The sequence below is a fragment of the Massilia aerilata genome (assembly GCF_042656905.1).
Taxonomy (GTDB): domain Bacteria; phylum Pseudomonadota; class Gammaproteobacteria; order Burkholderiales; family Burkholderiaceae_D; genus Telluria; species Telluria aerilata.
The window spans coordinates 394,091-446,993 of record NZ_JBHSMZ010000016.1; the positions used below are offsets into that span (position 1 = coordinate 394,091).

Here is a 52,903-nt window from a genome sequence, read left to right on the forward strand (position 1 = left end):
GCTTGCCCGGACTGGCGGCCGAGTGGGGGAAGGATTTCCCGAAGAATTTGAACGGCGCGCCCTTCCTGCTGCCGACGCGTAATAATGCCCTGCGCGGCAAGATCGACGAATGGTTCCTGCAGGCCAATGTAAAACCGGACGTGGTCGGCGAATTCGAGGACAACGCCCTGCTCAACACTTTCGGACGGCGCGGCCTCGGCCTGTTCTTCGCGCCGGCGGCGCTGGCCGCCGACATCGAAGCCCAGTTCGGCGCGGTGCAGGCTGGCGCGGTGCCGGGCGTGCGCGAGCAGTTCTACGTGATCTCGAACGAACGCAAGATCAAGCATCCGGCGGTCGAGGCCATCCTCGCGGCGGGAGCGGCCTAGCTGTACAATGGTGCCGGCATTGCCTGTTGATTAACCTACATCTGTATGCAAAATATATTACTTGTCGTTCTGGCGCTGTTGCTGGTGGTGCTGAACGGCTTCTTCGTGGCGGCCGAATTCGGTATCGTCACGCTGCGCAAGACCCGCGTGCGCGCAATTGCGAAAAGCGGCGGCCTGCGCGGCCGCATCCTCTACAAGGTCCATAGCCAGCTCGACGCCTACCTGTCGGCCTGCCAGCTCGGCATCACCCTCGCCTCGCTGGGCCTGGGCTGGGTCGGCGAACCGGCCTTCGCGCGCATCCTCGAACCGGCCTTCGCCCTGCTCGGCGTGACCAACGAACAGCTGATCCACGGCGTGTCCTTCGTGATCGCCTTCGGCGTGATCTCCTTCCTGCACATCGTGGTGGGCGAGCTGGCGCCGAAGTCGCTGGCGATCCGCATTCCGGAAGCGGTGGGCCTGTGGAGCGCGCTGCCGCTGTACGGCTTCTACTGGGCGATGTACCCGGCGATCTGGCTGCTGAACGCCAGCGCCAACATGGTGCTGCGCGTGGCCGGCCTGTCCGGCGCCGGCAGCCACGAAACCCATTACTCGAACGACGAACTGAAGCTGATCCTGCGTACGAACACCAGTACCACGGGCGAAAAGGAAAAGTTCACCCACGACGAGCGCCACATCCTGGCGCAGTCGCTGGAATTCGGCGAGCACTCGGTGGCGGACCTGATGCGGCCGATTAACGAGGTCAGCGCGCTGTACGCCAGCCGCTCGCTCGAACAGAACCTCGATGCGATGCGCCGCAACCGCTTCTCGCGCTATCCCTACTTCGACGAGGAAGGCGAGGAAGTGCTGGGCGTGATCCACATGAAGGACCTGTTCTTCGCCCAGCAAGGCGGCAAGATCGTATCAAGCCTGACGGAATACCTGCGCCCGGTCGAGACCATCTCGGCGCGCACCCCGGCCCTCGAACTGTTCCGCCGCTTCCGCACCGGTGCGCCGCACTTCGCGCTGATCGGCGAAAAGGGCAAGCGTCCGGTGGGCTTCATCACGCTCGACAACCTGCTGGGCGCCATCGTCGGCGAGATCCGCGACGAGTTCAAGGTCAACGAGAACGACTGGATCCGCCAGGCGGACGGCACCTTCATCGGCAAGGCCAGCCTGCCCATCGTCTCGCTCGAGCGCGTGATGGGCATCGACATCGACAACGAGGCGATGGGCCTCGATGAGGTCGAATCGGTGGGCGGCCTGCTGATGGCCAAGCTGGGCGACATCCCCAAGCAGGGCCAGCGCATCGAGTTCCCGCGCTTCGACGTGGTGGTCAAGAAGACCAACGGGCCGCGCATCCTGCTGGTGAAGGTCATCCCGCGCCTCGAACGCGGCGCGGATGAGGACGATCTGGACTGATCCCACTTGCGGCCGAAGTCCGGCCACACCGAGGGGCAAGTTCGGCGGCTTACCGTTCATACCGCCAAACCTACACTCTGTCGCATCGCGGACACCCGCACGCCTGCTCCGGCCTACAGTAGCGTATCCCCACCGGTCGGAGCGCATCATGCTGGAACTGCAGGACGTCACCAAAACCTTCGGCAAACAGGTCACGGCGGTCGCCGGCCTGTCGCTGCGCCTCGAACCAGGCGTGGTCGGCCTGATCGGCCACAACGGCGCCGGCAAGACCACGCTGATGCAGATGATCGCCACGCTGGCCAAGCCGACCAGCGGCAGCATCCTGTTCGACGGCCAGGACATCGTCGCCAAACCGGAGACGATCCGGCGCCGCCTGGGCTACCTGCCACAGGACTTCGGCGTCTACCGCAACGTCTCGGCGCTCGAATTCATGCAGTACTTCGCGGCACTGAAGGGCGTGCGCGATCCCGCCCGCATCCGCCGCCTGCTCGAACTGGTCAACCTGCACGACCAGGCCGGGCGCCAGGCCAGCAGCTTCTCGGGCGGCATGCTGCGCCGCCTCGGCATCGCCCAGGCCCTGCTGAACGACCCGGACGTGCTGGTGGTCGACGAACCCACCGCCGGCCTCGATCCGGAAGAGCGGCTGCGCTTCCGCAACCTGCTGGCGGAGCTGGGCTTCGACAAGCTGGTCATCATCTCGACCCACATCGTGTCCGACGTCGAGAGTATCGCCGGCCAGCTGGCCATCATGCGCAACGGCCGCCTGGTCGCCTGCGACACGCCGGATGCGATCCTCGGCCGCGCGCGCGGCCAGGTGTGGGCCGCGAATGTCGACAGCGACGAATACGAGCGCCTGCGCGCCACCACCCACGTGCTGCACGCGGCGCGCCAGGGCGGCCGGATGGCGCTGCGGATCGCCCATCCCAGCCTGCCCTGCGCCGGCGCCCAGCCGTCCGAGCCGAGCCTGGAGGAAGCGCTGATGGCGCAGCGCTATGCGGTGAAGGAAGCCGCATGAAAGAGAAGATGAGCGCGCACGCCGTCCGCACCCTGGCGCTGCTGGAAGCGCGGCTGCGCCTGCGCCGGCTGTCGACGCTGGTGACGCTGCTCGTTGTGGTGGCGATCAGCTGGCTGGTGATTTCGGACCCGGCGGGCGGCCACACCTTGATCTCGGCCGGCGGCGCGCGCGTGCGCTACACGAGTTCCGCGCTGGCGCTGGGCAGCGCTTCGCAGGCGACCCTGCTGTTCGCGCTGGCCGGCTTCTACCTGCTGCGCGGGCGCATGGCCGAAGACCTGCGCAGCGGCCTGGGCGGCGTGATCGGCGCCAGCCAGGCCGGCAACGCCTTGTGCATCATCGGCCGCTGGTGCGGCGGCGTGCTCTACCTGGCCGCGCTGGCCGGCGCCTTCATGGCCACCGTGCTGGTCTGCCACGCCGTGCGCGGCGAGGGGCCGATCGAGCCGCTGGTCTACCTGCAGACCTATCTGCTGGTGCTGGGACCGATGATCCTGTTCACCGCCGGCTGCGCCATGCTGTTCGACAGTTGGGCGCCGCTGATGGGCAAGCGCGGCGACCTGCTGTACTTCCTGCTCTGGGTCGGCCAGATGGCGATGCTGCCCGCGGTGACCGAAAGCGCGGGGCCGCCGGCCGCGATCCCCGTCGACTTCAGCGGCATGAGCGCCATCGTCACCCTGTTCTCGCACCACCTGGACATCCACAGCATCATGCTCGGGATCGGCGATTTCGATCCGAAGCGCGCGCCGGTCACGCTGCCCGCGTGGATGTGGGATGGCGCGACGATCGCGATCCGTTGCGTCACGGCGCTGCTGGCCTGCCTGCCGCTGCTGGCGGCGGTGCGCCTGTTCCACCGCTATTCGCCCGACCGCGTCAAGCCGGCGCGCTCGCGCGCACGCCGTTCGCCACTGGCCCTGCTCAACGGCTGGCTGCGCCCGCTGGCGCGCCTGGCGCAGCCGATGTTCGCGCTGTCCGCGCGCCTGCCGGGGATTGCCGGCCAGGCCCTGGCCGACGTCGCCCTGACCCTGGCCACGGCGCCGGCGGCGATCGCCCTGTTGCTGGCGGCATCGGTGGCGGCGTTGGCCGTCGACCTGCACGCGCTGCCGCCGCTGGCCCTGGCCTGCGTGGCCTGCTGGGGCGTGCTGGTGAGCGACCTGCCGACCCGCGACGGCGATGCCGGCTGCGCCCTGCTCGGCGCCGCCGTCGCCGGCGGCAGCACGCGCCGCTACTGGCGCCAGCTGGCGGCCATCGCCGTCCTGGGCCTGATGTTCACCGGCGTGGCCATGCTGCGCCTGGCCGCATCGAGCCCGCTGCGCGCCGCCGCCCTGCTGGCCGGCGTGTTGGCGCTGGCCGCTTTGGCCAGCCTGCTGGGCCGCAGCAGCGGTACCGGGCGTACCTTCCTGGTGCTGTTCCTGCTCGGGCTGTACATCGGCGTCCAGGTCGACAACGTGGCGCTGGCCGACGTGGTCGGCTTCCACGGCACGGCGACCATCGCCTCGGTGCTGACCTGGCTTGGTATCGGATTCACCGCCGCCTGGGGCGGGCAAGTTTGGAACCGCAAGCTGTCATGAAAGGAAACGATCAAATGCTGAAACGCGTAAGCGGCCTGATGGCGGCTGCCGCCCTGCTGTGCGCCGCCACCGCGCACGCCCAGGACATCTTCGATCCGAGCAAGCTGAAAGGCCCGGCGAAAGCTGTGCCGAACGAGGTGCTGGTGCTCGGCACGGCCCATCTGTCGGGACTGAAGGAACCCTTCCAGCCGGCCAGCCTGCGCCTGCTGAACGAACGGCTGGCCGCCTGGAAGCCGCGCATCATCGCCATCGAGGCGCTGTCCGGCATGCAGTGCGACCATGCGCGCCGCTTCCCGCACCGCTACAAGGACACCGTGACGGACTATTGCTGGGACCCGGCGCCGGCGCGCGCCGCCACCGGCCTGGACGTGCCGGCAGCAAGCGCCGAAGCCGAACGCCTGCTGGCCGCCTGGCCGGCCTCGCCTTCCCCATCGCAGCGGCGCCGCCTGGCCGCGGTGTTCCTGGCCGGCGGCGAGCGCGCCTCGGCGCTGGTGCAGTGGCTGCGCCTGCCGGAAGCCGAGCGCCATGCCGGCGATGGCATCGACGAGAGCCTGGTCGCGGTGCTCGAGAAGCAGCGCAGCCGGCGTAACGAAGACACCCTGATCGCGGCGCCGGTGGCCGCCGCGCTGGGCCTGGAGCGGGTGGTCGCGATGGACGACCACACCGCGGACATCATGGTCGCCGACGAGAAGGGCTGGGGCGAGGCGATCGGCAAGGCCTGGAACAACGCCACGAATGCCAGCCGCAAGCAGCGCGACCAGGCCCTGCACGCGAAACTCGGCGATGCCGAAGGCGTGCTGGCGCTGTACCGTGCCTACAACGAGCCGGCCCAGGCGAAACTCGTGTTCGACGGCGACTTCGGCGCGGCACTCGAGGAAGGCTCGCCGCAGCAGTTCGGCCGCCAGTACGTCGGCTTCTGGGAGACCCGCAACCTGCGCATGGCCTCGAACATCCGCGACGCCATCGCGGCGCAGCCGGGCGGCCGCACCCTGGTCATCGTCGGCGCTTCGCACAAGGGCTACCTGGAGGCCTACCTGCACCAGATGCACGATGTCCGCATCGTCGACGCCTTGCAGGTGCTGCGCTAAGACTCACCGTTCACCGCAAGCCATGCACGGGTCGGCGCATGCCGCTGGACCGCCGGCCCGCTGCCATCTAACTTGGAGACTTTTCCATCCAAGGAGTCTTCATGCGCGTCTTCGCCTCTTCCCTCCTGCTCGCAGCCTGCCTGGCCGGTCCGGCCCATGCCGCCGACAATGCCCGCGCGGCCGATGTGGCGGCGATCAATCAGGTCGTCGAACAGTTCAAGGCAGCCATCATCGCCCATGACGGCAAGACCCTGTCCGGCCTGTTCCTGCAGGACCACGACAGCTGGCTGACAGTGGCCGACGACAAGATGTGGGCCGAAGTCAAGCCGCGCCATCCGGCCGCACGCAAGTGGATGGCCGACTCCCGGCGCAAGTTCGTCGACTTCGTCCAGACCAGCGCCAAACCCATCGAGGAACGCTTCTACAACGTGCGCATCGACACCAATGGCGCGATCGGTTCGGTCTGGTTCGACTTCGATTTCCTCGACGACGGCAAAGTCACCAACCGCGGCAGCGAAACCTGGCAGATGGTGCGCGACGACGATGGCTGGAAAATCGCCGCCATGCTGTATTCGATGGGTAAGTAAGACGCTAGAATTGCCGGATGAAAGTCGAAACGCCGCTGCTCGTCCCCATGCTCGCCGCCCTGCCGGTGTGCGCCTGCATGGCCATCCTCGGGCTGCCATCCGTCGGCCACGGCTACGCCACCGCCTTCCGCACGCTTTACTTCGTCGCCTGCCTGGCCTGGCTGGCGCCGCTGGCGATGCTGCAGCGGGCGGCGTGGCGGCGCGAATGGCGCTGGCTGCCGACGGCGCTGATGCTGCTGGCGGCGAGCTATGCGATGTCGGTCTTCAATTCCCTGCTCGGCCAGCGCCTGGCGATCGAACTCGGGCTGGAAACCGGCTACCAATGGGGCCAGCTGTTCGCGGGCCTGGACAGCTGCTGGCTGGCCCTGATCGCCTTCTGCGCGGTGCACGCGGTGGCGGCCTACTATCTGTCGCTGCAGCGCGCCCAACTGCAGCTCGCGCAGGCGCAGGCGGCCGCGCGCGACGCCGAACTGCGCGCGCTGCGCCTGCAGGTCAATCCCCACTTCCTGTTCAACTCCCTGAACGCGATCTCCGGGCTGGTGTCAAACCAGGCCAACCGCGAAGCCAAGCGCATGCTCGCCTGCGTGTCCGACTTCCTGCGCGCCACCCTCGCCCATGACGGCCGCCACGAGCATTCGCTGGCCGAGGAACTGGCGCTGACGGAGGCCTATCTGGAAATCGAAAAGGCGCGCCTCGGCGAACGCCTGCGCCTGACGATGAAGGCCGGCCCCGACCTGCTCGACAGCGCCGTGCCCTACCTGATGCTGCAGCCGCTGGTCGAGAACGCGATCCGCCACGGCATTGCGCCGCTGGCCACGCCCGGCCGGCTCGACATCCGCGTCGAACGCGAGGCCGCGCGCCTGCTGGTCGAAGTGCGCAACGACGGCCGCCAGCCCGCGCAGGAAAGCGCCGGCGGCATCGGCCTGGCGAACGTCGGCCAGCGCCTGCGCCACCTGTACGGCGAGGCCCAGCAGGTCGATGCCGGCTGGGACGAGGACGGCCGCTTCGGCGTGCGCATCGCCTTGCCCCTGCGCTGCATGGACGCCGCAGTATGAACGCGAGCCTCGGGAAGATCCGGGTCGCCATCGTCGACGATGAGCCGCTGGCGCGGCTGGCGGTCAAGGTCCGGCTTGCCCAGCGCAGCGAATTCGAACTGGTCGCGGAATACGGCGACGGCGACAGCGCTCTAGAGGGCATCGCGGCGCTGCGCCCGGACCTGGTGTTCATGGACGTCCAGATGCCGGGCAAGAGCGGCATCGAGGTGCTGGCGGCGCTGCCGCCGCGCCAGCGTCCGATGGCGGTCCTGCTGACCGCCTGGGACAATTTCGCGCTGCAGGCCTTCGACCTGGCCGCCATCGACTACCTGCTGAAACCCGTCGACGACGAGCGCCTGGACGAAGCCCTGGACCGCGCGCTGCGCGCCTGGCCCTATCGCCGCAACGACAGCGCCGCGCCGGCGCAATGGACGCGCAGCTTCACGGTGCGCAGCGGCGCGCGCACGGTGCTGGTGCCGGCCGGCGAAGTCGAACGCATCGAGGCCGACGGCGACTATGCCACCCTGCACACCGGCGGCAAGACCTGGCTGGTGCGCGAGCGCCTGCATACCCTGGCGACGCAGCTCGACCCGCACCTGTTCCAGCGCGTGCACCGCTCGACCATCGTGCGGCTCGACATGATCGCCGAGCTGCGCGCCCTCACCAACCGCGACGCCCTGCTGCGCCTGCGCGACGGCAGCCTGCTGCGCGCCAGCCGCACCTACATGCCGGCGCTCGCGGATGCACTCGACCACCTCAACAAGAAAACCGCCTGATGCGCCCTGCTTTCGACAACACCCGGCTCAAGGGCCTGGACACCTTGCGCGCGCTCGCCATCGCGCTGGTGCTGCTGACCCACTACAACGGCTTCGTCGCCCGCGATTCCATCTTCGGCTTCATCGGCGACGTCGGCTGGGCCGGCGTCGACCTGTTCTTCGTCCTGAGCGGCTACCTGATCGGCAACCAGCTGCTGGCGCCCGCCGCGCGCGGCGAGCCGCTGGCGCTGAAGGCCTTCTTCGCGCGCCGCCTGCTGCGCACGCTGCCGAACTATTATGTGGTGCTGGCCGTCTACCTGCTGCTGCCGCACAGCGTCATCTGGGGCAAGAGCATGGCGCCGGCCTGGCGCTACTTCAGCTTCACCCAGAACTTCGGCCTGCGCTACGGAGAAACCTTCACGCATTCCTGGTCGCTGTGCATTGAAGAGCAGTTTTATCTGGTGCTGCCGCTGGTGGTGATGGCGCTGGTGGGCACGCGGCGCTCGCCACGCCTGCTGTGGTGCGCCATCGTTGCGGCCATCGGCGCCGGCATGGCCACGCGCGGGATCGGCTTCATGAACGGCCAGGAGGCGTTTTCGGCGCCGGCCTACTACTCGACCTGGGCCCGCTTCGACGAGCTGCTGCCCGGCGTCGCCATCGCCGTGCTGAAGAATTTTCATCGCGGCCTGTTCGACTGTCTGCTGAAGCATGGGAACGCACTGCTGGCGGCGGGCCTTGTCATGGCGGGCGCGGTGCTGTACGGCGTGCGCTACGAGGCGCCGAATCCCTTCCTGGCCTCGACCTTCGGCTTCTCGCTGACGGCGATGAGCTTCGCCCTGCTGACCTGCGCGGCGCTCAGCCCTTCGTCGCTGCTGAACCGTGTGCGGGTACCCGGCGCGGCCAGCCTGGCGCTGTGGTCGTATGCGGTCTACCTGGTGCACAAGCCGGTGTTCATGGCGCTGCGGCCGGCACTGGAAAGCCGTGGTATCGATCCTGCCGCGCCGCTGACCATCGTGGCGGTGATGGCGGCCGGGATCTGCGGCGGCTGGCTGCTGTACCGGCTGGTGGAGATGCCGTTCATGCGGCTGCGGGCGCGGTGGTTCCCGGCGGCGGCGGCGCTCCCTGCATCTCCCGTTTTACGATCGGTTTGAGCTTTCATAAAAATCGAGAAACAGGGCGTATCAAGGCCCCTCCTCCCGCTCACGCGTATAAACGCCGACCGCTTTGCCGTGTATCTCGGTTTCCGCTTCATAAGCCAGGCCGAGGCGCCCGGCAACCCGCAGCGACGATTCATTGGCTGAAGCGATGAGCGCCCGCACTTTGGGTTCGCGCCGGATCTCGAGCGCATGCTTCATGGCCGCCACCGCCGCTTCGTTCGCGAATCCCTGGCCCCAAAAGGCGCGATAGGTATTCCAGCCAAGCTCCATCACCGTGGATTCCTCGCGAAAGAATGCGCCGACTGTCCCGACGAGCCGGCCTGTCCGCTTTTCCTCGACGGCCCACCATCCGGCGCCATGTATCAGCCATAGTCCCGCTTGGGAACAGAAGATTCGCCATGCGGTGTGACGATCGACCAGGCCCAGGTGGGCCGCGCTGACCGGGTCGGCCAAATGCGCGGCGAATGCGTCAAAGTCCTCGCGTCGATATTCGCGGAGCAAGAGGCGTTCCGTGTGAAGGTATGGAAGAGAAGTGACGAACTCGCTATTCATGCGCTGGATTCCATGTATTGGTGTCGGATAAGCCGTCCATTGCCGGCGACACGATGCGATTCGCGGCGCTGGTCTTCTTTCACCCGATTCGACTTGGTGGCGGTCGGCGTCAGTGTTCTGGCTCGTTCATGCGCAGGTCTAGTCTGGGGGCTTTCAAAGCAGCTTAGCATGTTGCCAATCTTTAAATCTGGCAGATTGTCACGGCCGTTTGCTTTCGACCCGTTGGGGACGTTCGTGTGTTTCATACTTCTTGAAGTCGAGTGCGCAGGAAGTGAACGATTTTGGTCTTCCCCATCTCCAGCGCAAAGGCTGAAGCGTCCATGTTTTTCATAGATTCCCCCGTGTACGCCACCGTAGTGTCAATTCCGCGCTCAACAAGCAGCCGGACAATTTCTAGACTGCCGCTATGGATTGCGCTGAACAAAGGGTTACGCTCTGGCTCACTTACGTCCATCTGAGCCCCGAGACGTAGAAGCAGTTGTACCGCTCCCAACCGGGCATCAGACGCTGCTTCGTTAAGTGCTGTGCCCCCGAGAATGCCGCCACGAGCTTCAATGTCGGCTCCTCGTTCGAGAAGCAGATTGATCATCTGCTCGTCGCCAAGACGGGCAGCGACATGCAAGAGTGGGCCAAAAGGTGTCATTGCACCTACCAGCGTAGGGTCGCTGTCCAGGAAACCACTTAAAGCGTCGAAGTCACTATTCTTGATGGCGTCGTAAGCCGGTTTAGATTTATGCATCCGTTGTCACTCGGTTGGCGTATGTCCGCTGTTGGCCGAACTCGGCCGTTGGGCCAGCATAGCACGTTGCAAAGCTGCAAAAGTCACAGGCGGCCACGACCGGCAGGAATCGACCTATTCCGTTGAAAAACTTCCCTTGATGCCAGCTCTGTCAACGCCTACCGTTATCTAGGTAAAGCGCGAAGACGGAGGCCATGATGATGGGACATCAGGCAACGAGGCGGGAGCTGTTCGTCATGATCAGTCTAGACGAATACGTTCCCGAAGACCATCTGCTGAGAGCGGTAGATCGGTATCTCGACTTAAGCGAATTTCGGCTGTGCCTAGCCGACTCTTATAGTCATACTGGGCGACCATCAATCGATCCAGAACTGCTGGCACGGATGCTGATCATTGGCTACTGTTACGGGATTCGATCGGAGCGTCGGTTATGCGAAGAAGTCGGCATGAACCTGGCGTACCGTTGGTTCTGCAGACTAGGACTAAGGGACAAGGTTCCGGATCACTCGAGCTTTTCGAAGAATCGACATGGGCGTTTTCGCGATCACGACGCTTTTCGCCAGCTGTTCGATTCCGTTCTTCGGCGCTGTATGGCGGAAGGTTTAGTGCAGGGCGAAGGGTTTGCCACCGACGCGAGCATGATCAAAGCTGACGTCCAACGCCAACGATCTCGTTCAGGCGATACCGATATCGACTGGGGCGATCCAGCGCAGGCAAGCCGGCCGGTGCGTGAGTATTTGGCAGCGCTGGAGCAGGCAAATCCAGTATCGCCGCCGAAACGAATTTCTCTGACCGATCCGAGTGCAACCTGGACTGCCGCTGCAGGGCCAGCTATTTTTGCTTACTCAACGAATTATCTGATCGATTTAAAGGTCGGGGTGATTGTCGATGTCGAAGCCTCGGCAGTGACCAAGACAGCCGAAGTCGAAGCCACCAAGACCATGATCAATCGAGTGGAAGAGAAATATGCCATGAAGCCACGGCGCCTGGTGGGCGACACGAACTATGGCGTGGCTGCCATGCTAGGGTGGCTGGTCGACGAAAAGGGAATCGCCCCGCATGTGCCGGTATGGGACAAATCCGAGCATCACGATGGCACTTTCAGTCGCACCGACTTTACCTTCGATGCCGCAAACAACCGGTATGTTTGCCCTGCCGGAAAATATTTGAAACCGGCTCAGCGCAGTCAACAGAAAAATCCGTTTCGCTATCGTGCCAGCTTGTACGACTGCCAGGTTTGTCAGCTAAAACCGAGGTGCTGTCCCAACATGATCATTCGTAAAATCGACCGCAGTCCGCATGAGCCTGCGCGCGACGTGGCCAGAGCGATCGGTAAAACGCCGGCCTATCGCGAATCGCGTCGGGAGCGAAAGAAGGTGGAGATGCTGTTTGCCCACCTCAAACGCATTCTCAAGCTCAGGCAATTGCGCTTGCGTGGGCCCAGCGGTGCCCATGATGAGTTTCTGCTCGCGGCGACGGTGCAAAATCTTCGTCGAATGGCTAAAAACCTGATACCGACACGGCGAAACGAGAATCTAGTGATGAGTTAGCCAAACCAAGATGGGCCAGCCGCTCGTCCTTCCTGTACAGTTACTTCATCAAGGACTGCTGCTTGCCCAAGAGTTTTTCAACACAATAGACCCAGAGCGGACGGTCATATGGCCCGAAGCTGTTCTCGCCGAGGCGCTTATGAACTCGCGAATTGGCTGTAGTTTTCTCTAAGATTTTCCACGGCGACGTCGGGTCCATTCCTCCGTAGCTGATCTGCAACCAGTCCGATGAATGCCCTTGCCGCTTCTAGGCGAAGACCTGCGATTTCGCGTGGCATCCAGTCGTCGTTTAGCGCCTCCTCGTATAGATCAACTACCGTCAATAGATAGCGCCCAGTGTCCGACGTCCGGTATGTACCGAGCGAAGTGGGATTGCCTACACGCTCGTCTAGAGTAGCCACTCGCGCCGAGCCAGGAGTATCAACGGACTCCCACCGCCACGATGAGTACATATCCTCTGCTTCGTCAGCAATATGCTTGCTCACCTCGTCTTGCATGAACAGACTCCTCAAATGACTGCTCCTGGCCGGGTGCCGCCCTCCAGGGTACGGCAGAAACCGACCCTAAGTGGACTTAGCGAACTAGAACTCAAAGCCAACAAAAATCGAACACGCCGGAGTTGATCAGTCTCTCGTGTCTATCTGAACTGCTCGTCTAGCCAGGCCTTGAGCGCGTCCATATTTTGTCGGCGGCTCAAGAAGTCATGCACCAACTGGTCCGTCGGGCCGTATATCGCCGATCGCAGCTTCCGCAACGGTCCGATCGAACCGGAGGCGCCGCTGAGAAGACGGGACTTCAGCCTCCTGCAGCAGAAGTTCACCCTTACTGCCGGCCGCACGATTTACTTCGAAGCGGCAATCCAGCGGTCGACCCTGTCCTCGAGCACGGCTAGCGGCATGGCGCCATCGCCGATCACGACCGCATGGAAGGCCGGCAGCGAAAACTTCGGACCCAGGGCGTTTGCCGCGCGCTGGCGCAGCTCGGCGATCTTGAGCGCGCCGACCTTGTAGCCGAGCGCCTGTCCGGGCCAGGCCATGTAGCGCTCGATTGCATTCCTGGCCACGGCCTCGCTGTAGCCGTTGGTCTCGCGCAGATAGGCGATGGCTTGTTCGCGGCTCCAGCCTTTGGCGTGCATACCGGTGTCGACCACTAGGCGCGAGGCGCGTAGCAGAGACTCGTTCAGGTGGCCGAAGTACTGAGCGGGATCCCCGTACAGGCCCATTTCGCGGCCCAGCGTTTCGGCATACAAGGCCCAGCCCTCGCCGTAGGCGTTGTTGCCGCCGAAGCGGCGGAAATCGGGCTTGGGCTTTTCCAGGTTCAGCGCATGCTGGAAATGGTGGCCCGGCCGTCCTTCATGCAGGAACAGGCTAGTCATCTGCGTGCTGTCGTAGGTGCGCGGGTCGTTGACCACCGTCCAGAAAATGCCCGGACGTTTACCATCGAGGCTGGGCGCGGTGTAGTGGTCCGATGCAGTCGCGCGCGTAAGTTCGGGTTCGAGGCGCTCCTGGAGAGGCGTGCGCGGCACGAGCGTGAACAAGGCCGGCAGTTTGGCCGACAGCCGCGCGTCCAGTTGCTGGTACACCTCGAGAATTTCCTGGTCGGTCTTGAACGGCTTGTATCTAGGCTGCGCGGCCACCCATTTCGGCAGCCCCGCCGGTGGCCCGTCATACCCGAGCTTCGGGCCGACCTCGGCGAACTGCTGCTGGATCCGAGCGACCTCGGCCAGGCCAAGCGCATGGATAGCGTCGGCGCTCATCGCCGTCGTCGTGTTGGTCGCGATCTGGTACTGGTACCACCGGGCGCCGTTCGGCAAGCTGCCCAGCCCCGTACTCGCGCGTCCGGCGGGCAGGTATTCCTGTTCGAGGAAACGCGCAAGCCGTGCCAGCGCGGGATTCAGGTGTTGGTCTATTTCGGCGGTGTAGGCCGCCGTCAGCGCGCGCCGGTCCGCATCCTGGAAGCTGGCCGGCATATTCGTGACAGGTGCATAGAACGGGCTGTCTTTTGCCGTCGGCTTCGCCAGCGCTTGGTATTGCGGCAGCGCGGAGACGATCAGTGCCTTGGGCAGCACGATGCCTTGCTTGATGCCTTCGCGCATGTTCGCGATGGCCTGGTCGATCCACGGTGTCAATTGACTGATGCGCTTGAGGAAAGCCCAGGATCGCGCCGGGGTGTCGATGCTTTGGAAGGACTTGCCGTCCGCGAGATTGGCCAGCAACAGCGGCATGCTGAACATCATCTGGTTGATCGGCATGAGGTGGTCAGGGAACTGCAATGCCTCCAACTCGTCCTTCAGCTGGAAGTCGAGGATGTCATAGCTCAGGCGATCCTCGCTCCCGAGCTGGCCGGCAGCAATCGCATGCAAGCGCTGCGCCTGCTTGCGGAGTTCGGCGGCACGGCGTGTACGGTTGGCTGGAGAGATACTCAAGCCAAGCTGGTCGTCGAAGCGGCTATCGGCGTGAAAAGTAGCGACGATCGGTTCGAAGCGGGCCTGGCCCTGGTAATAGTCGTCGGCAAGCTTGCTGAGTGCTGCCGCCCCGCCAGGCTGCGCGATCGCCTTGCTCGCCGGGGCGGCAGCGGCATGCGTTGGCGCCGCGTTGGCGAAGGCCAGGGTCAATGCGACGACGGCGGTTTTCAGAAAGGTGCGAGATGCCATCATGGGTGTCTTAGTTAAATTAAAAGAGTAACAACCACAATACGATATCTCAGTATCACTCTTCGTAAGGAAAATATTTACGAACGACAAGCGAAAGCATTCTGGTCAGAAGTAGTTGTGCATCCTGTCTCATTTCTTCGGTTCCCATCCGTTAAAGTGAAAGTGCCACAGTTTCTGAAGTAACAGTGTCCCCCGCCGGTGGGGGCAGAAGCTGCCTGCCGCTGGCTGGATGGCCGAGTTCGTCCAGGGTAAGGCAGGAACCGACCCATTCCGGACGGTCGTGGCATCCAAACGATGAAAATGCTCCCAGTTGACTTCCAACGATAGCGACTCCAGGGCAATGCGTGACCGCCCAAGCAGAAACTTCTTGCTATATTTCGACGTTTAGCTAACAATCAATTATGACCTCGATCTTCAAGGCACTCGCCGATCCAACTCGCCGCCAGGTACTGCAAATGCTGCGGACCGGGCCGATGGGTGCTGGCGCCCTGGCCGACGCCTTCGATGTGTCTAAGCCGACGATGTCGGCGCACTTCGCAGTGTTGGTGGCGGCAGACCTGATCGAGGCAGAGAAGAGCGGGCGCACAATAATGTACCGGTTGAAGATGTCGGTGCTCGAGGAGGCGCTCATGGGTTTTGCACAGGCGTTCGGGTTGCAGCTTACGCCGGAGACGCCGACCACAACTGCCAAAAGGCAACCAAAGGAGAAATCATGATCTCGGGCCATCCGATTCGCCGTCCATTGTGGATCGCTGCGATCTACCTATTGACATCCGTGGTGCTCAACGCGCTCCGGCAGCATCAAATTCTCAGCGCCGAGATGGTCGAACGACTGATGGGCATGCTGATGGGCGCGGTGGTGGTCGTCTCCGCGAACGCAATCCCTAAAAAGTTGGTGCCGCTGACGCGTTTGTCCTGCGATCCGGCACGAGAACAGACCCTTCGTCGCCTCGGCGCTTGGACGCTAGTGCTAGGCGGGCTTGGTTGGACGCTCGCGTACGCAATAGCGCCGATCACGATCGCAAGCACGCTGGCCATTTGCTTGCTGGCGCCGGCTTTATTCGTTGTGGCGGGCATCACGGCGCGTTGTGCCTGGAGGCGCTATAGCGCCCGGGGCAGTATTTAGTAGCGCATAGTTCTTAAGGGCACTGCGTCGGAAGCGCAGCCGTCGAGTCAGACAGCCGATTTCAGTGTTTGTCGAACGACTGCTCCTGGCCGAGTCCTGCCGACCGCGACAGGCCGGAGCCGACCCAGAGCGGACCTAGTGGGCGGTAGAAGAGGTTACTGGCGAGCCGGTGCTACTCCAGCCATCACTGAAACCATGGGCGAAGTCGCTCCAAGTGCCGCAAGCGAGCCACAAAAAGGCTGCAATCGTAAGTAGCGCGCGGTTGTTTTTCTTAAAGCCGAAGATCAGCAGGACAGCGCCTGCAACGAAGAAGAGCAGAGTGATAACTGACATTATTCCCTTTAATTTTTACCGTGTTTGAATTGTGGAACGTCCTGCTTGTGCTTGGCAAGAGCCTGGCATGACCGTCCGCTCTTGGCCGAACCCGGCCGTTCAACCCAGCATATCAGGCTGCTCACGCAGAAAGGTTACGGACTATAACAAGCGACCGGAATCGACCCATAGCAGACGTTTGTTACTTCTTCGCTTTCTTTTCTAAGACTTCGCCCAGAGGAGTGTCCGAGCACTTACGCCAGTATCGAGGCTCCGTACCCCGAATAAGATTTTCAACAGCATCCAAAGTGTCGCTGCTTTCAACGCCAACTGCTCTTGTGAGAACTTGATCCTGCTTGTGCCGCTCCGTACGGTTCGCTCGTGCTTTAGCTAACGGGATGTTTTTGCGTGACGACTTGTTGTTTTCGCCATATGTGTTACGACGATCTTTCTCATAGCTGAGGCGTTTTTTCTCTTGAGGAGTTTTGGGTTGAACTGACATGTATCTCTCCCTTTCAAATCCGCAGCTGAGGGCGCGCTCCTGGTCGATTGCTGGCGTCTTGTAGAGGCTGATTCCGACCCAGAGCAGACGTACGGTTATGCATACACGGTCACGCAGCAGTATGTGCGATCACCGCATATACGCTGTGTGGCTAACAACACCGTACCTGAACTTACTTCATACCAAGCTTCTCTGTATTACTGCGGCTGTTGCGATTCGCAGGTATATCCATTGCATTTGCGCTTTGGCTTTTTCTCGTTAAATTTTCGGGTCTATCGGCTGCAGAAATTGCAAACGTGATTTTTTCTTTAGCAGCGTTTATTGCTGGTCTTTGGTTTGCTTTCACCCCATTCGCCAAGTTATTCAATTGGCGTATCATAATGACTCCAACATTCTTGATCGCGCTGAAAGAATTGAATGTACAGATGGAGATTGTTCGGGAACCGCATCCAACGCCAGGGAACTCCGGCACCATTCGATTAATTCGTTACGCGGGTGCGTGCCCGGTATGCCACGCAAAAGTCGAGCTTGCAGAAGGGGGGAAAGAGTTTCCTAATCGGCTAGTCGGGCGATGTAGAGAAAGCCCAGCCGAGCATCTCTACAGCTTTGACCGCTTCACATGTCGAGGACGAAGTTTACGCTGACATACGGGCACCGTACGGCTACTAGCTAAGCTTTTTTGATACGGCCCAGGCTTACTATTTAGCTGTTTCAACAGTGGGATGAGCTTCGCTGACGACTACTCGGTTGCCCGCCAGAGTTCTCAACGTGTTGAGAAACTGCCCATCTTTGATTGGTGGATTGACGCCCACAATCTTTCCAACTCCCGCATTGATTATCGCACCGACCAGAAGTGTCGCGATTGTTCCCCCAACTGCACCCGTTGCCGCTGCCTGTCGCGTGCTAACTGCACTACTTTGCACTTGCTTGTTGCCAATCACATACCCAGCTGAACCTTCGATTGCTCCGGCAGTTGTGAAGGTCACCAAATCAATTTTTTGTGTACTGGCGTCCTTTCGAAACGCCACTTCCGAGCAACTGGAAGCCTGAGTGACTTGGGGAGACACATCTGCGGTCGAAAAGTATGAATACAACGTGATCGGCTTAGCTGCATCATTTGGAACGTAGAAACCGCCGTCCGTCGTTGTGGCTTGTCCAGGGAAAGGACCTCCATTTTTTCCCTTAACTGAAATACCGCCTATGGGACCGCGGAAATAGCTGCCATTAGCGTCGGCCTTTTCTGACCAATAGGGTCCTTTTTCGAGTCTGGTAGTCCACTGCACATCGAACGGTCCATATAACGCCGTCACCTCGAGGGGCTCACTTAAAAAAATGCATGTGATTTCCTGAGGTGTGCCCAAGTCGTTTGAATTTTTCGGATTCGATGCGGCATATGCAGGCGATCCTGCAATAAGCAGGATGGAGGTCAATACACGCAGGCTGAGCGGCGAAGAGAAAATCATTAGATGAAATTATTGAAATAACCAGCTGAAAAAAACATGGGTCTATATTTGGCAGAACATTCTTTCCGTAAAGCGATCTCTTGAATGTCCACATCGCGCGCAGCACCTGGCATGGGCTGTCCGGAATACCTACTGAACGTCATGAGGCTTCAGAAGATGGGAAGAACCGCGGCTATGGTCTCGCTGTTAAACGGAACGTGTGATCCTCCGCTGTTGGCCGAACCCGGCCGTTAGGACCAGCATAGCAGGTTGCTGGAGTAGAAAAGTCACGGAGTGTCACGACCGGCGGCGTCCTCGAAAGACTTTAAACTACGAAACACCTGCGCAACGATTTAATGAATACCTTGCATTGACCGATTGAATGCAGCCGACAGCAGACGTTGTCAACGAAGAGCTTCCTTGGTACCAACCCTCAAAACAAGCGTGCCGTTCCGCGGCCTGCATCAACGCCCCTCCCCCGCCTGCTTCACGATCGGATTCCGCGTATGGGTCCACCCGCTCATCAAGGAATACCCCACCGCCAGCAAGGTCGGCCCGATGAACAGCCCGACAAAGCCGAACGCGATCACGCCGCCCAGCACGCCCAGTAAGGTCAGCAGGAAGGGCAGACTCGACCCGCGGCTGATCAGCATCGGCCGCACCACGTTGTCGACGCCGCTGATCACGAAGAAGCCCCACACCAGCATGAAGATGCCCCAGCCGGTGCTGCCCTGGGCGAACAGCCAGACCGCCGCGCCGCCCCAGATGACGGGCGGGCCGACCGGGATCAGCGAAGACACGAACACCAGCACCGACAGCAGCAGCACGGCCGGCACGCCGGCGATGGCGAAGCCGATCGCCGCCACCAGGGCCTGGGCCAGGGCCGTGCCCAGCAGGCCGTACATCACGCCGCGCACGGTGTTGGCGACGGTGTCGGTGACCGCCTCGGCTTCCTCGTTCATGATGCGCTTCATGGCGGCGGCGATCACGGTCTTCAGCGCTTCGCCGTCGCGGTAGAAGAAGAAGCTGACGAAGGCTGCCAGCGCCATCTGGACCACGCCGGTACCGAGTACGAGGCCGCCGGCCACCAGCACATTGCGCGCCGGCTCGGCCATGCGCTTCGCGAGCTCCATCATGCGGTCGCGGCTGGCCAGCAGCTCATTTAGATAGGTATGCAGTTGTTCGCCGACCAGCGGCAGGCCGCGCACCCACGCCGGCGGATGCAGGTCGCCGGCGCTGAGCTTGCGCAGCTCTTCGAAGGCGGCGGCGGCGTTGTCGGCGAGGTTCCAGGCGACCAGGGCCAGCGGGATCACCACCAGCAGGGTCAGCGTGAGGGTCATGGTCAGCGCGGCCAGCGTGCGGCGGCCGCGCATGCGCGTTCTCAGCCGCAGGTAGAGGGGCCAGGACGAGATGACGACGGCGGCCGCGAACAGGATCGCGGCCAGGAAGGGACGCAGGACATACAGGCAGCCTAGCGTGAGGAGGATGACGGCAGCGGCGCGGGTTGTGTTCTTTCCTGGTCGCTGATCCATCCCTTACCCCGATATTCTTGACGATATCAGGATAATAGCTGCTTGATGTCGTGGACGATTGCGTCGGCCCCACCGCCGTGGCGGATGAACAGGCGCAGCCTGCCGTCGCGGTCGAACACATAGCTGCCGGCCATGTGGTCGATGGTGTAGCTGCCCGGGTCCTTGCCCGGCACCTTCGAGTAGAACACCTTGAAGTCCTTGGCCGTCTTCGCGGTCTGCGCCAAGGTGCCGTACAGGCCGACGAAGCGCTTGTCGAAGGCCGGCACGTAGCTGGCCAGCAGCGGCTGGGTGTCGCGTTCGGGGTCGAGGGTGATGAACAGCACCTGCACCTGGTCGGCCTGCGGGCCGAGCTTCTGCATCACGCCGGCCATTTCCGCCATCGTGGTCGGGCAGACGTCCGGGCACTGGGTGTAGCCGAAGAAGACCAGCACCACCTTGCCCTTGTAGTCGGCCAGGGTGCGCGGCTTGCCGGTGTGGTCGGTGAGCGAGAAGCCCTTGGCGTAATCGAGGCCGGTAACGTCGGTGTTCTGGAAGCTGGCGGCCTGCTTGCCCGGCAGCTTGTCGCATGCGGTGAGAGAAAGCGTCAGGGCACAGGCGGCGACAAGAAGGGGCAGCAGTTTTCGCATATCAGAACTTGAAGTAGTGATCGACCAGCAGCGCCGCGAACAGCAGCGACAGGTAGATGACGGACCAGCTGAAGGCCTTGCGCGCGATCTGGTCGCTGTAGCGCTTGTGCACCAGCCAGCCGTAGCGCAGGAACACGGCGTTCAGGCCGATGGCCGCCAGCAGGTACAGCAGGCCGCTCATGCCGACCGCGTACGGGAACAGGGTGCAGGCAGCCAGCGCGATCGAATACAGCCAGACCTGCTGGCCGGTGTACTTCATGCCGTGGGTGACCGGCATCATCGGCAGGCCGGAGCGCACGTAGTCGTCGCGGCGGTACATGGCCAGCGCCCAGAAGTGCGGCGGGGTCCAGACGAAGATGATCAGCACCAGCAGCCAGGCTTCCATCGGCACGGTGTTGGCGACCGCGGCCCAGCCCAGCGCCGGCGGCATCGCGCCGGACAGGCCGCCGATCACGATGTTCTGCGGCGTGTTCGGCTTGAGCAGGATGGTGTAGATCAGCGCATAGCCGACGAAGGTGACGAAGGTCAGCCACATGGTCAGCGGATTGACCATCGTGTACAGGATGCCCATGCCCAGGCCGCCGAGGATGGCGGAAAAGATCAGGGTCTGGGTGGTCGACAGTTCGCCCATGGCGGTGGCGCGGCGCGCGGTGCGGGCCATGCGGGCATCGACTTCCGCCTCGATCAGGCAGTTCACGGCAAAGGCGGCGCCGGCCAGCAGCCAGATGCCGAGCGTGGCCCAGAACAGCACGTGCCAGCCTGGGAAGCCGTCGGTGGCCAGGAACATGCCGATCACGGCGCAGAAGACGGCCAGCTGCGTGACGCGCGGCTTGGTCAGTGCCCAGTACTGCGAGATGCGGCTGGGTGGTTTATGGGTTGCGGTTTGGGTAATCATGAATGGCCCGCGGACGCGGCTGCTGCGTGAGCATGGGTCGGCGGCTTCGATCCGAGTTGATACTGTACCTTGTAGTTTAGCATGGTCACCAGCAGGACAAGCAGGGCCGCCCCGGCGTTATGCAGCACGGCGATGGCAAGCGGGAAGCTGAAAAACACGGTCGCGATGCCCGTGCCAGCCTGCGCCAATAGTACAAGAGCAAGATTGCGCGCGGTGCCGTGCAGGCCCGGCAGACGCCAGGCGCGCCAGGCGGCAAGCCCCAGAACCAGCACCACGACGGCCGCGAAGTTGCGGTGCACCCAGTGGATGGCGGTCAGGGCCGAGAACGGCAGGTAGTGGCCGGCGGCGGTTTTGCCGAGCTCGCGCCACAAGGTGAAGCCGTGTTCGAAGTCCATGTCTGGGACAATTTGTCCTTGGCAGAGTGGAAAGTCATTGCAGGCAAGCGTCGCATAATTGGTACTCACCCAGCCGCCCAGGGCCAGCTGGACCAGCAGAACGGCCCCCGCGAGCCAGGCCAGTGGGCGCAGTCTGCGCAGTTTCGCGGCATCAAGCGCGGCCGGCGCTGGCGCCGGATGCAGGACAGCATCCTCGCGGCCGCCCAGCCAGGCCGCCAGGGCCAGCAGGGTCATGCCGAACAGCAGGTGCAGGGTCACGATGACCGGCTGCAGCTTCAGGGTCACGGTCCAGGCGCCGAACGCGCCCTGCACGCAGACCCAGATCAACAGCAGCGCCGGCAGCCAGGGCGAGGCTGCGCGCCCTTTCGAGCGGCGCCATTCCAGCCAGGACGCCACCACCAGCCCGATGATCAGGAAGCCGATGCCCATCGCCAGGAAGCGGTGGATCATTTCGATCCAGGCTTTCATTTTCGTCACCGGGCCGGTCGGCATCAGGGCCTCGGCGGCGGCGATGTGCGCATGCGCCAGGAAGGGATTCGCCTCGCCGTAACAGCCCGGCCAGTCGGGGCAGCCGAGGCCCGAATCCGTCAGGCGCGTGAAGCCGCCGAACACGATCAGGTCGAAGGTGAAGAAGACGATCACCCAGGCCAGCTTGCGGTAGCGGTGCGTGCCGGTCGCCATCCAGACCATGGACAGCGGCACGGAAGCGGCCAGGATGCCGGTCAGGGCCAGCAGGATGAAATTCGAGGCTTGCATTCTTGACTCAGTTTCAATGCGCTCAGCCGACCGCTGAAGCCTTCAGCAGCTTGTAGATATCCTTGTGCACCTTGCGCGGTTCCGGGTCCTTCGGGAAGCGCATCATCAGGTGGCCCAGCGGGTCGATCATGTAGATGTGGTCGGATACGCCGGTGCCCGGATCGGTCGGCAGCCAGTTCTGCACGGCTTTCGGATCGGCGCGCAGCATGTGGGTGCCGTCGAATTCGCGGATCACGATGGTGTCCAGCGGCTCCTGGTCCGTGATCAGCCACACGCGCTCGATGCGTTCCATCTCCTTGCCCTGCATGGTGCGCAGCTGGCGCATCGTGAACAGCTGCTTGCGGCAGGCATCCATGCAGGCGCCGGGCGCCGCCATCAGCATGATCCACTTGCCCTTGAACTGCGCCAGCGCGGCCGGCTTGCCGTCCAGGGTGGTGCTTGCCAGCGCCGGGACCGGGTGCGCGCGCTGGTCGATCAGGGTGCCGTAGTTGTTGCGCTTCTCCGGCTTGAGCACGTAAAAGGTGAAGTACGACGCGATCATCGGCGAGGCGCAGACCAGCAGCACCAGCCAGAGCATCCAGCGGCCGCGCTTGCGTTGTTTGGGTTCAGCCGGATTGTTTGGTTTTACTTCTTCCACGTCGAAATCCTGTCATCACAAAAAATAGGAAGGCCATCGCGGCCAGTGCGTACCACTGCACGGCGTAGCCTTCGTGGCGGGCTATGTCCGTGCTGGGCGCGGGCCAGTCGCGCACCAAGCCTTCGCCCGTGCTGTCCGGGCCGGTCTGCTCGACCACGACCGGCAGCAGGTCCAGGCCGCTGGCGCGCGCCACCTCGCCCGGCGCGGTGTTCTGCAGGATCGCCGCCGGTTTCAAGGACGCCGGCGTCCCCAGCTGCATCACCCGGGCCAGCTGGCGCACCGCCCTGCCCTCGATCGTCACTTGTCCGGCCGGCGTCGTGTAAGGCGGCAGGCGGTCGTGCTCGGCCATATTGCGCGGCAGCCAGCCGCGCGCGACGAGAACGGCCTTGTTCGATCCCGCTATTTTAAACGGCATCAGCAGAATGAATCCGGCGCGGCCCGCCTGCGGCCGGTTGTCGAGGAACAGCGGCCAGCCGGGGACGAATTCGCCCGTTACCAGAACGCGATGGAACTCGATGCGCGCGGGGTCGACCGGGCTGCCGTCCAGGGTCAGCGGGCTTGCCGCCATGCCCTGTTCGAGCCTGGCCTGCAGCGCGGTCTTCCCGGCCGCGCGCCGGGTTTGCCAGTTGCCGAGCGCGATCCCGAGCAGCACAAGGATGAGGGTGGCGAGGAAAGGAATGGCCCTGAAACGGAAGCGAAGTCGCATACAATTGAATATCACTTTGCCATTTCAGGACACACCATGAAGATCGTCGTCGCCATCGCTTTCGTGCTCATCATCGGCAGCCTGGCCTCCGCCCTGTTCTTCCTGATGCGCGACAAAGGCCGCAGCAACCGCACCGTGCAGGCGCTGGCGATGCGCGTGGGCTTGTCGATCACGCTGTTCTTGCTGGTGCTGTTTTCGTACAAGATGGGGTGGATACAGCCTACCGGGATTCGCTGACACAGCGCTCGCAAACGTCGCGGGCCTGTAAACGTCGTCCCCGCGCAGGCGGGGACCCAAGTTCTGCTTGAGCTAACGAATTGCATGCAAACTTGGATCCCCGCCTGCGCGGGGACGACGTTCATGATGCGCGGTTCTCGTTCCTTGCGAGGCCTTCTTACAGCCAGTACACCACCACGTACAAGCCCAGCCAGACCACGTCCACGAAGTGCCAGTACCACGCGGCCCCCTCGAAGGCAAAGTGGTGCTCCGGCGTGAAGTGCCCTTTCAGTACGCGGTACAGCACCACCGACAGCATGATCGCGCCCATGGTCACGTGGAAGCCGTGGAAGCCGGTCAGCATGAAGAAGGTCGAGCCGTAGATGCCCGAGGTGAGCTTCAGGTTCAGTTCGGTGTAGGCATGGTGGTACTCATAGGCCTGGAAGCCCATGAAGACGGCGCCCAGCAGGATCGTGGCGAACAGCCAGATCGCGGTCTGGGCGCGGTGGCCGGCGCGCAGGGCGTGGTGGGCGATGGTCAGCGTGACGCCCGAGGTCAGCAGCAGCGCGGTATTGATGGTCGGGATCGGGAACGGGCCCATGGTGTTGAAGGACTCGACGGTGCCGGCCGGGCCGATGTTGCCCCAGTGGCCCGCGAAGTCCGGCCAGATCACCTTGTGGTCGAGGTCGGACAGCCAAGGCATCGAAATGGCGCGCGCATAGAACAGCGCACCGAAAAAGGCGCCGAAGAACATCACTTCCGAGAAGATGAACCAGCTCATCGACCAGCGGTAGGAGCTGTCGATGCGGGCGCTGTACTGGCCCGATTCCGATTCGCCGATGGCGTCGCCGAACCAGAAGTACAGCACCACCAGCATGGCCAGGATGCCGGCGATGCACACGCCCGGTCCCCAGGAAGCGCCATTGACCCAGCCGGCGGCGCCGGCCATGGTGGCGAGCATCGAAAAGCCGCCAGCCATCGGCCACCGCGAGGGGCCGGGGACGAAATAGTACGGCGCAGCATTGTGTGGCGAACTCATTCTCATCTCCTCAAACGAACTTCTGATTTGTCGAATTTCTGTTACCGCTTGATTCTTTTCTTTATTTTGCGACCGCCATCCGCACCACGAAAAGCAGGATGCCGATGAAGACCGCCGCCCCGATCAAGCCGCCGACGATCACGTAGACCGGGTTCAGGTTGGCGGCGTCGTGCTCGTAATCCTTGCGCTTGCGGACCCCGAAGAAGGACCAGAACACGGCCTTCATCGTGGCGCCGAAACCGGCTTTTTTCGGCCCGCTCATTGGCTGGCCACCGCGCCGCCCACCTCGAAGAAGGTGTACGACAGCGTGATGTTCTTCACTTCGCGCGGCAGCGCCGGATCGATGAAGAACACGACCGGCATCTGGCGCGCCTCGTTCGGCTTCAGCACCTGCTCCTTGAAGCAGAAGCACTCGACCTTTTTAAAATGCGGCATCGCCGACTGCGGCGCGTAGCTCGGGATGGCTTGCGCCTTCACGGTGCGCGCCTGGGTGTTGACGACCTCGTAGACCACGGTGGCCATCTCGCCCGGATGCACGTCGATGCTGCGCTGGGTCGGGCGGAAGCGCCACGGCCCCTGCGCGTTACCGTCGAGTTCCACGGTGACGGTGCGCGACAGGTCGACCTGGGTGTTGGCGGGCCGCTCCACCGTGCCGTCCTTCTGCGTCAGCACGTTGATGCCCAACACCTCGCACACCTGGCGGTAGACCGGCACCAGCGCATAGCCGAAGCCGAACATCACGCAGGCCACCACGACCAGCTTGACGAAGGTCGTGCGGTTCAGCGCGAGGCGTCCGCTCTGCTCAGCCATCTCAGTTCAGCCAGAGCCGCTTGACGAACAGCAGCACGAAGAAGAACAGCGCCAGGCCGCCGACCAGCAAGGCGGTGCGCCTGTTCTTCCTGCGCAGCGCCGCGTCGCGCTCGGGGCCATGCTCAGCCATCATCATCTCACTTCACCAGCGGCGGGTTCTCGAAGGTGTGGAACGGGGCCGGGCTCGGCACGGTCCACTCCAGGCCTTCCGCGCCTTCCCAGGGTTTCGCTTCCGCCTTCTGGCCGCCGCGGATGGTCGGGATCACCACGAAGAACAGGAAGTACACCTGGCTCAGGCCGAAACCGAAGGCGCCGATCGACACGATCTGGTTGAAGTCGGTGAACTGCACGGCGTAGTCGGCGTAACGGCGCGGCATGCCGGCCAGGCCCAGGAAGTGCATCGGGAAGAAGGTCACGTTGAACCAGATCAGCGAATTCCAGAAGTGCATCTTGCCGCGGAATTCAGGATACATATGGCCGGTCCATTTCGGCGCCCAGTAGTAGAAGCCGGCGAACAGCGCGAACAGCGAGCCGGCCACCAGCACGTAGTGGAAGTGGGCCACCACGTAATAGGTGTCCTGCACCTGGATGTCGATCGGGGTCACGGCCAGGATCAGGCCGGTGAAGCCGCCCATCGTGAACACGAAGATGAAGCCGACCGCGAACAGCATCGGCGTCTCGAAGGTCATCGAGCCCTTCCACATCGTGGCGACCCAGTTGAACACCTTCACGCCGGTCGGCACCGCGATCAGCATGGTGGCGTACATGAAGAACAGCTGCGAAGTCACCGGCATGCCGGTGGTAAACATGTGGTGGGCCCAGACGATGAAGGACAGGATCGCGATCGACGCGGTCGCGTACACCATCGAGGCATAGCCGAACAGCGGCTTGCGGGCGAAGGCCGGGATGATCTGCGAGACGATGCCGAAGGCCGGCAGGATCATGATGTAGACCTCGGGGTGGCCGAAGAACCAGAAGATGTGCTGGTACATCACCGGGTCGCCACCGCCTGCCGCGTTGAAGAAGGAGGTGCCGAAGTGGCGGTCGGTCAGGGTCATGGTGATGGCGCCCGCCAGCACCGGCATCACGGCGATCAGCAGGTAGGCGGTGATCAGCCAGGTCCAGCAGAACATCGGCATCTTCATCAGGGTCATGCCGGGCGCGCGCATGTTCAGGATGGTGACGATGATGTTGATCGAGCCCATGATCGACGACGCGCCCATGATGTGCAGGGCGAAGATCGCCATGTCCATGCCCGGGCCCATCTGGGTCGACAGCGGTGCGTACAGGGTCCAGCCGGCGGCGGTGGCGCCGCCCGGCACGAAGAAGGACGTGGCCAGCAGGATCGCGGCCGGCGGCAGCAGCCAGAACGAAAAGTTGTTCATGCGCGCGAAGGCCATGTCGGAAGCGCCCACCTGCAGCGGGATCATCCAGTTGGCGAAGCCGACGAAGGCCGGCATGATCGCGCCGAACACCATCACGATGCCGTGCATGGTGGTCAGCTGGTTGAAGAACTCGGGACGGAAGAACTGCAGGCCGGGCTGGAACAGCTCGGTGCGGATCATCAGCGCCAGCACGCCGCCCGAAAGCAGCATGGCGAAGGCGAACCACAGGTACAGGGTGCCGATGTCCTTGTGGTTGGTGGCGAACAGCCAGCGGCGCAGGCCGGTTGGGTGGTCGTGCGCATGGTCGTGCGCGTGGTCATGACCGTGCAGGTCGTGTGCGTGATCGATGCTGGAACTCATTTCTATGTCTCCGATTCCAAACGCTTATTTGCCGCGGGCGGCCAGGACTTCCGAAGGCTGCACGATGTTCTCGTCGGCCTTGTTGGTCCAGTTGTTACGGGTATAGGTGATCACGGACGCGATGTCGGAATCCGACAGCTGCTTCCATGCCGGCATCGCGCTCGGGAACTTGCCGCTGTGCTTGCCGTTCAGCAGGACGTTGATCTGTTCCGCTTTCGGGCCCAGCACGACCGGCGAGCCGACCAGCGCGGCGAAGGCGCTCGGCACGCCCTGGCCGCTGGCCTGGTGGCAGGCCACGCAGTTGGCGGCGTAGACCTTCTCGCCCTTGGTCTTCAGTTCGTCGATGGTCCAGACCTTGCTCGGATCGTCGGCCAGGGCCGCCATTTCCTTCTTCTTGGTGTTGACCCAGGCGCTGTAGTCCTCCGCCGAGACGACTTTCACGACGATCGGCATGAAGGCGTGCTCCTTGCCGCACAGCTCGACGCAGTTGCCGCGGTAGGTGCCGACCTTTTCGGCCTTGAACCAGGCGTCGCGCACGAAGCCCGGAATCGCATCCTGCTTGACGGCGAAGGCCGGAATCGTCCAGGAGTGGATGACGTCGTTGGCGGTCAGCACCAGGCGGACCTTCTTGTTCACCGGCACCACGACTTCATTGTCGACTTCGAGCAGGTAGGTCTCGGTGCGCGCGGTGGTCGGCGCCACGCCCGGCTCGCCGACGGCGCTGCGCGGGGTCGACAGGTTGGACAGGAAGGAGATGCCCTCGCCTTCGCCCTTCAGGTAGTCATAGCCCCACTTCCACTGCATGCCGGTGACCTTGATGGTCAGGTCCGGGTTCGAGGTGTCCTTCATGGCGACGACCGCGTGGGTGGCGGGCAGCGCCATGCCGATCACGATCAGGAAGGGAACCACCGTCCAGGCGATCTCGACGGCGGTGGATTCGTGGAAGGTTGCCGGTTTGTGGCCCAGCGATTTGCGGTGCTTGAACACCGAATAGAACATGACGCCGAACACGGCGAAGAAGATGATCAGGCAGACGATCATCATCCAGTTGTGCAGGCTGTAGATATAGTCGCCGATGCCCGTTACGGCAGGCTGCATGTTGAGCTGGTGTACTGCCGGCCGCCCGATCACCTCGGGCTCGGCCCACGCCAGGACGGGCATGCCGCCCCCTGCCGCGAGACCGAACATCGCCGCTTTTAATCGCTTTGCATAAGTCATGTTGTCCCCAACCACCCAAAAAAAATGAATTTTCCTAAGAGGCCGGCACTTCCATGAACGAACTGCCGCCGCTCCGAAATCCTTCCTGCAAACACCGACCATCAGGGACTACAAGGACCAAGATGAATCTGCTTGCTCGGGCCCCGGACCGCAAAACACGGTTTCCGAAGCCTTTGGTGTTGCTGCAACCAGTTCGACTTCACGCTGTTTTTGCTTAAGTTTTTAGCGTGATGACTACGTAAGTCGAAAAAAGTGTCATTGATTATACTGAAATCGCTAATTTTTATTCAAGGAAAATTACTCCAACGGCATGGCTGTTGCATGATGCACTGCGGCAAAATTTTTTTTGTCACTGGGGACGCGGGGGTTGCGGGCGCGGCTGGAAGCGCACGATGGCCTCCCCTGCAGCCGTCGTCTTCGGCGCCGGCCGGAAGGCGTGGCCGTAGATCACCTCGAAGCTGAGGCCCAGCTTGCCGTCCGGACGGCGCTGGCTTTCCAGGGCGTCCAGCATGCGCTGCCAGGCGGCGCGCCCGACCAGGCCGCGGCGGCGCGTGGCGAGCGGATTGCCGCCGAAGGCGCGCACATCCCGCAGCAGCGCCTCGGCCGTGTCATAGGTGACCGTGATCGTTTCCATGTCCATCACCGGCGTGGTGAAGCCCGCCTCCACCAGCTGGTCGCCGAAGTCGTGCATGTCCACGAAGGGCAGCGTGTGCGGGGTTTCGTCCATTGCCGCAAAGGCATTGCGCAGCTCGCGGAAGGTGTCCGGGCCGAAGTTCGAGAACATCAGCAGGCCCTCCACGCGCAGCACGCGGCGCCATTCCGCGAACACGCGGTCCGGCTGCGGATGCCAGTGCAATGCCAGGTTCGACCATACGAGATCGATCGAGTTCGGGCCGAGCGGCAGCTGGCCGAAGTCCGCGCACACCAGGTCGATGCCGCTCTTGGCCGGCAGCAGGCGGCTGAGGAAGGAGCGCGGCGCCTGTGCCGCATCGCCGGCGGCGCGCAGCATGGCCGGCACCGCGTCCATCCCGATCACCTGGGCGGCCGGATAGGCTTTCTGCAGCTGGGCCAGGTCGGCGCCGGCGCCGCAGCCGGCATCCAGCACCTGCTGCGGCGAATTCTTCACCAGCGACAGGCGCTCGAACATGCGGCCGGCGATTTCGCGGCGCAGGAAATCCGACGGCGCCACGCGGGCCGGGTCGGCAAACAGCTGGCAAACGCGCGCCTGGTCGATCGGCGCGCTCATTTTGGAGGGGGATTGGGGCGAAGACATCATTAACCGCGGTCAAATGGAGCAATGGCGGGAGTGTACAGGATAGAGCCTCGACCGATCGGACGCCCATGCCTGTGCCGCTTTCCTCACGCCTGCTGCGACTGCTGCTGCCCTCGAGCTGCGCCCTGTGCGGCGGCGGCTGCGCGGGCGTCGTCTGTCCCCCCTGCAGCGATCATTTTTGCTTGCCAGTCACAAATCGCTGCCAGAGGTGCGCGAACCCCCTCGTCCCGTCATTCCCGCGCAGGCGGGAATCCAGGCTCAGCCCGCGTAGCGATGGCGACGAGAACACCTGCGAAGTCTGCCTCTCGTATCCGCCCTCCTACGACACCACCATCTTCGCCGTCGACTACACCCCACCCCTCGACCACCTGGTCCTGCAACTCAAATTCAGCGCCCGCCTGCCCTTGGCTCCCTGGTTCGCGGAACGGCTGCGCGACGCCATCCTGGCGAGACCCGGCCTGCCCCTGCCCGACCTGCTGTGCCCGGTCCCACTGGGCCCCGCCCGCCTGGTCGAGCGCGGCTACAACCAGGCCCTGGAAATCGCCAGGCCCTTATCCAGGCTGCTCGGCGTCGCCCTGCAGCCCGCGCTGGCCCTGCGCCAACTGGACACCCGCGCCCAGTCCGGCGTCACGCCGCACGAGCGCGCCGAGAACATCCGCGGCGCCTTCGCCATCGCCGACCCGGACCTGATCGAAGGGCGCCACGTCGGCCTGGTCGACGACGTCATGACCAGCGGCCACACGCTGGAGGAACTGGCGGCCACCTGCAAGCGCTTTGGCGCGGCCCGCGTCAGCAACCTGGTGTTTGCGCGCACGCCGCCGCGCGCGTGAGGTTTCACGGACCGGGATGCGGATTATCGGGCAGGGAAGGAAGCGCGCGCAGGTATTCGTACATCGCATGCAGGTCGCGCGTGCTCATCTTGCCGACTGCCGGCCAGGGCATGACTTGCAGGATCTGGCCGGCCGGATCGTGGGGATTGTGACCGGTGCGCAGCGTCTGCACGAATTCGTCGCGCGTGAGGCCGGCCGGGCGCCCTGCATTGTCCGGCGTGAGGTTGGGTGCGGTGATGGCTGGGCCGAACATGCGCCCGCCCGACATGTATTGCTCGGCGTTGACGCGCTCGGGCTGTCCCTGGAAGGGATCGCCGCCGGGCGAATAGCTGGGGTGGGTGTGGCAGTCGACGCAGCCGGTGGTGTTGACGATGTAACTGCCCAGCCAGACCAGGCCGCGCTGCTTGCCCTTCAGGTTGAGGATGACGCCGGGCGGGACGATTTCACGGCCGCGCTGGACACGGCCGTCGTTGTCGTCGAGCGAAGCGCTGGCACGGTCGTCATCGCCGGAGCCGGCGCCGGCCAGCAGCGGCGCCGTGCCGGCGGCAGCCAGGACGAGGGCCATCCACAGATGGCGGCGGGCAAAACGGGAGCGGTTCATGTTTCCTCCATATGCACAAGTACATCGTCGGTCGAAAACGCGTCCACTCAGTATAGAAACCACGGCCGAATCCGCCAGTGTATTTACATCAGCTATCCTGATAGGGCGCGTTTGCAACGCAGCAGGCGTCGGTCACGCCGATCTGCGCTATGCTGCCGCCCTGGAACGGCAGCGCGCCGCCATCCATTTGTCGAGGAGAAGAATTTGTTTCACGTCGTACTGGTCGAACCCGAAATCCCGCCGAACACCGGCAACGTCATCCGCCTGTGCGCCAACACGGGCGCGCAGCTGCACCTGATCGAGCCGCTGGGCTTTCCGCTGGACGACGCCAAGATGCGCCGCGCCGGCCTCGACTACCACGACTACGCGACCATGAAGGTGCACAAGAACTGGCAAGCCTTCCTGGATGACGCCAAACCGGATACCTCCCGCATGTTCGCCATGACCACCCACGGCTCATCGCCCTTCGGTGACGCCGCCTTCCAGCCCGGCGACGTGTTCGTGTTCGGCGCCGAATCGCGCGGCCTGGATCCGGCCCTGCGCGAATCCTTCCCGCCGGCCCAGCGCATCCGCCTGCCGATGATGCCGGGGAACCGCAGCCTGAACTTGTCGAACACGGTGGCGGTGGTGGTGTATGAGGCCTGGCGCCAGAACGGCTACGCGGGCGGCGGCTGAGCTCCGGGCTGGGCCTGGCTGCAAGATTTACCAGCTACACCCGCAGCGGGTTGGCGGCTAGGATGAAGACTTTCCACTTCATCAAGCCGCTACCGATGCCCAGACTTTTCACACTCCTGCTGCTGGCCGCAAGCGCAACGGCCGGCGCCGCCGACACTTTCGTCTTCTCGAACGAGCCCGGCCCCTACCCGGTGGGCGTGCAGGTCAAGTCCCACTACGACTACTCGCGCGTCTACCGTCCCGCCTTCGACCTGGTAACGGGCCAGCCCGAGACGCACGAGCGCGCGCGGCCGATCCAGGCGGTCATCTGGTATCCGGCCAGGGCCAGGGGCAAGCCGCTTGCCTGGCGCGACTACGCCGCCACCTGGGCGACCGAAGACACGCCCTGGCTGACCGCGGCCGAGGTGCAGCGCGCGACCGACATGGCCCTCGCCGGCCTGCCGCCGGCGCTCGCCCGCCAGGCGCAGACCCAGCCGATGTGGGCCAGCAAGGATGCGCCCGCCGCAAGCGGCAAGTTCCCGGTCGTGATCTATGCGGCCAGCCACTCCTCCTATGCGACCGAAAACGCCGAACTGTGCGAATACCTGGCCAGCCACGGCTACATCGTGATCGCCAGCCGCTCGATGGGCGCGCGCAGCAAGGCCATGACGGACGACCTCGAGGGGCTGGAGGCGCAGGCCGCCGACATCGCCTTCCTGATCGGCCAGGCCCAGGCCATGCCGCAGGCCGACATGTCGCGCATCGCCGTGGCCGGCTTCAGCTGGGGCGGACTGGCCAACGTGCTGGCGGCCGCCAGGGATGACCGCATCCGCGCGCTGGTGAGCCTGGACGGTTCGGTGCGCAGCTATCCGCAATACGTCGACGGCGGCAAGGACGCCGCCAGGTACGCTACCCCGGCACGGCTGGCGGTGCCGATGCTGTACGTGGGCCGCGAACGCGAGTCCATCGAGGCGCTCGTGAAGGGCAAGAAGAAGCTCGACTACAGCCTGTTGAACGAGATGACCTATGCGGACATGACCATCGTGACCATGCGGCCGATGACGCACGGCGACTTTGCCTCGGTCAGCCTGCACTTCGCGAACGACAAGCGTTTCAACGAATATTCACGCGACGAAGTCTCGCTGGCGCACAGCTGGACCGCGCGCTACGTGGCACGCTTCCTCGACGCCTACCTGAAGAACGACGCGCAGGCCATGGCCTTCCTGGACAACCAGCCCTCGGCCAACAAGGCGCCTGCGCACATGCTGTCGGTGGAGCGCCGCAAGGGCCGTGGTACCCCGCCGACGCTGGAAGCCTTCGTGCGCACCTTGCAATCGGGCGGCTACGAGCACGCGCAGGCGGTCTACGACAGCATGCATGCGGCGAACCCGGCGTTCGCGCTCGATCCGGTGTGGCTGAATATCTACGGCTACGACTTGCTGCGCAGCGGCCGCAAGAAGGAAGCGGTATCGGTCTTCCGGCTCGGCACGAAGCTGGCGCCCGACTGGGACAACATCGCCGACAGCCTGGCCGAAGCCTACGAGGCGGTCGACGAACGCCAGCTGGCGATCGGGCAGTACCGCCGCGTGCTCGAACTGAATCCGGGCCATGGGCATGCGATCGAACGCCTGAAGGCCCTGGGCGCGGAACCGGCTGCGAAAGCCGCCGGCGGCTGATCCCTATCCGCCGAACTGGCGAATCTTCGCCACCAATTTTGTGGTCGAGCGGTCGTGCGCGAAGTCGATCGCGACCGCCTTGCCGCCCTGGGCGATGACCTCTTTCCCTTCCGGGATGGCGGTCATGACGTAGTCGCCGCCCTTGGCGTAGATGTCGGGGCGGGCTTCCCGCACCACGTCCAGTGCGGTGTCCTCGTCGAATTCGACGACCAGGCTGACCGACTCCAGCGCGGCCAGCACGGCCATGCGGTCTTCCATCTTGTTCAGCGGGCGGTCGTCGCCCTTGCCGAGACGTTTGACGGAGGCGTCGGTGTTGACGGCGACCACCAGCGAGGCGCCCAGTTCGCGGGCCTGGGCCAGGTAGGTGGCGTGGCCGCGGTGCAGGATGTCGAAGACGCCGTTGGTGAGGACGACGGGTTTCGGCAGCTGGGCGACGCGCTGCTGGAGTTCGGCGCGGGTGGTGAGTTTTTGTTCGAAGGTTGGCATGGGTAAATGAACTTGGGTTCCCGCCTTCGCGGGAACGACGGGTTAATTATCGCCTGCTTCCGGTTCCTCTTCCACCATCATCGACAGCTCGGCCTTCGATGCGGCGCCCTCGCCACCCGGGCCGCGGCGTTCGCCCGACAGCTTGATCTGCAGGCGCAGGCCGTTGGCCGAGTCGGCGTTGCGGATCGCTTCGTCGTAGCCGATGTAGCCGGCGTTATAGAGCTCGTAGAGCGCCTGGTCGAAGGTGCACATGCCGAGTTCGCGCGACTTGTGCATGATCTCCTTGATGCCGTGGAAGTTCCCCTTCAGGATCATCTCGCTGATGGTCGGGGTGTTCAGCAGGATCTCGATGGCGGCCTTGCGGCCCTTGCCGTCCTCGGTGCGGATCAGGCGCTGCGACACGATCGCGCGCAGGTTGGCCGACAAATCCATCAGCAGCTGCGGCCTTCTCTCTTCCGGGAAGAAGTTGATGATCCGGTCCATGGTCTGGTTGGCGTTGTTCGCGTGCAGGGTACCCAGGCACAGGTGGCCGGTCTCGGCGAAGGCGATCGCGTGTTCCATCGTTTCGGTGTCGCGGATCTCGCCGATCAGGATCACGTCCGGCGCCTGGCGCAGCGTGTTCTTCAGCGCGTTGTGCCAGGAGTGGGTATCGACGCCGACTTCGCGGTGCGTGACCAGGCAGCTCTTGTTCTTGTGGACGTATTCGACCGGGTCCTCGACCGTGATGATGTGGCCGGCCGAGTTGGCGTTGCGGTAGTCGATCATGGCCGCCAGCGTGGTCGACTTGCCGGAACCGGTGCCGCCGACGACCAGCACCAGGCCGCGCTTGGTCATCACGACGTCCTTCAGCACATCGGGCAGGTCGAGCTTCTCGAAAGTCGGGATTTCGGAGGCGATGGTCCGCACCACCATGCCCACGCTCTGCTGCTGCACGAAGACGTTGACGCGGAAGCGGCACACGTTCGGCAGCGAGATCGCGAAATTGCACTCCATCTCGGCCTCGAACTCGGCGCGCTGGCGCTCGTTCATCAGCGACAGGGCCAGCGCGCGCGTCACCTCGCCGGTCAGGCGCTGGCTGCTGAGCGGCTTCATCGCGCCCTGGTGCTTCATGCTGGGCGGGAAGTCCACGGAAATGAAGAGATCGGAACCGCCTTGCTGCTGCATCACGGTCAGCAGCTTGTGCGTGTACGCCTGGGCTTCCGCCGGGCCGAAGGTGGAGGACATGGTGGCCTTTTTATTAACGCTGGGCAACACTGCCCGGAGCGGCCAATTATATCCACAGCTTTATCGGTAAAATAGTGCTCAATATCTCCAGCCGGCGCCACTGTTGTAATCCGGAAGCCTATGACCCTGACCGAACTTAAATATATTGTTGCTGTTGCACGCGCCCGCCATTTCGGCCATGCCGCCGAGGCCTGCTTTGTTGCGCAGCCGACCTTGTCTGTCGCCATCAAGAAGCTCGAGGACGAACTGGGCGTGACGCTGTTCGAACGCGGCGGCTCCGAAGTCTCCGTCACGCCGCTGGGCGCGCAGATCGTGGCCCAGGCCGAGCGCGTGCTGGAGCAGACCGCCGCCATCAAGGAGCTGGCCAAGCAGAACAAGGATCCGCTTTCCGGTCCGCTGCGCCTGGGCGTGATCTACACCATCGGCCCGTATCTGCTGCCGCCGCTGGTGAAGAACCTGATCGACAAGGTGCCGCAGATGCCGCTCGTGCTGCAGGAAAATTTCACGGTCAAGCTGCTCGAGCTGCTGCGCCAGGGCGAACTCGACGCCGCCATCATGGCGCTGCCGCTGCCGGAACACGGCATGGCGGTGCAGCCGCTCTACGACGAGCCCTTCGTGGTCGCGATGCCGCGCAACCACCCCTGGGCCACGCGCAAGGACATCTCCGCCGAGGACCTGAAAAGCGAGACCATGCTGCTGCTGGGCGCGGGCCACTGCTTCCGCGACCAGGTGCTGGAAGTCTGCCCGGAGATGGCGCGCTTCTCGTCCTCCCCCAGCGCCGGCAACGGCATGCAGCGCACCTTCGAGGGCTCCTCGCTGGAGACCATCCGCCACATGGTCGCCAGCGGCATCGGCCTGACCGTGCTGCCGCGCGCCTCGGTGCCGGACATGAAGGACCCGAACGGCATGCTGACCTTCGTGCCCTTCCAGGAACCGGCGCCCTCGCGCCGCGTGGTGATCGTCTGGCGCAAGAGCTTTACCCGCCGCGCCGCCATCGACGCCGTGGTCAACGCGGTGGCCGATTGCGGGCTGCCCGGCGTGGAGATGGTCACGCTCCAGGCCGCGGCTTGAGCCGGGTCTGAACGGCCGCGGCCGGGACGGCGGTGGTGGCCGCCGTCGCCGCCGGCTCCGGCTCCGGATGGAAGCCGGGCAGCCGGCAGGCGCCCGGTGCGGCGGCCTTGCGCGCCGCGATATTTTCCAGCAGCTCCGCGCTGCGCCGCGGCGCTGCGATACCCACCGTGCAGCGTACCGGCTCCCAGGTCGCGCCGACCTGCCTGAACTCCATCGTCTGCACCTGGTAGCCGCGTCCGCCCTGCTCGACCGCCACCACGGCCGTGTCGCCGTTGACGGCGCCGAGCGCGAAGCGGCGCTGAGGCAGGCCGCCGCCGGTCACGTCGCTGGCGTTGAAGCGGTCGCCGCGGTCGGCAATCCCGCCCTCCTCGCCCAGGCCCACGCCCAGCAGGGCCTGTACCCCGGCCGGCAACTCGCGCAGCGACTGCGCTTCCGTCCAGTCGGCCTCGATCCGGTCCGCCCTGGCCTCGCCCGACCTGGAGCCGGCATCGGCCAGCGCACAACAGCCCAGCCCGATACCGGCCGCCACCACGATACTTGCGAACTGCATGCCTGCCTCCTCATGGTTTTTTTGTCATCGAAAGCCGCGATCGTAGCCCGGCCGGGTTCGCCATACTTTGTGCATAGTCGATCGTGCGCCACGAACAGGCTAAAATCCTGAGCTTGCCAATTTTCAATTAGATAGAACTCGCGATGAACAAGCTGGCGCTCTACTTCCGCCTGATCCGGGCCGACAAGCCGATCGGCATCCTGCTGCTGCTGTGGCCCACGCTCTGGGCCTTGTGGATGGCGTCGAACGGCCATCCCGATCCGGCGATCCTCGTCATCTTCGTGCTCGGCACCGCGCTGATGCGCTCGAGCGGCTGCGCGATCAACGACTACGCCGACCGCGACTTCGACCGCCACGTCAAGCGCACCGTCGACCGCCCGCTGACCAGCGGCCGCATCCAAGGCTGGGAAGCGGTGATGGTGGCGGCAGTGCTGGCCATCGTCTCCTTCCTGCTGATCCTGCCGCTGAATACGCTCACCAAGCAATTGTCGGTGGTGGCCGTGATCGTGGCCGGCAGCTACCCCTACTTCAAGCGCTTCTTCGCCATCCCGCAAGCCTATCTGGGCATCGCCTTCGGCTTCGGCATCCCGATGGCCTTCGCGGCCGTGCAGAACCGGGTGCCGGCCATCGCCTGGTGGCTGCTGGTGGCGAACGTGTTCTGGGCCGTGGCCTACGACACGGAATACGCGATGGTCGACCGCGACGACGATATCAAGCTGGGCATGCGCACCTCGGCAATTACCTTTGGCCGCATGGACGTCGCCGCCGTCATGTTCTGCTACGCCGCGGCGCTGGGCATCGACCTGGTGTGCGGCTGGATGCTGGGCCTGCGCTGGTGCTTCGTCGCCGGCGTGGCCGTGGCGGCCGGGATGGCGCTGTACCACTACACCCTGATCAGGGACCGCGACCGCATGAAGTGCTTCGCCGCGTTCCGTCATAACAACTGGTTGGGCGCCGCACTGTTCGCAGGTGTCGCGCTAGACTATGCATTCGGTTAATATTGACGGTAATACACAACCAATCCGAAGAGGTTTAAGCATGATGGAAAAAATCCCGACCCAGACCGGCGCCCGCGACCAGCTGCTGTCCGACCTGAAGACCGTGATCCAGGACGCCGAAGCCTGGCTGCGCCACAGCGGTTCGCTGACCGGCGAGGAATTCAAGGCCGCCAAGGCCAAGTTCGAGCGCACCATCGTCAAGGCCAAGGACGACATCATCCGCCTGGAGCAGGCCGTGGTCGAGAAGACCAAGGTCGCCGCCAAGGCCACCGACGAGTATGTGCAGGAAAATCCCTGGAAGTCGGTCGGCATCGGCGCCGCCGTCGGTGTCGTGATCGGCATGCTGATCGCCCGTAAATAATGGCCGTGTTCGCAGCCGCGGGCCGCATCGCATCGACCCTGGTGGCCATGGTCGGCACGCGGCTGGAACTGGCCGCCGTCGAATTCCAGGAAGACGCGCGCCGCCTGCTCGGCTACCTCGCGTGGACGCTGCTGGCGGTCTTCCTCGCGGCCGGCGCCGCGATGCTGGTGGCGCTGTTCGTCATCTTGCTGTTCTGGGATAGCTATCGCCTGCAGGCGGTGGCCGCGATGGCGGTGCTGCTGGCCGCCGGCGCCGGCGGCATCGTGATGTCGGTGCGTTCGAAACTGAACGCCCAGACGCCGCTGTTCGCGGACACCCTGGCCGAGCTGCGCAAGGACGTCGACTACGTGCGCCACACGGCGGCCGCTGCGCACGCGGGAGCGATCGATGAATAAGCCGACCCTCGCCGAACGCCGCAAGGAACTGGTCGAACGCTGCGCCGAGCAGCGCACCGGCCTGGCCTACGAACTGCAGGCGCTGCGGCCTGCCGCCGTGCTGGATCATCCGCTGGCCGGCTATGTGGTCGGCCACAAGAAGCTGGTGCTGGGCGCGCTCGGCGCGGGATTGGGCCTGACGCTGCTGCGCCGCAAGCGCGTGCTGGCGCTGGCGGGATCGGTCATGCCGGCCTGGCGCATGGCCCAGCGCGGGCTGGCGTTGCTGGCGCAGTTCCGGCGATAAGACCTGGCCGTGCGGCCTCCCGCACGGTGCATCGCTACCCGGGCGGCCGCCCCTCGTGCATGATCTGTTTCAGCTGCTGGCGCAGCTCGGGCGTATCCGTGTGCTTGTGCACAGCTACCGCGTGCTGGGCCGCGGCCTCGATCAATTCATCCTCGCGGTCCGCCGCGATCGTGATGCTGCAGTTCATTTCGCTCGGAAATTCGCGGCAGTCGATATATTTTCGCGTCATGATGGCCTCCTGGCCAGGGCCTTACAAGCAAAGTATAGGTCGGCCGGCGGCGACATCAAGCGTTCTATTGGACCGGCTGGCCGTTCAGCGTGTAGCTGATGCGCGCATCGTCGGACCAGGCCTTGTCGCCCAGTTCCGGCTGATGCTTGTCCTTGGCCGCATGCACCAGGCGGCGCGCGCGGTCCTCGATCGTCACGGTATCGTATTTCCCGGACGGCTCCTCGACCTTGGCGGCTTCCAGCTTGTCGCAGACCTTGAAGCCGAACAGACTGGCGGTTGCCAGCGCCGCACGGAACTTGAGTCCTTCCGACTTCGCCATCTCCATCTGCGCCGTGCAGGCCAGGCGCAGGTCGCCCATGCGCCGCACGCCGTCCGGCAGCCCCGGCGAGCGCACCTGCACCAGCGGGTGGTTGAACTCGCCCTTCGGGAAATTGCGGTTCACGACCACCATTGCATCGTCGTCCTCGGCCAGGGTGCCGAGTTTCAGCACGAAGCTGGTGTTGGATGTCATCTGCAGCGGGACATGGTGGTCCGCGCCGACGATCTCGACCTGGTTGCCGCCCTCCGCCGCATCCACTTTCGGGAGACGGAACGTCAGCTTCGCGCCCGGCGCTTGTTCGGCCGCGCGCTTCGCGAACGTGGTCAGGGCCTTTTCCAGCAGTTGGAAGCGCCAGGCCATGGGCTTGGCTTCCTCCGAGTCGGTGCGATGGCCGATGTTGATCGAATCGGCGGCGTGGGCGCTGCCGGCGACGGCCAGCAGGATCAGGAAGGAACGGATGCGCATGCGAGAACCCCGGTTGAATAGATGCCTAACATTAACACGCCAGCAACTTATCCAAACAGGGTCTTCCGACGAATGGTTGAATTCGTGGCTTAAACGGCGTCCTTGCCCAGCTCCTCACCCAGCTCGCGCCCGCGCGCCGCCGCCGCCTTCATCGCATCGACGATGGCCTGCTTCACGCCAGCCTGCTCCATGCTGGCGATGGCCGCGTAGGTGGTGCCGCCTTTTGAAGTCACGCGCTGGCGCAGCACCTCGGCCGGCTCCTCGGACTGCGCCGCCAGCTGGGCCGCGCCGGTAAAGGTGGCGAGCGCCAGTTCCCGGCCCTGCTCGGCGCTCAGGCCCATCTCCAGCGCCGCCTGCTGCATCGCTTCGAGGAAGAAGAACACATAGGCCGGACCGCTGCCCGAGACCGCCGTCACCGGATCGATCTGGTCTTCCGAGTCCAGCCACACGGTCTTGCCGACTGCGCGCAGGATGCTGTCCGCGGCGTCCTTTTGCGCCGCGCTGACGCCGGCCATGGCCACCATGCCGCTGATGCCCTGGCCGATCAGGGCCGGCGTATTCGGCATGGTGCGCACGATGGCGCCGTAGCCGCCCAGCCAGCGTGACAAATCGGTGCCGCGGATGCCCGCGGCGATCGACAGCACCAGCGGACGCGCGTCCAATTGCGACTGCAGGCGCAACGCCACCTCGCGCATCTGCTGGGGCTTCACGGCCAGCACGATCACGTCGCTGCCTGCCACCGCGGCGCCGATCTCCGGCGAGCTCGTCACGCCGTACTGGCCGCGCAGTTTATCCAGCGCCTCCGGGTTCGGATCGATCACGTGGATGTCGCCTGCTTGCGCGACCTTGCCGGCCAGGCCGGCGATGAGGGCGGTGGCCATGTTGCCGCCGCCGATGAAGCTGATTTTCATGGTAGTCCTTTCAAGAGCGCGCTCTATTCGTAGTGGCGGGCACCGAAGATGGCGCTGCCCACGCGCACGATGCTCGCGCCTTCCAGCACGGCCGCGCGCATGTCGCTCGACATCCCCATCGACAGGGTGTCGAGATGGATGCCGGACTTGACGATGGCCTGGGCCAGTTCGCGCAGGCGCGCAAAGGGGACGCGCTGCAGCTCGGGGTCAATCTGGGGTTCGGGGATGGCCATCAGGCCGCGCAGGCGCAGGTTCGGCAGCGCGGCGACCTGCCTGGCCAGCTCGGGCAGCTCGTCGGGCGTGACGCCGCTCTTGCTGGCTTCGCCGCTGATGTTCACCTGCAGGCAGATGTTCAGCGGGCCGAGTTCGGGCGGACGCTGCTCGGCCAGGCGCTGCGCGATCTTGAGGCGCTCGACCGTATGCACCCAGTCGAAACTGGCGGCGATCGGGCGCGTCTTGTTCGACTGGATCGGGCCGATGAAGTGCCATTCCAGCCGGGTATCGGGTAGCGCTTTTGCGACAGCCGCGATCTTGTCGACACCTTCCTGCAGATAGTTCTCGCCGAAGGCGCGCTGGCCCGCCGCGACGGCTTCCAGCACCGCCTCAGCAGGGAAAGTCTTGGAGACGGCCAGCAGCTGGACCGTCGAACGGGGCCTGCCGGCAGCCTCGCAGGCCACCTGGATTGTCGCTTCGACAGCTTGCAAGTTCCCGGCGATTGTGGACATAATGGTTTTCTACAGGAAATATTTTTTGGTTACGTACAGTGCGCTGAACCACTTCCGTCGTTCCCGCGAAGGCGGGAACCCAAGGTCGGATCACCTAACCGTAAGACTTGGATTCCCGCCTTCGCGGGAATGACGTTTGATATGGATTATATCTAAATGGACATCTCGGAACTCCTCGCTTTCTCGGTCAAGAACAAGGCCTCGGACCTGCACCTGTCGGCCGGCCTGCCGCCGATGATCCGCGTGCATGGCGACGTCCGCCGCATCAACCTGCCGGCGATGGAGCACAAGGACGTGCATTCCATGATCTATGACATCATGAACGACGGCCAGCGCAAGCAGTACGAAGAGATGCTGGAGTGCGATTTCTCGTTCGCGATTCCGGGCCTGGCGCGCTTCCGCGTCAACGCCTTCAACCAGGAGCGCGGCGCCTCCGCGGTGATGCGGACCATCCCGTCCAAGATCCTCAGCCTGGAAGAACTGAACGCGCCGAAGATCTTCGGCGAACTGGCCATGAAGCCGCGCGGCCTGGTGCTTGTCACCGGCCCGACCGGCTCCGGCAAGTCGACCACGCTGGCCGCGATGATCAACCACCTGAACGAGAACGAATACGGGCACATCCTGACGATCGAAGACCCGATCGAATTCGTCCACGATTCCAAGAAGTGCCTGATCAACCAGCGCGAAGTCGGCCCGCACACCCTGTCCTTCAGCAACGCGCTGCGCTCGGCGCTGCGTGAAGACCCGGACGCGATCCTGGTCGGCGAGCTGCGCGACCTCGAGACCATCCGCCTGGCGCTGTCCGCCGCCGAGACCGGCCACCTGGTGTTCGGCACCCTGCACACCTCGTCCGCTGCGAAAACCATCGACCGTATCGTCGACGTCTTCCCGGCCGAGGAAAAGGAGATGGTGCGCGCGATGCTGTCGGAATCGCTGCAGGCCGTGATCTCGCAGACCCTGCTGAAGACCAAGGACGGCTCGGGCCGCGTGGCCGCGCACGAGATCATGATCGGTACCCCGGCCATCCGCAACCTGATCCGCGAAGCCAAGATCGCGCAGATGTATTCAAGCATCCAGACCGGCTCCAGCGTCGGCATGCAGACCCTGGACCAGAACCTGACCGACCTGGTGCGCCGCAACGTGATCTCGTCCGCCGCCGCGCGCAGCGCCGCCAAGATCCCCGAGAACTTCCCGGGCTAAGAAGGAAAGAAGATGGAACGCGACCAGGCCTCAAAATTCATGTTCGACCTGCTGCGCCTGATGGTCAGCAAGGGCGGCTCCGACTTGTTCATCACGGCCGGCTTCCCGCCCGCGATCAAGATCGACGGCAAGATGACGCCGGTCTCGAACCAGGCCCTGCAAGGCGGTCACACGGCCGACCTGGCGCGCGCCATCATGAACGACAAGCAGGCCGCCGGGTTCGAGTTGTCGAAGGAAGCGAACTTCGCGATCAGCCCCGGCGACCTGGGCCGCTTCCGCGTTTCCGCCTTCATGCAGATGGGCTGCGTGGGCATGGTGCTGCGCGTGATCACCACCACCATCCCGCGCTTCGAAGACCTCGAACTGCCGGACGTGCTGCGCGACGTGGTCATGACCAAGCGCGGCCTGGTCATCATGGTCGGCGCCACCGGCTCCGGTAAATCGACGACGCTGGCGGCGATGGTCGGCTACCGCAACGAAAACAGCTACGGCCACATCATCACCATCGAGGACCCGGTCGAATTCGTGCACCCGCACCGCAACTGCGTGATCACCCAGCGCGAAGTGGGCGTGGACACCGACAGCTTCGAGGCCGCGCTGAAGAACTCGCTGCGCCAGGCCCCGGACGTGATCCAGATCGGCGAGATCCGCGACCGCGAGACGATGGAACACGCGATCGCCTTCGCCGAAACCGGCCACCTGTGCCTGGCGACCCTGCACGCCAACAGCGCCAACCAGGCGCTGGACCGGATCATCAACTTCTTCCCGGAAGAACGCCGGCAGCAGCTGCTGATGGATTTGTCGCTGAACCTGAAGGGCCTGATCTCGCAGCGTTTGATTCCGCGAAAAGAGACCAAGGGGCGCGTGGTGGCGATCGAAATCCTGCTGAATTCTCCCCTGATCTCGGACCTGATCTTCAAGGGCGAGGTCCACGAGATCAAGGAGATCATGAAGAAGTCGCGCGAGCTCGGCATGCAGACTTTCGACCAGGCGCTGTTCGATCTCTACGAGCTCGACAAGATTTCGTATGAAGACGCGCTGCGCAACGCGGACTCCGTCAACGACCTGCGCCTGAACATCAAGCTGAACAGCAAGCATGCGAAGAACCGCGATTTGTCGGCCGGAACGGAGCACCTGGGCATTGTCTGAGCCTTCCTACTGAAAATCATTCACGGACGATGCGACGTGGAGTCAGGTGTATGACCGTTCTTCCAGATTAACGCGAAGCCTAGCTTCGACACTGGATTCCTGCTTCGCCAGGGCCGGTTTCGTCCCATGCTCGCGCACTGGACCAGAGCCTTCCCCTCCACAGGCAGACACGGTGAAACTCACCGCCATACTTCTCTCGAATAAGACTTCTTTGCACTTCCCAAGTTCCAGACTGACCAAATAAAAAGCAGATTACAGCGTCGGCCAGCGCTGCACCAGCCCGAGCAAATGCACCAGGCCGTAGGCGAGGCAGATAAGCGAGCTCCAGACCACGAAGGGCGTGAGCCTGCCGCCCTTCGCCAGCACCAGCGGCGCATAGCCCAGGCCGCGGACGATGTAGACGGCGGTAATGGCCACCAGCGCCGTCTTCAGCATGGGCAGCGCGCCGATGAGACCTGCGCCGGCCAGCGCATAGGCGGCCCAGAGACCGAGCACCGCGGCAATGCCGAAAGTGACTAGCGCCGGATAAGCCTTGCCCTGCGCGGCCGCCCGCGCGAGGCGTTCGCCGGCGCCAAAGAAACGATACCAGGCCGGGCCGCCTGCAATGATGCACAGGTGGAGCAGCGCCGCGACGGCACTGAGTACGGCCCCGACGGCGAGCGGAACATTCATGTCTGCCTGCATGCTTTTCCTTCCAGCTGTACACTCTTGCATACAGATAGATTAACGCATCCCGCGGGAGACATCCATGAACGTATACGACTTCCAGGCCACGTCCCTGGACGGCAAACCGGTCGACCTCGCCCAATACCGCGGCAAGGTCCTCCTCATCGTCAACACCGCCAGCAAGTGCGGCTTCACCCCGCAATACCAGGGGCTCGAGTCCGTCTACCGCGAGCTGCACGGCCGCGGCCTGGAGGTGGTGGGCTTCCCCTGCAACCAGTTCGGCTCGCAGGAGCCGGGCTCGGAAGAAGAAATCGGCGCCTTCTGCGAAAAGAACTACGGCGTCAGCTTCCCGATGTTCGCCAAGGTCGACGTCAACGGCGACGCTGCGCATCCACTGTGGAAGCATTTGAAAGGCGAGGCGCCGGGCGTGCTGGGCACCGAGGGGATCAAGTGGAACTTCACCAAATTCCTGATCGGGCGCGATGGCAAAGTGGCGAAGCGGTATGCGCCGACCACCAAGCCGGAGGAGATTGCGGACGATATCGAGAAGCTGCTGGCGTAGTAACTCGCTGACAGGTTCACGCATTGACATGCGCAAAGTATGTAAGCTTGCGTCTGTTCATTTTTTAACCTTGTTCACGTTACGTGAACATAAAAAAATGTTGAAATTCTTGACTTTCTTGTTCATACTTATCTAGCGTTCACGTTCCGTGAAATTAGATAATTTATGAACAATCTCAATTTTCTGAGCGACGAAACCGGCTTGCTGGCCAAGGCTCTACATGAGTTGAAAAGCTCAGCAGGCGTTGATGGGGAATTTTTTTCCCCAGCAAACACTGAACCTGACGTAACCGTCATGCTGCAGATTGGCGGGAAAACGCTGCGGTATCGCTGCGAGGTCAAGAATAAAGTGGATCGATACTCACTTTTGCTCGACCTGATTGCCAGACCCGGCACCACGCAGCACACCTTGCTGGTCAGCTCCCCCTTGAGCCAGGACATGGCAAATCGCTGCCGCGAACTCGGCCTGCAGTTCATCGATACCGCAGGTAATGCCCACATCAACAACGGTAAAGGCATCTACATTTATGTCAGCGGCCGGCGCGGAAACGAGGATGTGCGCACTGTGATGAGCGACGCAACAATGACTCCCGCCGTCCTCAGAGCGATGTTTGCCTTTCTAGCGGATCCGTCATTGCTGAATGCTCCATATCGCGACATCTCGATTCAAGCCATGGTATCGACCGGGGCAATCGGCAAAGTCTTCGATACTCTTGAAGCGCGTGGCCTGATCGGCACAACTGCCAATGGCAAACGCATGATCCGCTCGCCGCAACTGTTCCTTAACGAATGGGCCAGCGGTTACGCCAACAGGCTGAAGCCCAAGCTGAAAAAGATTCGTTTTGCCATCGACGATCTGGGTAAATTTCGTAACACCTGGAACCCCGGACTCCGGCTCTCAGCATGGGGCGGTGAGATCGGTGCGACTTACTTGACCAAACATTTGCATCCTGAAGAATGTACGATTTACATCGACATGGGAGACCCGCATGCGCTTCGCAATATGGTCCAGCAATTCCGGCTGCGTGCAGACCCTGCAGGACAAATCGAAGTCGTCGATATGTTCTGGAATAGCGACTATTTCGCTAACTGGTTCCCCACGGTTCCCCCGCATTTGATCTATGCAGATCTCGTCACGACCCAAGATTCGCGCAATATCGCAGCGGCACAGCAGATCGCCTCGGAGGTGGTCGAACATGTTACGAGCCGATAAACCGGTCCATCCAGTCACCTTGGAAATCATCGCATCGGTCCACACCTTGGCCCGGCAACTCGGCTACAACTATCTTCTGGTCGGCGCAACCGCACGGGATATCCTGATGAGTCACGTCTTCGGCATCGAGCCGCGACGCGCGACACACGACGTCGACCATGAAGCCGGCAATCATGATCGGCTCTATGACGATGCCTATGCCTTGCTGGAACAGTGTGAATTCGATCTTACGATGGCGGGCGCCGCTTTGCTCGGGTATGACGCTGGCGTTAGCCTGGACCAGGAGTTCCGGGAATATCTCTTCACTGTGCTTACTGATCCTCGCAAACGCGACCGGATCGTGGTTCATATGACGCGGTCGGCAGGTGCAGATGCCGAGACTGCAACTGCCCTGCTGAACGAATTCGAGCGCGGCCTCAACATGAAAAAGCTCTAGAGCCCATCCACAGCAGCAGGCTCTAGATACTCATCTCGGCGCCTCACCGCTGCGGCGACAACCTGATCGCCTGCCCGCCACCTGGCGCAAGCTTCAGCTGCAGCACGTCCTTCGCGGTCACCGTCTTCGTCTCGGTCACCAGATCGAAGCGATGCTCGTTGCGGTAATCCGCCGCATTGCCATCCCGATAGATCTCGGCCACATACTGCTTGCCCGGATCGAGGAAAGCCAAAGGCAGCGCCAGCGTGCGCGCCTCGCCGTCGGTCACCGCCCCCACGTACCAATCATCCGACTTGCGGTCCTTGCGCGCGATGCTGGCGTACTCGCCCACGGCGCCGTTGATCACGCGCGTCTCGGCCCAGTCGGTCGGCACGTCGCGGATGAACTTGAAGGCGGCCGGGTATTTCGCGTAGTTCTCCGGCAGGTCGGCCGCCATCACGATCGGCGAGTAGATGAGGACAAAGTTGGCGAGCTGCTTGGCCTGGGTCGAGTTGAACACCTTGCCGTCCGCGCCCACCAGGCTCAGGATGCCCGGCGTGTAGTCCATCGGGCCGCTCAGCATGCGGGTGAAGACCAGCTTGGCCTCGTGGTCGACGCTGTTCGGCGGCGTGCCCCAGGCGTTGTATTCGACGCCGCGCGCGCCCTCGCGCGAGATCCAGTTCGGGTAGGTGCGGCGCAGGCCGGTGTCCTTGATCGGCTCGTGGGTGTCGACGGCGATCTTGTAGCGAGCCGCTTCCGTCACGGCTTTCAGGAAGTGGCGCACGCCTTCCTGCGAATCGTAGTGGCCGTAGTGGACCCTGCCGTCCGCGCCCTGGAACTGCATGCTGCCGGCTTCGTGTACGTAGCCGGACTTCACGCTGTCCACGCCCAGCTTCGCATACAGCTTGTAGGCGGCGTCCATCTGCTTTTCGTAGGCCGGCAGGTTGGCGCCGGTCTCGTGATGGCCGATCAGGCGCACGCCCTTCTCCTTCGCGTAGGCGGCCAGCGCCGGCAGGTCGAAGTCGGGATAAGGCTTGGTGAAACTGAAGTCGGCGCCGCCATGGCCCCAGTCGCTTTCCCAGCCCTGGTTCCAGCCTTCGACCAGCACGCCGCGGAAACCGTTCTGCGCGGCGTAGTCGATGTACTTCTTCACGTTGGCGGTGTTGGCGCCATGCTTCGGTCCCGCGTTCCAGCTGGTGTGCTGCAGGTGCATGCTCCACCAGACGCCGACGAACTTCGACGGGTGGACCCAGGACACGTCGCCCAGCTTGTTCGGTTCGTTCAGGTTCAGCTCGAGGTCGGACATGTAGAGCCCTGCCGCATCGTCGGCGATGCGCAGCGTGCGCCATGGCGTCGTGAAGGCGCCATGCTTGACCACTGCGGGCCCGGTCGAAGACGGCGCCAGCTGCGCGCGCAGATTCTGGCCTTCGACCTTGCGCACCCACATCGAGGCGTAATCGACCAGCGCCGCCTCGTGCAGGGCGACGTGGGTGCCGTCCGCCAGGCGCAGGGTCAGCGGCGTGTTGGCGGTGCCGATTTCGGCCAGCGGCGCCTTCTGGATCTGTTCTTCGAGGCCGGGCAGCTCGCCGGCCGGGATCCACCAGGCGGTGGCCGGCTGGGCGACCGCGAATTCGGTCAGCTCGTCGAGGATGGCCGCGTCAACCAGCTGCGGCTGGGACGGGAATTCGTAGCGGAAGCCGACGCCGTCGTCGTAGATGCGGAAGACGATCGTCAATCCACGGCCGCCTCGATTCTTCTGCTCGACATCGACGCGCAGCTCGCGGTAATGGTTGCGCACGTAGCGGCGCTCGCCCCAGGGCTGCTCCCAGGTGTCGTCATGCTCGCTGGTCTTCTGCGCGCGCAGGCTGAAGCCGCCATCCAGCTTGGGCGCGTTGGCGAGGTTGAAGCCCAGTCGCGACAGGCCGATGATCTCCTTGCCGCGGCGCTTGATGTCGTAGCCCAGCTTGCCGGCGCCGTCGATCCGGACGTCGACCTGCAGCACGTCGCCGGGCGAGACAGCGCTGGCGACGACGGCCTGCGCCCAGGCGGCCTGGCCGGCCAGGCTGAGGGCGGCCGCCACGGCCAGGGAGAACAAACGGGAATCCGGTTTGAAGCTGGGACGAACGCGCATCGCTGACACCTCCATGGAAGAGATGTAATTTTACTACAGCAGCTGCGTTAAAAACTCAGGCGACGTTCAGGCCCAGTGTACGCACCAGCTCCGCGGCCTGGCGCGGCGAGATGGTCGCGCCGGCGAACTGCTTGGCATTCAACAATTTGAGTCCGCCTACATCGGCCTCGCGCAAATCGGCCTGCTCGAAGCGCGTGTCCTTGATATGGGCATCGCGCAGGCTGCCGCCTTCGAACACGGCTTCGCGGAAGTCGCAGCCCGACAGGTCGGCGTCCGAAAAATCCAGGCCGGCGAGCCTGGCCCTCCGGAAGGACATGCGGCGCAGGTCGGCGCCGACCAGCAGGCAGTCGTCGAAGGACAGGCCCAGCTGCGACACTTCCTCGAAACTGGCGCCGGTCAGCTTGCAGCCGCGGAAGCTGGTCGATGCGAGCCTGGCGCGGCGCCAGCTGGCGTTGTTCAAGTCGCAGGATTCGAAGCGGGCGTCGACCAGGTCGGCGGCTTCGAAATCGGCATGGCCGCCGCGGCAGCGCCGCCAGCGCGTGCGCGCCAGCCTGGCCGCATAGAATGAGGCTTCAGCCACGGCGCAATGGGAAAAGCTGCAATCCTCGAGGTTCAGGCGCGACAGGTCGGCCTGCTGGAAATCGCATTCTTCGAACGCCAGCAGCGCTTGTTCCGCGAGCAGCTGTTCGATGCGGGCGCGGTCGAGAGTCTCGCCGCTGATGGTGATGGGTGGTTTCGACATGGCCGACAGCATACCGGGCGCCGCCCGAAAACGGTTTGAAGCGCCACTCTAGTGCGTCTCGACGCGCGCCGACGAATGAATGGTGCAGCCGCGGTGCACGTTCTCCAGGAAGCGGATCGCCTCGCCCAGGCGCGCGGTGGCCGGCAGCATGCGGCCCAGCGCTTCGTTGTCGCTCAGCTGGTCGATGCCGAAGGCGATCGCCCGCGACACCTCGCGCGCCTCGCGCCCGTCGCTATTGTAGAGCGCATCGTAGACCCCGACCTTTTCCCACAGAGAGACGTAGCCGGGACCGATCGAATCCTGGAACGCGACCGAGGGCGCTGCATCCTCGTCCTGGGAGATCAATCGAAACACGAAACTCATGGGCACCTCCGCCTTACAGCTTGAAAATATCGGGCGCAGATGCTATCACGGCGTCCGTTTTGGCGCCGGACGCGCCGGCGCCTTCGGCGGGCCGTCGTCGGCAACGATCGCCACCGAGCCCAGCGCCTGTAGCTCGGCCTTGGGCGAGGCCGAGGTGGTCAGCATGAATTCCATCTTGCGGCGCGCGCCCGGCGGCGCCCAGGTGGACGAGACGGTGCGCATCTTGAGTTTGTCGAGGCTCAGCTCCTCTCGCACCGGCCCGCGCTTCGCCACCATCGGCTTGGGCGCATCGGCGACGATGTCGAGGAAGCCCTTCTCGACCGCGACGGTATTCGCGCGGTGCGCGTGCAGCAGGCACAGGTTCTTCCCGGCCGGCAGGGCCAGCACGAAGTTGCCCATCTTGCCCTTGTACGGCACCGGCCAGGCGTCGCCCGCCATCCCGGACAGGAACAGCTTCGCGTGTTCCGGCGCCAGCTTCGGCACTTTCTCGCGCAGCAGACGGGCGCGGAAGTCTTCGAGATCGCCGAAGTGGCGCACGCAGATTTCGACGTAGAGGTTCAGGAAGCCTTCCGTGCTCTCGTCGGCGGCCGCAAGCTTCTTCTGCGGCGGCTTGTGCGGCTGCTTGTCCGCAGCGGCGGCCAGGCTGCAGGCGGCGGCCAGCAATACGGCGACCAGGCCCCGCATCATGCCGCCACGCCGGCAAGCGCGCGGTCGACCAGCTCGATCCAGTGCCTGACCGGCGTCCCGGTCCCCGATTGCAAATGGCCGATGCAGCCGATATTCGCGGACACGATCTCCTTGGCGCCGGTGGCTTCCAGGTTCGCCAGCTTGCGGTCGCGCAGTTCGTGCGCGATCTCCGGATGCAGCACCGAATAGGTGCCGGCCGAGCCGCAACAAAGATGGCTGTCGGCGCACAGCACCACGTCGACGCCGGCGGCACGCAGCACGCCTTCGACCTTGCCGCGGATCTGCTGGCCGTGCTGCAGGGTGCAGGGCGGGTGGAAGGCGATGCGTTCCTGGATGCGGCCGGCCATGCGCGCATTCAGCTCGCCCTCGAAGTCCTGCATGATTTCGGACAGGTCCTTCGTCATCGCGCTGATCCGCTCGGCCTTGGCGGCGTATTGCAGATCTTGCGCCAGCAGGTGGCCGTATTCCTTGACGGTGACGCCGCAGCCCGAGGCCGTCATCACGATCGCCTCGACCTGGCCGCTCTCCACGTAGGGCCACCAGGCGTCGATATTGCGGCGCATGTCGTCGCGGCCGCCGTCCTGGTCGTTCATGTGGAAGCGCACCGCGCCGCAGCAGCCTGCCTTCGGCACTTCGAGCAGCTGCACGCCCAGCGAATCCAGCACGCGCGCGGTGGCGGCGTTGATGTCGGGCGCCATCGCCGGCTGCACGCAGCCCGCCAGCGCCAGCATCTTGCGCGCGTGCTCGCGGCGCGGCCACGGACCGGCGGCGCGCGCCGGCTGCAGCTTGTCGCGCAGGCTGGAGGGCAGCAGCGGCCGTACCAGCTGCCCTGCCTTGAAGGCCGGCTTGAACAGTCCGCCGCGCGGCAGGAACTCCTTCAAGGTGGTCCGCTTGACGCGATCCTTGAACGGACGCGGGACGCGCTCCTCGACCACCCTGCGGCCGATGTCGGCCAGGCGGCCGTACTTCACGCCGGACGGACAGGTGCTTTCGCAGTTGCGGCAGGTAAGGCAGCGGTCCAGGTGCAGCTGGGTCTTGCGGGTCGGCTCCACGCCCTCCAGCACCTGCTTGATCAGGTAGATGCGGCCGCGCGGGCCATCGAGCTCATCGCCGAGCAGCTGGTAAGTGGGGCAGGTGGCGGTGCAGAAGCCGCAGTGCACGCAGGCGCGCAGGATGGCTTCCGCCTCGTCGCCTTCCGGCGTGCCCTTGATGAAATCGGCAAGGTTCGTTTGCATGATCTTTAGTACATCCGGCCGGGGTTGAAGATGTTCGACGGATCGAATCCGGCTTTCAAACGTTCGTGGATTTTCGCGATGGCCGGGGCCAGCGGCTGGAATACGCCGACGCTCTTGTCGCCGCCGCGGAACAGGGTCGCGTGGCCGTTTGCGGCCGTCACGGCGGCGCGGATGCGCTGGGCGGTGGCGGCATCGCCGTCCGCGCGCAGCCAGCGCTGCGCCCCGCCCCACTCGATCAGCTGGGGGGCTTTGACCCCGATGGCGGCGGCGGTCGACGGCACCGACAGCCGCCACAGCGGCGCGTCGCCGTCGAAGAAGGCGTGGCGCTGTTCGCGCAGCGAGGCCCAGAAAGCGGCGCAGTCCGGCATCGGCTCGCCGCCATGCGCCGTGCCCAGCGTGCGGATTGCCGCATCGACCGCGGCCTGCGCGCCCGACAGGCGCAGCGCCAGCATACCGTCATGCCAGCAGCTGCCCGAGATCGGCAGCGGCTGGCCGCCCCATTCGTTCAGCTTGCGGATGGCGTCGATCTCGTTCATCGCGAAGCGCAAGGTGGCTTCGCGGTAGGCGAGCGGCAGCACTTTCACCGAGACTTCCGTCAGCAGGCCGAGCGTGCCCATAGCCCCGGCCAGCAGGCGCGAGACGTCGTAGCCGGCCACGTTCTTCATCACCTGGCCGCCGAAAGTCAGCACCTCGCCCTTCCCGTCCAGCAGCTTCGCGCCGAGCACGAAGTCGCGCAGCGCGCCGCTGCTGGCGCGGCGCGGCCCCGAGAGCCCCGCGGCGATCGCGCCGCCCAGGGTCGCACCGTCGCCGAAATGCGGCGGCTCGAAGGCCAGCATCTGCTTGCGTTCGGCCAGCGCGGCTTCGATCTCGGCCAGCGGCGTGCCGCAGCGCGCCGTGATCACCAGTTCGGTCGGCTCGTAGTCGACAATGCCGGCATAGGCGCGGGTGTCGAGGATCTCGCCCTCGATACGTTGGCCGTACCAGTCCTTGGTGCCGCCGCCGCGGATGCGCAACGCGCGTTTTTCGGCGGCTGCCGCGCGCACCTGTGACTGGAATTGTTCAAGAATCTGCTGCA

60 protein-coding genes (2 of these 60 cut by a window edge) are annotated in these 52,903 nt (G+C 64.0%); 26 read left to right on the forward strand and 34 right to left on the reverse strand.

The features are described from left to right. From nhaR to ACFPO9_RS21275, 9 genes are all read left to right on the forward strand, one after another. Positions 1-365, forward strand: partial view of a transcriptional activator NhaR gene (gene nhaR, locus ACFPO9_RS21235; protein WP_379774552.1) — the end only. The gene continues 523 nt to the left of window position 1, outside the view; 365 of the gene's 888 nt are visible here — the last part of the coding sequence; its start codon lies off the left edge, out of view; the stop codon is at positions 363-365. Positions 366-410: 45 nt separating this feature from the next. Then, positions 411-1,763 (forward strand): hemolysin family protein, encoded by a 1,353-nt coding sequence (locus ACFPO9_RS21240; RefSeq protein ID WP_379774554.1) that lies wholly within the window; start codon positions 411-413, stop codon positions 1,761-1,763. A gap of 148 nt (positions 1,764-1,911) precedes the next feature. Then, positions 1,912-2,778 carry an ABC transporter ATP-binding protein gene (locus ACFPO9_RS21245; RefSeq protein WP_379774557.1) on the forward strand — a complete coding sequence of 289 codons (867 nt, stop codon included), beginning with the start codon at positions 1,912-1,914 and terminating at the stop codon, positions 2,776-2,778. Next, positions 2,775-4,343 carry a hypothetical protein gene (locus tag ACFPO9_RS21250; protein WP_379774560.1) on the forward strand — a complete coding sequence of 523 codons (1,569 nt, stop codon included), beginning with the start codon at positions 2,775-2,777 and terminating at the stop codon, positions 4,341-4,343. Before ACFPO9_RS21245 ends, ACFPO9_RS21250 begins: the two co-directional genes overlap by 4 nt. 14 nt (positions 4,344-4,357) lie before the next feature. Continuing rightward, positions 4,358-5,431, forward strand: coding sequence for a DUF5694 domain-containing protein (locus ACFPO9_RS21255; RefSeq protein ID WP_379774563.1), 1,074 nt, complete (start codon positions 4,358-4,360; stop codon positions 5,429-5,431). A 101-nt stretch (positions 5,432-5,532) separates the two neighbouring features. Beyond that, on the forward strand, positions 5,533-6,018 hold the full coding sequence (locus ACFPO9_RS21260; RefSeq protein ID WP_379774565.1) for a hypothetical protein: 486 nt from the start codon (positions 5,533-5,535) through the stop codon (positions 6,016-6,018). Between the two features lie 17 nt (positions 6,019-6,035). Then, the gene (locus ACFPO9_RS21265) at positions 6,036-7,073 is read left to right on the forward strand and encodes a sensor histidine kinase (RefSeq protein ID WP_379774568.1); all 1,038 of its coding nucleotides are present in this window, start codon (positions 6,036-6,038) and stop codon (positions 7,071-7,073) included. After that, a complete protein-coding gene (locus ACFPO9_RS21270) occupies positions 7,070-7,828 on the forward strand; it encodes a LytR/AlgR family response regulator transcription factor (protein WP_379774571.1) in 759 nt (252 codons plus the stop codon). Before ACFPO9_RS21265 ends, ACFPO9_RS21270 begins: the two co-directional genes overlap by 4 nt. Further along, complete coding sequence (locus tag ACFPO9_RS21275) at positions 7,828-8,958, forward strand: acyltransferase family protein (protein WP_379774573.1); 1,131 nt, start codon at positions 7,828-7,830, stop codon at positions 8,956-8,958. The genes ACFPO9_RS21270 and ACFPO9_RS21275 overlap by 1 nt, the downstream gene beginning before the upstream one ends. A gap of 30 nt (positions 8,959-8,988) precedes the next feature. Here ACFPO9_RS21275 and ACFPO9_RS21280 read toward each other — a convergent pair whose 3' ends face one another. Next, a complete protein-coding gene (locus tag ACFPO9_RS21280; RefSeq protein WP_379774576.1) occupies positions 8,989-9,516 on the reverse strand; it encodes a GNAT family N-acetyltransferase in 528 nt (175 codons plus the stop codon). A 241-nt stretch (positions 9,517-9,757) separates the two neighbouring features. Continuing rightward, positions 9,758-10,255: an ankyrin repeat domain-containing protein gene (locus ACFPO9_RS21285; RefSeq protein ID WP_379774578.1), complete on the reverse strand. Its 498-nt coding sequence runs from the start codon at positions 10,253-10,255 to the stop codon at positions 9,758-9,760. A gap of 197 nt (positions 10,256-10,452) precedes the next feature. Here ACFPO9_RS21285 and ACFPO9_RS21290 point away from each other — a divergent pair, with 197 nt between their 5' ends. After that, on the forward strand, positions 10,453-11,805 hold the full coding sequence (locus ACFPO9_RS21290) for a transposase (RefSeq protein WP_379775059.1): 1,353 nt from the start codon (positions 10,453-10,455) through the stop codon (positions 11,803-11,805). Positions 11,806-12,646: 841 nt separating this feature from the next. On the opposite strand, the gene ACFPO9_RS21295 is transcribed toward ACFPO9_RS21290, so the two are convergent. After that, complete coding sequence (locus ACFPO9_RS21295) at positions 12,647-14,461, reverse strand: DUF885 domain-containing protein (protein ID WP_379774581.1); 1,815 nt, start codon at positions 14,459-14,461, stop codon at positions 12,647-12,649. Positions 14,462-14,859: 398 nt separating this feature from the next. Here ACFPO9_RS21295 and ACFPO9_RS21300 point away from each other — a divergent pair, with 398 nt between their 5' ends. Together ACFPO9_RS21300 and ACFPO9_RS21305 are read left to right on the forward strand one after the other, a co-directional pair. Further along, on the forward strand, positions 14,860-15,174 hold the full coding sequence (locus tag ACFPO9_RS21300; RefSeq protein WP_379774584.1) for an autorepressor SdpR family transcription factor: 315 nt from the start codon (positions 14,860-14,862) through the stop codon (positions 15,172-15,174). Further along, positions 15,171-15,584 (forward strand): hypothetical protein, encoded by a 414-nt coding sequence (locus tag ACFPO9_RS21305; protein WP_379774587.1) that lies wholly within the window; start codon positions 15,171-15,173, stop codon positions 15,582-15,584. The genes ACFPO9_RS21300 and ACFPO9_RS21305 overlap by 4 nt, the downstream gene beginning before the upstream one ends. A 514-nt stretch (positions 15,585-16,098) precedes the next feature. On the opposite strand, the gene ACFPO9_RS21310 is transcribed toward ACFPO9_RS21305, so the two are convergent. The 9 genes from ACFPO9_RS21310 to ACFPO9_RS21350 all read right to left on the reverse strand — a co-directional run bounded on the left by ACFPO9_RS21310 (position 16,099) and on the right by ACFPO9_RS21350 (position 23,387). Beyond that, entirely contained in the window at positions 16,099-16,398 is a 300-nt protein-coding gene (locus ACFPO9_RS21310; protein WP_379774589.1) for a hypothetical protein, read from the reverse strand. 172 nt (positions 16,399-16,570) lie between these two features. Then, positions 16,571-16,744, reverse strand: coding sequence for a hypothetical protein (locus tag ACFPO9_RS21315; protein WP_379774591.1), 174 nt, complete (start codon positions 16,742-16,744; stop codon positions 16,571-16,573). 352 nt (positions 16,745-17,096) lie between these two features. Beyond that, a complete protein-coding gene (locus ACFPO9_RS21320; RefSeq protein ID WP_379774593.1) occupies positions 17,097-17,861 on the reverse strand; it encodes a hypothetical protein in 765 nt (254 codons plus the stop codon). A 443-nt stretch (positions 17,862-18,304) separates the two neighbouring features. Then, positions 18,305-19,372: an AI-2E family transporter gene (locus tag ACFPO9_RS21325; protein WP_379774596.1), complete on the reverse strand. Its 1,068-nt coding sequence runs from the start codon at positions 19,370-19,372 to the stop codon at positions 18,305-18,307. Positions 19,373-19,398: 26 nt separating this feature from the next. Then, positions 19,399-19,998 carry an SCO family protein gene (locus ACFPO9_RS21330; protein ID WP_379774599.1) on the reverse strand — a complete coding sequence of 200 codons (600 nt, stop codon included), beginning with the start codon at positions 19,996-19,998 and terminating at the stop codon, positions 19,399-19,401. Position 19,999: 1 nt separating this feature from the next. Continuing rightward, positions 20,000-20,893 carry a heme o synthase gene (gene cyoE, locus ACFPO9_RS21335; protein ID WP_379774601.1) on the reverse strand — a complete coding sequence of 298 codons (894 nt, stop codon included), beginning with the start codon at positions 20,891-20,893 and terminating at the stop codon, positions 20,000-20,002. After that, positions 20,890-22,044 carry a COX15/CtaA family protein gene (locus ACFPO9_RS21340; RefSeq protein WP_379774603.1) on the reverse strand — a complete coding sequence of 385 codons (1,155 nt, stop codon included), beginning with the start codon at positions 22,042-22,044 and terminating at the stop codon, positions 20,890-20,892. The genes cyoE and ACFPO9_RS21340 overlap by 4 nt, the downstream gene beginning before the upstream one ends. A 22-nt stretch (positions 22,045-22,066) precedes the next feature. Then, on the reverse strand, positions 22,067-22,621 hold the full coding sequence (locus tag ACFPO9_RS21345; protein WP_379775062.1) for an SCO family protein: 555 nt from the start codon (positions 22,619-22,621) through the stop codon (positions 22,067-22,069). A gap of 28 nt (positions 22,622-22,649) precedes the next feature. Beyond that, positions 22,650-23,387, reverse strand: coding sequence for an SURF1 family protein (locus ACFPO9_RS21350; protein ID WP_379774605.1), 738 nt, complete (start codon positions 23,385-23,387; stop codon positions 22,650-22,652). Between the two features lie 36 nt (positions 23,388-23,423). On the opposite strand from ACFPO9_RS21350, the gene ACFPO9_RS21355 reads away from it, so the two are divergent. Further along, positions 23,424-23,624: a twin transmembrane helix small protein gene (locus ACFPO9_RS21355; protein ID WP_230020347.1), complete on the forward strand. Its 201-nt coding sequence runs from the start codon at positions 23,424-23,426 to the stop codon at positions 23,622-23,624. Positions 23,625-23,781: 157 nt separating this feature from the next. Here the strand turns inward: ACFPO9_RS21355 and ACFPO9_RS21360 are convergent, their stop codons facing one another. The 7 genes from ACFPO9_RS21360 to ACFPO9_RS21390 form a co-directional block, all read right to left on the reverse strand. Then, positions 23,782-24,642 carry a cytochrome c oxidase subunit 3 gene (locus tag ACFPO9_RS21360; protein WP_379774608.1) on the reverse strand — a complete coding sequence of 287 codons (861 nt, stop codon included), beginning with the start codon at positions 24,640-24,642 and terminating at the stop codon, positions 23,782-23,784. A gap of 61 nt (positions 24,643-24,703) precedes the next feature. Then, positions 24,704-24,904 carry a DUF2970 domain-containing protein gene (locus ACFPO9_RS21365; RefSeq protein ID WP_379774611.1) on the reverse strand — a complete coding sequence of 67 codons (201 nt, stop codon included), beginning with the start codon at positions 24,902-24,904 and terminating at the stop codon, positions 24,704-24,706. Then, entirely contained in the window at positions 24,901-25,452 is a 552-nt protein-coding gene (locus tag ACFPO9_RS21370; RefSeq protein ID WP_379774613.1) for a cytochrome c oxidase assembly protein, read from the reverse strand. Before ACFPO9_RS21370 ends, ACFPO9_RS21365 begins: the two co-directional genes overlap by 4 nt. A gap of 1 nt (position 25,453) precedes the next feature. Further along, on the reverse strand, positions 25,454-25,588 hold the full coding sequence (locus tag ACFPO9_RS21375) for a hypothetical protein (RefSeq protein ID WP_379774615.1): 135 nt from the start codon (positions 25,586-25,588) through the stop codon (positions 25,454-25,456). 1 nt (position 25,589) lies between these two features. Further along, on the reverse strand, positions 25,590-27,197 hold the full coding sequence (ctaD, locus tag ACFPO9_RS21380; RefSeq protein WP_379774618.1) for a cytochrome c oxidase subunit I: 1,608 nt from the start codon (positions 27,195-27,197) through the stop codon (positions 25,590-25,592). Between the two features lie 24 nt (positions 27,198-27,221). Continuing rightward, complete coding sequence (coxB, locus tag ACFPO9_RS21385) at positions 27,222-28,415, reverse strand: cytochrome c oxidase subunit II (protein WP_379774621.1); 1,194 nt, start codon at positions 28,413-28,415, stop codon at positions 27,222-27,224. Between the two features lie 349 nt (positions 28,416-28,764). Then, the gene (locus ACFPO9_RS21390; RefSeq protein WP_379774624.1) at positions 28,765-29,661 is read right to left on the reverse strand and encodes a methyltransferase domain-containing protein; all 897 of its coding nucleotides are present in this window, start codon (positions 29,659-29,661) and stop codon (positions 28,765-28,767) included. Positions 29,662-29,870: 209 nt separating this feature from the next. Here ACFPO9_RS21390 and ACFPO9_RS21395 point away from each other — a divergent pair, with 209 nt between their 5' ends. Continuing rightward, positions 29,871-30,518, forward strand: a complete 648-nt coding sequence (locus tag ACFPO9_RS21395) for a ComF family protein (protein WP_379774627.1) — start codon at positions 29,871-29,873, stop codon at positions 30,516-30,518. Between the two features lie 4 nt (positions 30,519-30,522). Here the strand turns inward: ACFPO9_RS21395 and ACFPO9_RS21400 are convergent, their stop codons facing one another. Then, positions 30,523-31,119, reverse strand: a complete 597-nt coding sequence (locus ACFPO9_RS21400) for a hypothetical protein (RefSeq protein ID WP_379774630.1) — start codon at positions 31,117-31,119, stop codon at positions 30,523-30,525. 204 nt (positions 31,120-31,323) lie between these two features. Here ACFPO9_RS21400 and trmL point away from each other — a divergent pair, with 204 nt between their 5' ends. After that, positions 31,324-31,794 (forward strand): tRNA (uridine(34)/cytosine(34)/5-carboxymethylaminomethyluridine(34)-2'-O)-methyltransferase TrmL, encoded by a 471-nt coding sequence (gene trmL, locus ACFPO9_RS21405; RefSeq protein ID WP_379774632.1) that lies wholly within the window; start codon positions 31,324-31,326, stop codon positions 31,792-31,794. A gap of 62 nt (positions 31,795-31,856) precedes the next feature. Then, a complete protein-coding gene (locus ACFPO9_RS21410) occupies positions 31,857-33,449 on the forward strand; it encodes a CocE/NonD family hydrolase (protein ID WP_379774634.1) in 1,593 nt (530 codons plus the stop codon). A gap of 3 nt (positions 33,450-33,452) precedes the next feature. Here ACFPO9_RS21410 and rfaE2 read toward each other — a convergent pair whose 3' ends face one another. Together rfaE2 and ACFPO9_RS21420 are read right to left on the reverse strand one after the other, a co-directional pair. Beyond that, entirely contained in the window at positions 33,453-33,935 is a 483-nt protein-coding gene (gene rfaE2, locus ACFPO9_RS21415) for a D-glycero-beta-D-manno-heptose 1-phosphate adenylyltransferase (RefSeq protein WP_379774637.1), read from the reverse strand. A 42-nt stretch (positions 33,936-33,977) separates the two neighbouring features. After that, on the reverse strand, positions 33,978-35,159 hold the full coding sequence (locus tag ACFPO9_RS21420) for a PilT/PilU family type 4a pilus ATPase (protein WP_379774640.1): 1,182 nt from the start codon (positions 35,157-35,159) through the stop codon (positions 33,978-33,980). 120 nt (positions 35,160-35,279) lie between these two features. Between ACFPO9_RS21420 and ACFPO9_RS21425 the strand changes: the two genes are divergently transcribed. Then, positions 35,280-36,230, forward strand: coding sequence for a hydrogen peroxide-inducible genes activator (locus tag ACFPO9_RS21425; protein WP_379774643.1), 951 nt, complete (start codon positions 35,280-35,282; stop codon positions 36,228-36,230). Here ACFPO9_RS21425 and ACFPO9_RS21430 read toward each other — a convergent pair. Beyond that, on the reverse strand, positions 36,208-36,780 hold the full coding sequence (locus tag ACFPO9_RS21430; protein WP_379774646.1) for a hypothetical protein: 573 nt from the start codon (positions 36,778-36,780) through the stop codon (positions 36,208-36,210). The two genes, ACFPO9_RS21425 and ACFPO9_RS21430, sit on opposite strands and share 23 nt — an antisense overlap. Positions 36,781-36,923: 143 nt before the next feature. Between ACFPO9_RS21430 and ubiA the strand changes: the two genes are divergently transcribed. Genes ubiA through ACFPO9_RS21450 form a run of 4 tightly spaced genes read left to right on the forward strand, consistent with a single transcriptional unit; the run spans position 36,924 to position 38,817 of the window. Further along, complete coding sequence (ubiA, locus tag ACFPO9_RS21435) at positions 36,924-37,778, forward strand: 4-hydroxybenzoate octaprenyltransferase (protein ID WP_379774649.1); 855 nt, start codon at positions 36,924-36,926, stop codon at positions 37,776-37,778. Between the two features lie 40 nt (positions 37,779-37,818). Continuing rightward, positions 37,819-38,139 carry an ElaB/YgaM/YqjD family protein gene (locus ACFPO9_RS21440; protein WP_230020333.1) on the forward strand — a complete coding sequence of 107 codons (321 nt, stop codon included), beginning with the start codon at positions 37,819-37,821 and terminating at the stop codon, positions 38,137-38,139. Further along, complete coding sequence (locus tag ACFPO9_RS21445; RefSeq protein WP_379774652.1) at positions 38,139-38,534, forward strand: phage holin family protein; 396 nt, start codon at positions 38,139-38,141, stop codon at positions 38,532-38,534. Before ACFPO9_RS21440 ends, ACFPO9_RS21445 begins: the two co-directional genes overlap by 1 nt. Next, positions 38,527-38,817 carry a hypothetical protein gene (locus ACFPO9_RS21450; protein WP_379774654.1) on the forward strand — a complete coding sequence of 97 codons (291 nt, stop codon included), beginning with the start codon at positions 38,527-38,529 and terminating at the stop codon, positions 38,815-38,817. Before ACFPO9_RS21445 ends, ACFPO9_RS21450 begins: the two co-directional genes overlap by 8 nt. A 34-nt stretch (positions 38,818-38,851) precedes the next feature. On the opposite strand, the gene ACFPO9_RS21455 is transcribed toward ACFPO9_RS21450, so the two are convergent. The 4 genes from ACFPO9_RS21455 to ACFPO9_RS21470 all read right to left on the reverse strand — a co-directional run bounded on the left by ACFPO9_RS21455 (position 38,852) and on the right by ACFPO9_RS21470 (position 41,466). Next, positions 38,852-39,046 carry a DUF1059 domain-containing protein gene (locus tag ACFPO9_RS21455; protein ID WP_379774656.1) on the reverse strand — a complete coding sequence of 65 codons (195 nt, stop codon included), beginning with the start codon at positions 39,044-39,046 and terminating at the stop codon, positions 38,852-38,854. A gap of 64 nt (positions 39,047-39,110) precedes the next feature. Beyond that, a complete protein-coding gene (locus ACFPO9_RS21460) occupies positions 39,111-39,830 on the reverse strand; it encodes a hypothetical protein (RefSeq protein ID WP_379774659.1) in 720 nt (239 codons plus the stop codon). Positions 39,831-39,919: 89 nt separating this feature from the next. Then, entirely contained in the window at positions 39,920-40,741 is an 822-nt protein-coding gene (proC, locus tag ACFPO9_RS21465) for a pyrroline-5-carboxylate reductase (protein WP_379774662.1), read from the reverse strand. 23 nt (positions 40,742-40,764) lie between these two features. Beyond that, a complete protein-coding gene (locus ACFPO9_RS21470) occupies positions 40,765-41,466 on the reverse strand; it encodes a YggS family pyridoxal phosphate-dependent enzyme (protein WP_379774665.1) in 702 nt (233 codons plus the stop codon). A 156-nt stretch (positions 41,467-41,622) separates the two neighbouring features. On the opposite strand from ACFPO9_RS21470, the gene ACFPO9_RS21475 reads away from it, so the two are divergent. Both ACFPO9_RS21475 and ACFPO9_RS21480 read left to right on the forward strand, forming a co-directional pair. Next, complete coding sequence (locus ACFPO9_RS21475) at positions 41,623-42,666, forward strand: type IV pilus twitching motility protein PilT (protein WP_379774668.1); 1,044 nt, start codon at positions 41,623-41,625, stop codon at positions 42,664-42,666. A 12-nt stretch (positions 42,667-42,678) separates the two neighbouring features. Beyond that, the gene (locus ACFPO9_RS21480) at positions 42,679-43,815 is read left to right on the forward strand and encodes a PilT/PilU family type 4a pilus ATPase (protein ID WP_379774670.1); all 1,137 of its coding nucleotides are present in this window, start codon (positions 42,679-42,681) and stop codon (positions 43,813-43,815) included. 252 nt (positions 43,816-44,067) lie between these two features. On the opposite strand, the gene ACFPO9_RS21485 is transcribed toward ACFPO9_RS21480, so the two are convergent. Then, a complete protein-coding gene (locus tag ACFPO9_RS21485; RefSeq protein ID WP_379774672.1) occupies positions 44,068-44,487 on the reverse strand; it encodes a hypothetical protein in 420 nt (139 codons plus the stop codon). A 76-nt stretch (positions 44,488-44,563) separates the two neighbouring features. On the opposite strand from ACFPO9_RS21485, the gene ACFPO9_RS21490 reads away from it, so the two are divergent. The 3 genes from ACFPO9_RS21490 (at position 44,564) to ACFPO9_RS21500 (ending at position 46,691) form a co-directional block, all read left to right on the forward strand. Then, the gene (locus ACFPO9_RS21490) at positions 44,564-45,043 is read left to right on the forward strand and encodes a glutathione peroxidase (protein WP_379774674.1); all 480 of its coding nucleotides are present in this window, start codon (positions 44,564-44,566) and stop codon (positions 45,041-45,043) included. A gap of 165 nt (positions 45,044-45,208) precedes the next feature. After that, a complete protein-coding gene (locus tag ACFPO9_RS21495; RefSeq protein WP_379774676.1) occupies positions 45,209-46,255 on the forward strand; it encodes a type IV toxin-antitoxin system AbiEi family antitoxin in 1,047 nt (348 codons plus the stop codon). A gap of 19 nt (positions 46,256-46,274) precedes the next feature. After that, positions 46,275-46,691 (forward strand): hypothetical protein, encoded by a 417-nt coding sequence (locus ACFPO9_RS21500; RefSeq protein ID WP_379774678.1) that lies wholly within the window; start codon positions 46,275-46,277, stop codon positions 46,689-46,691. A gap of 43 nt (positions 46,692-46,734) precedes the next feature. On the opposite strand, the gene ACFPO9_RS21505 is transcribed toward ACFPO9_RS21500, so the two are convergent. The 6 genes in view from ACFPO9_RS21505 to glcE are tightly spaced (at most 55 nt apart) and all read right to left on the reverse strand, a layout consistent with a single transcriptional unit that may run on beyond the window. After that, a complete protein-coding gene (locus ACFPO9_RS21505) occupies positions 46,735-48,801 on the reverse strand; it encodes a glycoside hydrolase family 97 protein (RefSeq protein ID WP_379774680.1) in 2,067 nt (688 codons plus the stop codon). A 55-nt stretch (positions 48,802-48,856) separates the two neighbouring features. Then, the gene (locus ACFPO9_RS21510) at positions 48,857-49,543 is read right to left on the reverse strand and encodes a pentapeptide repeat-containing protein (protein ID WP_379774683.1); all 687 of its coding nucleotides are present in this window, start codon (positions 49,541-49,543) and stop codon (positions 48,857-48,859) included. A 48-nt stretch (positions 49,544-49,591) separates the two neighbouring features. Then, positions 49,592-49,906: a hypothetical protein gene (locus ACFPO9_RS21515; protein ID WP_379774685.1), complete on the reverse strand. Its 315-nt coding sequence runs from the start codon at positions 49,904-49,906 to the stop codon at positions 49,592-49,594. A 45-nt stretch (positions 49,907-49,951) separates the two neighbouring features. Further along, entirely contained in the window at positions 49,952-50,593 is a 642-nt protein-coding gene (locus tag ACFPO9_RS21520) for an NMCC_0638 family (lipo)protein (RefSeq protein ID WP_379774687.1), read from the reverse strand. Continuing rightward, positions 50,590-51,828: a glycolate oxidase subunit GlcF gene (glcF, locus tag ACFPO9_RS21525; protein WP_379774689.1), complete on the reverse strand. Its 1,239-nt coding sequence runs from the start codon at positions 51,826-51,828 to the stop codon at positions 50,590-50,592. Before glcF ends, ACFPO9_RS21520 begins: the two co-directional genes overlap by 4 nt. A gap of 5 nt (positions 51,829-51,833) precedes the next feature. Next, on the reverse strand, positions 51,834-52,903 hold the 3' portion of the coding sequence (gene glcE, locus ACFPO9_RS21530; protein ID WP_379774692.1) for a glycolate oxidase subunit GlcE. It continues 1 nt past the right edge of the window; only the last 1,070 of its 1,071 coding nucleotides appear in the window; the start codon is cut by the window's right edge — 2 of its three bases fall inside, at positions 52,902-52,903; its stop codon occupies positions 51,834-51,836.

Excerpts from the sequence above, each read along its gene's own strand:
- ACFPO9_RS21255 (WP_379774563.1), top strand. The coding sequence starts at position 4,358 with ATGCTGAAACGCGTAAGCGGCCTGATGGCGGCTGCCGCCCTGCTGTGC.
- ACFPO9_RS21475 (WP_379774668.1), top strand. The coding sequence starts at position 41,623 with ATGGACATCTCGGAACTCCTCGCTTTCTCGGTCAAGAACAAGGCCTCG.
- ACFPO9_RS21495 (WP_379774676.1), top strand. The coding sequence starts at position 45,209 with ATGAACAATCTCAATTTTCTGAGCGACGAAACCGGCTTGCTGGCCAAG.
- ACFPO9_RS21325 (WP_379774596.1), bottom strand. The coding sequence starts at position 19,372 with ATGGATCAGCGACCAGGAAAGAACACAACCCGCGCCGCTGCCGTCATC.
- ACFPO9_RS21285 (WP_379774578.1), bottom strand. The coding sequence starts at position 10,255 with ATGCATAAATCTAAACCGGCTTACGACGCCATCAAGAATAGTGACTTC.
- ACFPO9_RS21400 (WP_379774630.1), bottom strand. The coding sequence starts at position 31,119 with ATGAACCGCTCCCGTTTTGCCCGCCGCCATCTGTGGATGGCCCTCGTC.
- ACFPO9_RS21290 (WP_379775059.1), top strand. The coding sequence starts at position 10,453 with ATGATGGGACATCAGGCAACGAGGCGGGAGCTGTTCGTCATGATCAGT.
- ctaD (WP_379774618.1), bottom strand. The coding sequence starts at position 27,197 with ATGAGTTCCAGCATCGATCACGCACACGACCTGCACGGTCATGACCAC.
- glcF (WP_379774689.1), bottom strand. The coding sequence starts at position 51,828 with ATGCAAACGAACCTTGCCGATTTCATCAAGGGCACGCCGGAAGGCGAC.
- ACFPO9_RS21440 (WP_230020333.1), top strand. The coding sequence starts at position 37,819 with ATGATGGAAAAAATCCCGACCCAGACCGGCGCCCGCGACCAGCTGCTG.
- ACFPO9_RS21485 (WP_379774672.1), bottom strand. The coding sequence starts at position 44,487 with ATGAATGTTCCGCTCGCCGTCGGGGCCGTACTCAGTGCCGTCGCGGCG.
- ACFPO9_RS21390 (WP_379774624.1), bottom strand. The coding sequence starts at position 29,661 with ATGAGCGCGCCGATCGACCAGGCGCGCGTTTGCCAGCTGTTTGCCGAC.
- ACFPO9_RS21450 (WP_379774654.1), top strand. The coding sequence starts at position 38,527 with ATGAATAAGCCGACCCTCGCCGAACGCCGCAAGGAACTGGTCGAACGC.
- ACFPO9_RS21410 (WP_379774634.1), top strand. The coding sequence starts at position 31,857 with ATGAAGACTTTCCACTTCATCAAGCCGCTACCGATGCCCAGACTTTTC.
- ACFPO9_RS21350 (WP_379774605.1), bottom strand. The coding sequence starts at position 23,387 with ATGCGACTTCGCTTCCGTTTCAGGGCCATTCCTTTCCTCGCCACCCTC.
- ACFPO9_RS21320 (WP_379774593.1), bottom strand. The coding sequence starts at position 17,861 with ATGATTTTCTCTTCGCCGCTCAGCCTGCGTGTATTGACCTCCATCCTG.
- ACFPO9_RS21260 (WP_379774565.1), top strand. The coding sequence starts at position 5,533 with ATGCGCGTCTTCGCCTCTTCCCTCCTGCTCGCAGCCTGCCTGGCCGGT.
- ACFPO9_RS21305 (WP_379774587.1), top strand. The coding sequence starts at position 15,171 with ATGATCTCGGGCCATCCGATTCGCCGTCCATTGTGGATCGCTGCGATC.
- ACFPO9_RS21455 (WP_379774656.1), bottom strand. The coding sequence starts at position 39,046 with ATGACGCGAAAATATATCGACTGCCGCGAATTTCCGAGCGAAATGAAC.
- ACFPO9_RS21420 (WP_379774640.1), bottom strand. The coding sequence starts at position 35,159 with ATGTCCTCCACCTTCGGCCCGGCGGAAGCCCAGGCGTACACGCACAAG.
- ACFPO9_RS21510 (WP_379774683.1), bottom strand. The coding sequence starts at position 49,543 with ATGTCGAAACCACCCATCACCATCAGCGGCGAGACTCTCGACCGCGCC.
- ACFPO9_RS21355 (WP_230020347.1), top strand. The coding sequence starts at position 23,424 with ATGAAGATCGTCGTCGCCATCGCTTTCGTGCTCATCATCGGCAGCCTG.
- ACFPO9_RS21275 (WP_379774573.1), top strand. The coding sequence starts at position 7,828 with ATGCGCCCTGCTTTCGACAACACCCGGCTCAAGGGCCTGGACACCTTG.
- ACFPO9_RS21375 (WP_379774615.1), bottom strand. The coding sequence starts at position 25,588 with ATGATGATGGCTGAGCATGGCCCCGAGCGCGACGCGGCGCTGCGCAGG.
- cyoE (WP_379774601.1), bottom strand. The coding sequence starts at position 20,893 with ATGATTACCCAAACCGCAACCCATAAACCACCCAGCCGCATCTCGCAG.
- ACFPO9_RS21270 (WP_379774571.1), top strand. The coding sequence starts at position 7,070 with ATGAACGCGAGCCTCGGGAAGATCCGGGTCGCCATCGTCGACGATGAG.
- ACFPO9_RS21300 (WP_379774584.1), top strand. The coding sequence starts at position 14,860 with ATGACCTCGATCTTCAAGGCACTCGCCGATCCAACTCGCCGCCAGGTA.
- ACFPO9_RS21480 (WP_379774670.1), top strand. The coding sequence starts at position 42,679 with ATGGAACGCGACCAGGCCTCAAAATTCATGTTCGACCTGCTGCGCCTG.
- ACFPO9_RS21295 (WP_379774581.1), bottom strand. The coding sequence starts at position 14,461 with ATGATGGCATCTCGCACCTTTCTGAAAACCGCCGTCGTCGCATTGACC.
- ACFPO9_RS21245 (WP_379774557.1), top strand. The coding sequence starts at position 1,912 with ATGCTGGAACTGCAGGACGTCACCAAAACCTTCGGCAAACAGGTCACG.
- ubiA (WP_379774649.1), top strand. The coding sequence starts at position 36,924 with ATGAACAAGCTGGCGCTCTACTTCCGCCTGATCCGGGCCGACAAGCCG.
- ACFPO9_RS21445 (WP_379774652.1), top strand. The coding sequence starts at position 38,139 with ATGGCCGTGTTCGCAGCCGCGGGCCGCATCGCATCGACCCTGGTGGCC.
- ACFPO9_RS21280 (WP_379774576.1), bottom strand. The coding sequence starts at position 9,516 with ATGAATAGCGAGTTCGTCACTTCTCTTCCATACCTTCACACGGAACGC.
- ACFPO9_RS21505 (WP_379774680.1), bottom strand. The coding sequence starts at position 48,801 with ATGCGCGTTCGTCCCAGCTTCAAACCGGATTCCCGTTTGTTCTCCCTG.
- ACFPO9_RS21520 (WP_379774687.1), bottom strand. The coding sequence starts at position 50,593 with ATGATGCGGGGCCTGGTCGCCGTATTGCTGGCCGCCGCCTGCAGCCTG.
- ACFPO9_RS21340 (WP_379774603.1), bottom strand. The coding sequence starts at position 22,044 with ATGCAAGCCTCGAATTTCATCCTGCTGGCCCTGACCGGCATCCTGGCC.
- ACFPO9_RS21250 (WP_379774560.1), top strand. The coding sequence starts at position 2,775 with ATGAAAGAGAAGATGAGCGCGCACGCCGTCCGCACCCTGGCGCTGCTG.
- ACFPO9_RS21370 (WP_379774613.1), bottom strand. The coding sequence starts at position 25,452 with ATGGCTGAGCAGAGCGGACGCCTCGCGCTGAACCGCACGACCTTCGTC.
- coxB (WP_379774621.1), bottom strand. The coding sequence starts at position 28,415 with ATGACTTATGCAAAGCGATTAAAAGCGGCGATGTTCGGTCTCGCGGCA.
- ACFPO9_RS21430 (WP_379774646.1), bottom strand. The coding sequence starts at position 36,780 with ATGCAGTTCGCAAGTATCGTGGTGGCGGCCGGTATCGGGCTGGGCTGT.
- ACFPO9_RS21310 (WP_379774589.1), bottom strand. The coding sequence starts at position 16,398 with ATGTCAGTTCAACCCAAAACTCCTCAAGAGAAAAAACGCCTCAGCTAT.
- ACFPO9_RS21360 (WP_379774608.1), bottom strand. The coding sequence starts at position 24,642 with ATGAGTTCGCCACACAATGCTGCGCCGTACTATTTCGTCCCCGGCCCC.
- ACFPO9_RS21490 (WP_379774674.1), top strand. The coding sequence starts at position 44,564 with ATGAACGTATACGACTTCCAGGCCACGTCCCTGGACGGCAAACCGGTC.
- ACFPO9_RS21240 (WP_379774554.1), top strand. The coding sequence starts at position 411 with ATGCAAAATATATTACTTGTCGTTCTGGCGCTGTTGCTGGTGGTGCTG.
- ACFPO9_RS21425 (WP_379774643.1), top strand. The coding sequence starts at position 35,280 with ATGACCCTGACCGAACTTAAATATATTGTTGCTGTTGCACGCGCCCGC.
- ACFPO9_RS21365 (WP_379774611.1), bottom strand. The coding sequence starts at position 24,904 with ATGAGCGGGCCGAAAAAAGCCGGTTTCGGCGCCACGATGAAGGCCGTG.
- ACFPO9_RS21515 (WP_379774685.1), bottom strand. The coding sequence starts at position 49,906 with ATGAGTTTCGTGTTTCGATTGATCTCCCAGGACGAGGATGCAGCGCCC.
- proC (WP_379774662.1), bottom strand. The coding sequence starts at position 40,741 with ATGAAAATCAGCTTCATCGGCGGCGGCAACATGGCCACCGCCCTCATC.
- ACFPO9_RS21460 (WP_379774659.1), bottom strand. The coding sequence starts at position 39,830 with ATGCGCATCCGTTCCTTCCTGATCCTGCTGGCCGTCGCCGGCAGCGCC.
- ACFPO9_RS21330 (WP_379774599.1), bottom strand. The coding sequence starts at position 19,998 with ATGCGAAAACTGCTGCCCCTTCTTGTCGCCGCCTGTGCCCTGACGCTT.
- ACFPO9_RS21470 (WP_379774665.1), bottom strand. The coding sequence starts at position 41,466 with ATGTCCACAATCGCCGGGAACTTGCAAGCTGTCGAAGCGACAATCCAG.
- ACFPO9_RS21345 (WP_379775062.1), bottom strand. The coding sequence starts at position 22,621 with ATGCTCTGGCTGGTGCTGCTGGTCTGCGCCTCGCCGATGATCGCGTCG.
- ACFPO9_RS21265 (WP_379774568.1), top strand. The coding sequence starts at position 6,036 with ATGAAAGTCGAAACGCCGCTGCTCGTCCCCATGCTCGCCGCCCTGCCG.
- rfaE2 (WP_379774637.1), bottom strand. The coding sequence starts at position 33,935 with ATGCCAACCTTCGAACAAAAACTCACCACCCGCGCCGAACTCCAGCAG.